The 57671-nt window shown below is 36.6% G+C and carries 54 protein-coding genes, 1 pseudogene and 2 riboswitches (2 of these 57 running past the window's edge); of the genes and pseudogenes, 8 read left to right on the forward strand and 47 right to left on the reverse strand.

Features of this window, described 5'->3' with window-relative positions; translation table 11 throughout:
* The 14 genes and pseudogenes from MWU78_RS06700 to MWU78_RS06760 form a co-directional block, all read right to left on the reverse strand.
* Positions 1-806 carry the 5' portion of a SusF/SusE family outer membrane protein gene (locus MWU78_RS06700; RefSeq protein ID WP_246996232.1) on the reverse strand. It extends 688 nt beyond the left edge of the window, so the window shows 806 of its 1494 coding nt (coding positions 1-806); it begins with the start codon at positions 804-806; its stop codon lies off the left edge, out of view.
* Positions 807-818: 12 nt separating this feature from the next.
* On the reverse strand, positions 819-2297 hold the full coding sequence (locus MWU78_RS06705; protein WP_246996234.1) for a RagB/SusD family nutrient uptake outer membrane protein: 1479 nt from the start codon (positions 2295-2297) through the stop codon (positions 819-821).
* Between the two features lie 10 nt (positions 2298-2307).
* Positions 2308-5352, reverse strand: coding sequence for a TonB-dependent receptor (locus MWU78_RS06710; protein ID WP_246996236.1), 3045 nt, complete (start codon positions 5350-5352; stop codon positions 2308-2310).
* Positions 5353-5609: 257 nt separating this feature from the next.
* Positions 5610-7199: a DUF6377 domain-containing protein gene (locus tag MWU78_RS06715; protein ID WP_246996238.1), complete on the reverse strand. Its 1590-nt coding sequence runs from the start codon at positions 7197-7199 to the stop codon at positions 5610-5612.
* Between the two features lie 1222 nt (positions 7200-8421).
* A complete protein-coding gene (locus tag MWU78_RS06720) occupies positions 8422-9066 on the reverse strand; it encodes an outer membrane beta-barrel protein (protein WP_246996240.1) in 645 nt (214 codons plus the stop codon).
* A 588-nt stretch (positions 9067-9654) separates the two neighbouring features.
* Positions 9655-9792, reverse strand: a complete 138-nt coding sequence (locus MWU78_RS22550) for a DUF4180 domain-containing protein (RefSeq protein WP_348647066.1) — start codon at positions 9790-9792, stop codon at positions 9655-9657.
* A 10-nt stretch (positions 9793-9802) separates the two neighbouring features.
* Entirely contained in the window at positions 9803-10015 is a 213-nt protein-coding gene (locus tag MWU78_RS22555) for a DUF4180 domain-containing protein (RefSeq protein WP_348647067.1), read from the reverse strand.
* A gap of 5 nt (positions 10016-10020) precedes the next feature.
* A complete protein-coding gene (locus MWU78_RS06730; protein WP_246996242.1) occupies positions 10021-10377 on the reverse strand; it encodes a DUF1801 domain-containing protein in 357 nt (118 codons plus the stop codon).
* A gap of 2 nt (positions 10378-10379) precedes the next feature.
* Entirely contained in the window at positions 10380-10757 is a 378-nt protein-coding gene (locus MWU78_RS06735) for a DoxX family protein (protein WP_246996244.1), read from the reverse strand.
* Positions 10758-10763: 6 nt separating this feature from the next.
* Positions 10764-11228 carry an SRPBCC domain-containing protein gene (locus MWU78_RS06740; RefSeq protein ID WP_246996246.1) on the reverse strand — a complete coding sequence of 155 codons (465 nt, stop codon included), beginning with the start codon at positions 11226-11228 and terminating at the stop codon, positions 10764-10766.
* Positions 11229-11231: 3 nt separating this feature from the next.
* Positions 11232-11558, reverse strand: coding sequence for a metalloregulator ArsR/SmtB family transcription factor (locus MWU78_RS06745; RefSeq protein WP_246996248.1), 327 nt, complete (start codon positions 11556-11558; stop codon positions 11232-11234).
* 392 nt (positions 11559-11950) lie between these two features.
* Positions 11951-12646 carry a DJ-1/PfpI family protein gene (locus MWU78_RS06750; RefSeq protein WP_246996250.1) on the reverse strand — a complete coding sequence of 232 codons (696 nt, stop codon included), beginning with the start codon at positions 12644-12646 and terminating at the stop codon, positions 11951-11953.
* A gap of 71 nt (positions 12647-12717) precedes the next feature.
* A pseudogene (locus tag MWU78_RS06755) lies at positions 12718-13980 on the reverse strand (NAD(P)/FAD-dependent oxidoreductase).
* A gap of 58 nt (positions 13981-14038) precedes the next feature.
* A complete protein-coding gene (locus MWU78_RS06760; protein ID WP_246996252.1) occupies positions 14039-14611 on the reverse strand; it encodes a Crp/Fnr family transcriptional regulator in 573 nt (190 codons plus the stop codon).
* Between the two features lie 252 nt (positions 14612-14863).
* Between MWU78_RS06760 and MWU78_RS06765 the strand changes: the two genes are divergently transcribed.
* Entirely contained in the window at positions 14864-15556 is a 693-nt protein-coding gene (locus tag MWU78_RS06765) for a LytTR family DNA-binding domain-containing protein (protein ID WP_246996651.1), read from the forward strand.
* A gap of 133 nt (positions 15557-15689) precedes the next feature.
* On the opposite strand, the gene MWU78_RS06770 is transcribed toward MWU78_RS06765, so the two are convergent.
* The 13 genes from MWU78_RS06770 to MWU78_RS22560 all read right to left on the reverse strand — a co-directional run bounded on the left by MWU78_RS06770 (position 15690) and on the right by MWU78_RS22560 (position 26993).
* Positions 15690-15974, reverse strand: coding sequence for a Trm112 family protein (locus MWU78_RS06770; protein ID WP_246996254.1), 285 nt, complete (start codon positions 15972-15974; stop codon positions 15690-15692).
* A complete protein-coding gene (locus MWU78_RS06775) occupies positions 15971-16618 on the reverse strand; it encodes a thiamine phosphate synthase (protein ID WP_246996256.1) in 648 nt (215 codons plus the stop codon). Before MWU78_RS06775 ends, MWU78_RS06770 begins: the two co-directional genes overlap by 4 nt.
* A complete protein-coding gene (locus MWU78_RS06780; RefSeq protein ID WP_246996258.1) occupies positions 16609-17664 on the reverse strand; it encodes an AIR synthase family protein in 1056 nt (351 codons plus the stop codon). The genes MWU78_RS06775 and MWU78_RS06780 overlap by 10 nt, the downstream gene beginning before the upstream one ends.
* The gene (locus tag MWU78_RS06785; RefSeq protein WP_246996260.1) at positions 17665-18387 is read right to left on the reverse strand and encodes a class I SAM-dependent methyltransferase; all 723 of its coding nucleotides are present in this window, start codon (positions 18385-18387) and stop codon (positions 17665-17667) included.
* Between the two features lie 61 nt (positions 18388-18448).
* Positions 18449-18544, reverse strand: a riboswitch (TPP riboswitch).
* A gap of 465 nt (positions 18545-19009) precedes the next feature.
* Positions 19010-20710, reverse strand: coding sequence for an assimilatory sulfite reductase (NADPH) hemoprotein subunit (cysI, locus tag MWU78_RS06790; protein WP_246996278.1), 1701 nt, complete (start codon positions 20708-20710; stop codon positions 19010-19012).
* A gap of 41 nt (positions 20711-20751) precedes the next feature.
* A complete protein-coding gene (locus MWU78_RS06795) occupies positions 20752-22572 on the reverse strand; it encodes an assimilatory sulfite reductase (NADPH) flavoprotein subunit (protein WP_246996280.1) in 1821 nt (606 codons plus the stop codon).
* A 19-nt stretch (positions 22573-22591) separates the two neighbouring features.
* Positions 22592-23227, reverse strand: coding sequence for a peroxiredoxin (locus MWU78_RS06800; RefSeq protein ID WP_246996282.1), 636 nt, complete (start codon positions 23225-23227; stop codon positions 22592-22594).
* A 227-nt stretch (positions 23228-23454) separates the two neighbouring features.
* Positions 23455-24348 (reverse strand): LysR family transcriptional regulator, encoded by an 894-nt coding sequence (locus MWU78_RS06805; RefSeq protein ID WP_246996284.1) that lies wholly within the window; start codon positions 24346-24348, stop codon positions 23455-23457.
* A 156-nt stretch (positions 24349-24504) separates the two neighbouring features.
* On the reverse strand, positions 24505-24948 hold the full coding sequence (locus MWU78_RS06810; RefSeq protein WP_246996286.1) for a hypothetical protein: 444 nt from the start codon (positions 24946-24948) through the stop codon (positions 24505-24507).
* A gap of 108 nt (positions 24949-25056) precedes the next feature.
* Entirely contained in the window at positions 25057-25485 is a 429-nt protein-coding gene (locus MWU78_RS06815) for an META domain-containing protein (protein WP_246996288.1), read from the reverse strand.
* A gap of 4 nt (positions 25486-25489) precedes the next feature.
* Positions 25490-26113, reverse strand: coding sequence for a Pr6Pr family membrane protein (locus MWU78_RS06820; protein ID WP_246996290.1), 624 nt, complete (start codon positions 26111-26113; stop codon positions 25490-25492).
* A 117-nt stretch (positions 26114-26230) separates the two neighbouring features.
* The gene (locus MWU78_RS06825; protein ID WP_246996292.1) at positions 26231-26596 is read right to left on the reverse strand and encodes a hypothetical protein; all 366 of its coding nucleotides are present in this window, start codon (positions 26594-26596) and stop codon (positions 26231-26233) included.
* Positions 26597-26822: 226 nt separating this feature from the next.
* Entirely contained in the window at positions 26823-26993 is a 171-nt protein-coding gene (locus MWU78_RS22560) for a DUF6747 family protein (protein ID WP_348647068.1), read from the reverse strand.
* Between the two features lie 337 nt (positions 26994-27330).
* Here MWU78_RS22560 and MWU78_RS06830 point away from each other — a divergent pair, with 337 nt between their 5' ends.
* Positions 27331-27639 (forward strand): hypothetical protein, encoded by a 309-nt coding sequence (locus MWU78_RS06830; RefSeq protein WP_246996294.1) that lies wholly within the window; start codon positions 27331-27333, stop codon positions 27637-27639.
* Positions 27640-28133: 494 nt separating this feature from the next.
* Here MWU78_RS06830 and MWU78_RS06840 read toward each other — a convergent pair whose 3' ends face one another.
* The gene (locus tag MWU78_RS06840) at positions 28134-28346 is read right to left on the reverse strand and encodes a hypothetical protein (protein ID WP_246996296.1); all 213 of its coding nucleotides are present in this window, start codon (positions 28344-28346) and stop codon (positions 28134-28136) included.
* A 318-nt stretch (positions 28347-28664) separates the two neighbouring features.
* Here MWU78_RS06840 and MWU78_RS06845 point away from each other — a divergent pair, with 318 nt between their 5' ends.
* From MWU78_RS06845 to MWU78_RS06855, 3 genes are all read left to right on the forward strand, one after another.
* Positions 28665-28976 (forward strand): hypothetical protein, encoded by a 312-nt coding sequence (locus MWU78_RS06845; protein ID WP_246996298.1) that lies wholly within the window; start codon positions 28665-28667, stop codon positions 28974-28976.
* A 270-nt stretch (positions 28977-29246) separates the two neighbouring features.
* Positions 29247-29618, forward strand: a complete 372-nt coding sequence (locus MWU78_RS06850) for a hypothetical protein (protein WP_246996300.1) — start codon at positions 29247-29249, stop codon at positions 29616-29618.
* Positions 29619-29806: 188 nt separating this feature from the next.
* Positions 29807-33994 (forward strand): PAS domain S-box protein, encoded by a 4188-nt coding sequence (locus tag MWU78_RS06855; protein ID WP_246996302.1) that lies wholly within the window; start codon positions 29807-29809, stop codon positions 33992-33994.
* Between the two features lie 246 nt (positions 33995-34240).
* Here the strand turns inward: MWU78_RS06855 and MWU78_RS06860 are convergent, their stop codons facing one another.
* The gene (locus tag MWU78_RS06860; RefSeq protein ID WP_246996304.1) at positions 34241-35107 is read right to left on the reverse strand and encodes a response regulator; all 867 of its coding nucleotides are present in this window, start codon (positions 35105-35107) and stop codon (positions 34241-34243) included.
* Between the two features lie 243 nt (positions 35108-35350).
* Positions 35351-37678 carry a 5-methyltetrahydropteroyltriglutamate--homocysteine S-methyltransferase gene (gene metE / locus MWU78_RS06865; RefSeq protein WP_246996306.1) on the reverse strand — a complete coding sequence of 776 codons (2328 nt, stop codon included), beginning with the start codon at positions 37676-37678 and terminating at the stop codon, positions 35351-35353.
* Positions 37679-37835: 157 nt separating this feature from the next.
* On the opposite strand from metE, the gene MWU78_RS06870 reads away from it, so the two are divergent.
* Positions 37836-38297, forward strand: coding sequence for an Lrp/AsnC family transcriptional regulator (locus tag MWU78_RS06870; RefSeq protein WP_072861073.1), 462 nt, complete (start codon positions 37836-37838; stop codon positions 38295-38297).
* Positions 38298-39018: 721 nt separating this feature from the next.
* On the opposite strand, the gene MWU78_RS06875 is transcribed toward MWU78_RS06870, so the two are convergent.
* From MWU78_RS06875 to MWU78_RS06920, 9 genes are all read right to left on the reverse strand, one after another.
* Entirely contained in the window at positions 39019-39873 is an 855-nt protein-coding gene (locus MWU78_RS06875) for an alpha/beta hydrolase (protein ID WP_246996308.1), read from the reverse strand.
* Positions 39874-39911: 38 nt separating this feature from the next.
* Entirely contained in the window at positions 39912-40685 is a 774-nt protein-coding gene (locus MWU78_RS06880) for an alpha/beta hydrolase (RefSeq protein WP_246996310.1), read from the reverse strand.
* A 107-nt stretch (positions 40686-40792) separates the two neighbouring features.
* Positions 40793-41641 (reverse strand): AraC family transcriptional regulator, encoded by an 849-nt coding sequence (locus MWU78_RS06885; RefSeq protein WP_246996312.1) that lies wholly within the window; start codon positions 41639-41641, stop codon positions 40793-40795.
* Positions 41638-41826, reverse strand: coding sequence for a hypothetical protein (locus MWU78_RS06890; RefSeq protein WP_246996314.1), 189 nt, complete (start codon positions 41824-41826; stop codon positions 41638-41640). The genes MWU78_RS06885 and MWU78_RS06890 overlap by 4 nt, the downstream gene beginning before the upstream one ends.
* Before the next feature lie 187 nt (positions 41827-42013).
* Positions 42014-42985 carry an LLM class oxidoreductase gene (locus tag MWU78_RS06895; RefSeq protein WP_246996315.1) on the reverse strand — a complete coding sequence of 324 codons (972 nt, stop codon included), beginning with the start codon at positions 42983-42985 and terminating at the stop codon, positions 42014-42016.
* Between the two features lie 26 nt (positions 42986-43011).
* Positions 43012-43878 (reverse strand): TIM barrel protein, encoded by an 867-nt coding sequence (locus MWU78_RS06900; protein ID WP_246996318.1) that lies wholly within the window; start codon positions 43876-43878, stop codon positions 43012-43014.
* A gap of 8 nt (positions 43879-43886) precedes the next feature.
* Positions 43887-44831 carry an NAD(P)H-dependent oxidoreductase gene (locus tag MWU78_RS06905; protein WP_246996320.1) on the reverse strand — a complete coding sequence of 315 codons (945 nt, stop codon included), beginning with the start codon at positions 44829-44831 and terminating at the stop codon, positions 43887-43889.
* A 53-nt stretch (positions 44832-44884) separates the two neighbouring features.
* Positions 44885-45307 carry a MarR family transcriptional regulator gene (locus MWU78_RS06910; RefSeq protein ID WP_246996322.1) on the reverse strand — a complete coding sequence of 141 codons (423 nt, stop codon included), beginning with the start codon at positions 45305-45307 and terminating at the stop codon, positions 44885-44887.
* Between the two features lie 693 nt (positions 45308-46000).
* Positions 46001-46594: a YceI family protein gene (locus MWU78_RS06920; RefSeq protein WP_246996324.1), complete on the reverse strand. Its 594-nt coding sequence runs from the start codon at positions 46592-46594 to the stop codon at positions 46001-46003.
* A 403-nt stretch (positions 46595-46997) separates the two neighbouring features.
* Between MWU78_RS06920 and MWU78_RS06925 the strand changes: the two genes are divergently transcribed.
* Positions 46998-47690: a LytTR family DNA-binding domain-containing protein gene (locus tag MWU78_RS06925; protein WP_246996326.1), complete on the forward strand. Its 693-nt coding sequence runs from the start codon at positions 46998-47000 to the stop codon at positions 47688-47690.
* Positions 47691-47823: 133 nt separating this feature from the next.
* Here the strand turns inward: MWU78_RS06925 and MWU78_RS06930 are convergent, their stop codons facing one another.
* Genes MWU78_RS06930 through MWU78_RS06945 form a run of 4 tightly spaced genes read right to left on the reverse strand, consistent with a single transcriptional unit; the run spans position 47824 to position 50521 of the window.
* On the reverse strand, positions 47824-48108 hold the full coding sequence (locus MWU78_RS06930) for a Trm112 family protein (protein ID WP_246996328.1): 285 nt from the start codon (positions 48106-48108) through the stop codon (positions 47824-47826).
* Complete coding sequence (locus MWU78_RS06935; protein ID WP_246996329.1) at positions 48105-48734, reverse strand: thiamine phosphate synthase; 630 nt, start codon at positions 48732-48734, stop codon at positions 48105-48107. Before MWU78_RS06935 ends, MWU78_RS06930 begins: the two co-directional genes overlap by 4 nt.
* Positions 48735-48742: 8 nt before the next feature.
* Positions 48743-49798: an AIR synthase family protein gene (locus MWU78_RS06940; RefSeq protein ID WP_246996331.1), complete on the reverse strand. Its 1056-nt coding sequence runs from the start codon at positions 49796-49798 to the stop codon at positions 48743-48745.
* Complete coding sequence (locus MWU78_RS06945) at positions 49799-50521, reverse strand: class I SAM-dependent methyltransferase (protein ID WP_246996333.1); 723 nt, start codon at positions 50519-50521, stop codon at positions 49799-49801.
* 62 nt (positions 50522-50583) lie between these two features.
* Positions 50584-50679, reverse strand: a riboswitch (TPP riboswitch).
* Between the two features lie 492 nt (positions 50680-51171).
* On the opposite strand from MWU78_RS06945, the gene MWU78_RS06950 reads away from it, so the two are divergent.
* On the forward strand, positions 51172-51579 hold the full coding sequence (locus tag MWU78_RS06950) for a response regulator (protein WP_246996335.1): 408 nt from the start codon (positions 51172-51174) through the stop codon (positions 51577-51579).
* A gap of 418 nt (positions 51580-51997) precedes the next feature.
* Here the strand turns inward: MWU78_RS06950 and MWU78_RS06955 are convergent, their stop codons facing one another.
* From MWU78_RS06955 to MWU78_RS06970, 4 genes are all read right to left on the reverse strand, one after another.
* Positions 51998-53734, reverse strand: a complete 1737-nt coding sequence (locus MWU78_RS06955; protein WP_246996338.1) for an efflux RND transporter periplasmic adaptor subunit — start codon at positions 53732-53734, stop codon at positions 51998-52000.
* A 249-nt stretch (positions 53735-53983) separates the two neighbouring features.
* On the reverse strand, positions 53984-56488 hold the full coding sequence (locus MWU78_RS06960) for a heavy metal translocating P-type ATPase (protein WP_246996339.1): 2505 nt from the start codon (positions 56486-56488) through the stop codon (positions 53984-53986).
* Positions 56489-56558: 70 nt separating this feature from the next.
* The gene (locus tag MWU78_RS06965; RefSeq protein ID WP_246996342.1) at positions 56559-57116 is read right to left on the reverse strand and encodes a helix-turn-helix transcriptional regulator; all 558 of its coding nucleotides are present in this window, start codon (positions 57114-57116) and stop codon (positions 56559-56561) included.
* 29 nt (positions 57117-57145) lie between these two features.
* Positions 57146-57671, reverse strand: the 3' portion of a protein-coding gene (locus MWU78_RS06970; RefSeq protein ID WP_246996343.1) for a DUF3347 domain-containing protein. 53 nt of this gene lie beyond the right edge of the window; 526 of the gene's 579 nt are visible here — the last part of the coding sequence; its start codon lies beyond the right edge, outside the window; the stop codon is at positions 57146-57148.

Below are 57671 nucleotides of genomic sequence, written 5' to 3' on the forward strand. Positions count from 1 at the left end.
ACAGAAGTATAGGTTTCTTCCTTAATGGTTTTATTTAAAAGATCTACTGTTAGCCGATAATTATCCTTTGTTTCAATGTTCCATTGCAAATCGTCGCCACTACCACCTTCATTATATATAATTTTGGTCCCATCGGTCCCATCTTTAGTGTAAAAATCCTGACACCAACATCCATCTTGACTAACTGCAAACTTGTAATCACCGGGATTCAAAGGTCCTTCGTAAACAAATACACCTCTTCGCTCGGTGGAAGCAACCAATTGGGTTGCACTTCCTATATTCCATCCATTTGGGGAGGCGTCCCCTACAATGTACAAATTTGGGGAAACCGGCTTAAAAGTAGTTACTGTCAAATTAGTGGTCGCCACTTGTGTTGTCACCGATTCATGTGTAACATTGGCAACTATTCTTGCAGTTAGGTCATAAGATTCATCTGGAATCATTCCATGGTCCAGAAGCATTTGATTAAGATTGCCATAAGACGTACTGAAAGTATATTTATTTTGAATTTCAGATAAAAATGTAGCAATTGGTTGCGTAAAATCTCCCGAAGCCAAATCCAGCTGCAACGTATATTTTATAGCTGCACCAGTATTTTCATTAGTACCTGTGGACCAGCTTAGATCCACTGTATTATTGAACAACAATTCATCCAGTACTATTTCATTGTTTGAGATAGCCATCTTCAAGGTGTCCCTATAATCGAATGAATTATCCACTAATTCATCATTGCATGAAAATAACATAATCAATATCGCCGAAACAATAGCAACCCGTTGTGCTCTAACTTTTATAAGTGCATTCATAGTTCTAATTTTTTAGTATCCAGGATTTTGACTGAGATTAGGATTTCTATCTATTTCTATTTGAGGTACCGGAAACAGGAGATGTTTTTGAGTAGCATTGTTCTTCCCCATGGAATGAAGGAAATCCAGCCCATACTGTCCATTGTCCACACGAATTAAATCAAACCATCTTTGTCCTTCAAAGGCCAATTCCAATCGCCTTTCCTCCAACACCTTTTTCCTAAATTCACTTTGGCTCAATCCTGTCTGAATGTCATCCAGGCCCGCTCGTCCCCTTACCATATTAAGATATTTTTCAGCTATTTCTAATTGCCCTAGCTCGTTTAACGCCTCGGCCTTCATCAAAAGAACATCGGAATATCTCAAAACCGGAAAATTCATCGGACTGTTGTCATAACTGGAAATAACACTTATCGGGACCAAAAACTTTCGTACATTATAACCTGTATATGAATATGCTGACTTATAATCATGGCCATCAAATTGTGGACAACCTTCATAAAGTACTGTGACCAATTTTCTTTCATCATCTGCTTCATATTGATCTATAAATTCTTGAGTTGGTTGGTTCCATCCATAGCCACCTCCAACAAAATTAGCCCCTCTTGGCCCCATAAACGGACTTGCCCAAGACGACTGATTCTCATTGTCCCAAAAACTGTAACCGCCATCAGATGCATATTGTACTGCAAATATTGTTTCAGGGGAGTTTTCGTTTAAAATATTGAAGTTGTCATAATAATCTGAGTTAAGAACGTAACCCAAGTCTTCCACTTGGGTGGTCAAATTAATGGTCTCTTGGTAGTTGCCCAGTGTAAGGTGCACCTTAGCCAACATACCAAAGGCGGCCCCTTTAGATGCTCTACCCAAATCCTGTTGGCTATAGGAAGCCTTTGCTGGTAACAACTGTGCTGCCTTGGTTAAATCGTCTATTATTAAATTATAGACTTCACCCTTTGGATTTCTTGAAGGAAACAGGTCATCATCAGAACTCAATGGTGTAGTAATAAGGGGAACATCCCCAAAATAGCGTACCAAAATAAAATAGTAATGAGCTCTTAAAAAATACGCCTCCCCCATAGATCGGTTCTTAATTTGGTCATCAATATCTAAGGTAGGAGCCGTTTTTAAAACAATATTTGCCATTAAGATACCTGGCCAAGGACCTCTCCATAGATCCAACACACCGGCATTGTCTGGCTGTACTATAAAGTTCGACATATCCTGGGTTTCTATGCCATCTGTTCCGCCTCCGGCCCCAACGATGCTATTACCGGCCATTATATCTGAAGTCCACATTCGCAAATTGTATAGCTTGGGCCATTGTAAAGGTTGATAGGCACCATTCACAACAGTCACAAGTTCTTCTGCGGTTTTTGGATAGTTTTCTGTATTAATAGTATCCAAGGGCTGTTTATCTAAAAAATCTTCACTGCAACTCATCAAAAAAAGTACAGCAATTACAGCTATATAGTATTTTGGTTTTTTCATAATTCTATTTTTAAAATCCTAGGGTTGCTCCTAAAGTATATGTTGTAGTTACGGGATATATATTGTTGTCGATTCCATTGGATCCCACCTCAGGATCAAATCCTGAATAATCGGTGATAGTGAACAAATTTTGTCCAGACGCGTATAACTTTATAGACTTAAATATTGGTTTTTTGAAATTATTTATTGGAAGGTTATATGACAAATTCACATTTTTCAACCGTAGATAAGACCCGTTCTCAATATATCTAGTAGATTGCCTATTATTATTGTTAGGGTCTCCAAATACCGCTCTCGGTACCGAATTACTCGTTCCTGGCCCCCTCCATCGATCCAATACCGCTGTAGATTGATTGGTTGTTACCGACATGTTTTCGGTATATAATCGATTGGCATTAAATATATCATTCCCATAAATTCCTTGAATGAAAAGGCTCATATCAAAATTACCAAGGGAAAATGTATTGTTAATGGAATAGGTATATTTTGGATTTGGATCACCTAAAAATGTCCTGTCATCGTCATTGATTACTCCATCGCTATTTAAATCCCTGAATCTAATATCACCTGCCGAGGTACTTGTGGTCGGGTCATTGCCGGGTATTTGTACGGCATAATCATTCACTTCAGATTGAGTTTGAAAAATCCCGTCGTGTACAAAACCATAGAACACGTTTATAGGTTGGCCCGGTTGAATCCTTCCCAAGGAATAATTCAATCCAATGCTTCCCGTAGTTAACGGTGTATCACTATTGATATCTATGACCTCATTATTGTTATAAGCAAATACAACATCCGTCGTCCACTTGAAGTAATCATTATTGAAGTTGTTAGTACTTACAACTGCCTCGATACCCTGGTTTCTAATTTTTCCTGCATTAATAAAAGGTACATAGACATCAGAATACCCGGAAGTTACAGGAACTGTCTGGGGGACCAACATATCTTCCGTGTTTTTTACGTAACCATCAACTGTCACATTCAAAAAGTGGTCGAACAAAGTAGCATCAACGCCTATGTTGAATTGTTCCTGGGATTCCCATTTAACATTGGAATTAGGCAAAACAGTTGGTACTGCCGCCGTTACGAAGGCCCCGTTAAAATTATATAGATTGGTATTGTAAGAAGACGCGAAAGAATAATTCCCTATATTTTGGTTTCCGGTTACACCGAAACCTACCCGTAATTTTAAATTGTTGATGGTCTGGGATTCCTTCAAAAATCTTTCCTCCGTTATTCGCCAAGCCGCGGAGGCAGAAGGAAAAGTACCATATTTATTACCTTCACCAAATCGGGAAGAGCCGTCTCTTCTTATGGTTGCCGTTAAGTAATATCTATTCCTGTAATCATATTGCCCCCTCCCAAAATAAGATAGAATGGACCATTCAGATCCACTACCATTTATAGTAGGTTGAAGCAAACCATTATTTAAGGTTTGGGCACTTTCACTTGGAAATCCCTGTACAGACCCACCAATAAATTTAAATTGGTTTTCTTGTGTACTGGCTCCAACTACTGCAGTCACTGAACTTCCATCATCAAAATCTTTATTGTAGGTTAAAGTATTGTCCCATAATAGTGTAAGACTTTTGTTAGACGTTTCCGACAAATATGCATTAGGTGCCATATCGGAATCCCAGCTATAAGAAGGTGACCAGGTTCTTGTGTCCCAAAAGTTGGTTTCAACACCTAATAAGGTCTTAAATTGAAAATGTTTTAAAAATCCTAATTCCCCATAAACATTACCTTGTAGATTATATCCCTTTATGTTGTTCTTGACGATATTGGATTTTCCAATAGGGTTCTCCACATCACCAGCGTATATGGGTTGACCAATAGCTCCCGAGTAATTTCCATTGTCACGGTAGATAGGTTGTGTTGGTAACGACAGAATTGCATTTTGAATGTTATTATCTCCATTTTGCTTTATGTCGTAATTAAGCTTCAAACTGTTCCCGAATTTTACATGTTCATTAATTTTTGTATCGGAATTAAATTGCAAAATATATCGGGTATAACCTGAATTAATGATGATGCCCTCCTGATCAAAGACATTCAAGGAAGTAAATATGTTGGATTTCTCGTTACCTTGGGAATAGGAAAGTGTAACATTACTTTGTTTACCAGTCGTAAAAAAAGCATCAAGCCAATCAGTACCCATTCCTAGGGACGTCGGATTCGTAAAACTGGGATTCGGGGTAAAACCACCATTTATCAACATTTCATTGCTTAATGTCGCGAATTGTGTTGCGTTTAATACTTCTATGACATTTGTCGGATATTGAAGACTGGTAAATGTATCGAACTCAATCTGCCCCTTTCCCTTTGTACCTCTTTTGGTACTAATGATTATAACACCATTTGAACCTCGTGAGCCATATATGGCGGTCGCAGAAGCATCTTTTAATACTTGGAAAGATTCAATATCTTTCATATTTACCTGGTTTAACCCACCATTTAATGGCATTCCATCGACTACTATAAGTGGATCATTATTTCCAATAGTTCCTGTGCCCCGAATGCGGAAGGTTGGGTTGTTCCCAGGTTGTCCAGATGTAATTACGGTAACCCCTGCGGCTCTCCCTTGAACAGCGTCACCAATATTCGTAGATGGCTGCCCAACAATATCACTTATTGGAACCGTTGAAATAGAACCCGTAAGATCACTTTGTTTTGTTTTACCATAACCAATTATTACTACTTCATCCAAATTGGCTATATCCGGTACCATTTGAATGGAAACAAAAGAAGTGGTAGCGTTAATTGTCGTGGATAAATAGCCGAGGTAACTAATAACCAATTTTGAATTTAAACTTGCAACGGATATTTCAAACTCTCCATCGAAATCCGTTGTAATTCCATTCGCTGTCCCCAACTCCAAAACCGTTACACCATATAAAGGCAAGTTGGATTCATCTGCTACTTTTCCCTTAACATTAACAATAGAGCTATAGTCTTGCGAGACCACTATTATTGGAGTTATGAAAGAACAAATAAAAATTAATGCGCAGCAACTGTTTTTAAGCAGATCATTTCTAAAGTATTTATAGCTCATTTTCTGATTTAGTTAAGTTAAATAGGTTTACATATATTACTGGAAGTCATACATATATGCCAAAGGAACAAAAAAATGTATATTAAAAAGGAGCTTTAAATTTTCGTATAGATAAATAGAAGTAAATTTGGAGTCAAATAATACATATTCACCTCATTATAAGTAGTATAAGTTTTTTTGAAGTCTAAATTTTGTATAGAAAATAGGAAGAGATTTAATAATAAAAAGAGCTTTAAAATGATAATATCTAATAAAATTTAGACTTTAATTGTGGTATTGTCAATTAAATTTTGATCGAAGTTCTCGTTTTGAACTATTGACATATTCCTTATTTTGGATTTGAATGCGTAAATCGAATTGACCGAATAGCCCAATATTTGGGCTATTTTATCATTGTGTTTTACTCCTAATCTAATAAGGGCAAATATTCTTAATTCCTTATTGAGGATTTGCCCTTCTTTCAATGCAACTTGGCTCATAGGTTTCATTAGACTATTAAACTCATTGATGAAATCAGGGAACAAACGGATGAAGGCGGTATCAAAATTATGCAATAACTTTTCCTTCTCTTTTTTTAAATCGTAACGAGAAAGGTGATAACGTGCTTTTTTATACTCCTCCATGGAAAGATTTTTTTCTATTTCGGAAGTGAATTCATTGAATTTTTCAAATATATTATCATATTCGGTAAAGAAGAATCCAAGATATTCCTCTTTAATTTTGCTAGCTTCAGAAAGCCTATTGTTTACCTTTTCTATCTCAACGTTACGTGATTTTAACTGTTCATTGACAATAATTAATTGAGAATGGGTTTCTTTTAGTTGCAGATGGGCTTTGGAAATAGCACCTCTTGCCTTTTGAAGGCGTTTAAATTGTCGGAAAATAATTGAAGTAAATAGAATGGTTATTATCAAGAAAATAACAACGCTAACATATTGCCAATAGAGCCGCCTACGTTCCATCTCAATATTTCTAACTATTTCCTCTTCGATTAAAGGCAAAATAGCTCCTACTTGTAGTTTACGTTGCTGCGCACCATAAAATTGTGCATCTGCGTAAGCCTTTTGTATTAGAGTAGATGCAGTTTCCAGTTTATTTTTCTTAAATAACAGTTCGGACAATCTAATAATAGCCAAGGATTCCTTAGTCGAGTTTTTAATATCCGCTATTGCCGCTCTGGTATAGTAATATTCCGCTAGATCATTCTGCTCTTTTTTTTGGAAAATTTCACCTAAAATGAAGTATGTCAATGCCAGCTCTCCCAATTTTAGATTCTGATTTAAGATCAACTTAAAGTCCTCGATAGCAATATTCAAATTACCTGCACTATACTTGTTAAATGCTATCATAAAGGAATTAAAAAAACTCTGTTCTTCCGTATGTTCAAGAGTCTTTCCTCTATAATAACGTGCAAGCTCATTATATTTTTGACTAAAATCTGGGAGCCCGCTATACTCGGCCATATCACTATAACATCGGCCATATAAACCATAGAACATAGGCTTATCAAAGTCACGCACGAAATTTATATTGATTTTTTGAAGGTAGTCCAATGCCTCTTTGTACATCCCAACCGCTATAACTATATCAGCCAAGTTTAATAATGCTTTATTTATTAATGTGGAATCATTTAACTGAACTGCAATTTCTTTCGTTTTTAAGCTGTAGAAATATGCCGAATCACTTTTAAATACTTTGTATTGATCAAACAACTGGTTATATAAATTGAATTTATCTACCAATTTTTCATTATCGAATGCAGTTAGTTTCGATTTGATAATATTTATTGTATTCCGCTTTGTCTGATCATATATCTCCGAGGAATCGAGGGTTTCTTGCAATTCCAATATTAACGTTTTGTCCTGTGCATTAATGTTTATGGTACTGCAAAAATGAAGAGTCAGGATTAGTATAAATGACTTAAATGTTTTAGTAAAAATCCTCAGGAAAAATATTTCTATAATAATGGAACCTATCATATTTTAAACTTCGTTTACATTCAAAATCTTATCTGGTGAGGTAGACTTGCCTTTAACTAGGATATCTCTAAATTCAACATTTTTTTGTTAATGTCGTCAATATATATGAAGAATTCTTATTTGGAACGAGCCTTATATTACACTTGAGATAATTGTACTGCAAATGTCATTCATTTTTGAGTTTTATCTATGCATTATAATACCCTGACTAAATCCTTGACCTACCACCAAAAAGTTGCTATAAGGTCCTTGGCCAATCAAACGGTTATTTTGATTTCTTCTTATTTCACAGGGTTAAATTACAACTTAACTTGTTTTCTTAAATTTTGGAAGTATTATAAAGCTTGTTCTTTTAAAATGCTAAAATTTGTAAAAAATGAAAGAATTATTTCGAATACATTTAACATAATATTTTAAGTTAAGAGATTAAAATTAGAAAACATTTTTTTAAGACAATAATACGATCAACTGTATTTCATAATATTAAAATCTAGGTGCGTAATTCGGTGCGTTAAAAATCATACCAATTATGAGCTCCTATGAATGCTAAAGAAATGAAATTTTGGTTAGGCCCTCTTTGTCACTATATTTCATATATAGGTCTGTTTTAATAAAATTTTTTGTTGGCCTGTTTATTAATTAAAAGCTCATTGCCCTTACTTCCACTACCCTATTCTTGTTGGGCGTGGCTTTCCTTCGCCAACCTAGATTTATTTCTGTAAAGAAAAACATTTACTTGAAAAATAAGCTGCGGGAAACTATAATGCAATTGTAATTTTTGCCTCTGATTTTTTAAAGCGGCACTAATGGGCCGCATACCTGATACTTTAACCAAGGTATCGGAGAATTTGGCAACCCTTATAACATGTGAAAACTAGGCCAAAATTAGACCATCAAGTGTTCAAATTAGGCTCCTGCAGCTTTTAAGCGACAGTTGATAAAGTTAACACGTAAGTTTAGTGTTAGCGACCTATAAATTCACCACTAGTTACAGAAAGATTCATTGTGATTGTTAGCCTTTGTTTCTACCAAACTATTAGGTTCTTGTCTTTGCTTTTAAAATAAAGGCTTATACCATTGTGCCCACGTTTTATATTTTTTTCAATATTGTCAATCCGAAGCCTACCGACCTTAGCCCATAACCGGACCCTGCGAAATAGGAATCTTCAAAGATTTTTGAAATACTATTATAGTAGTCTACAGTTAATTGTAAAGCTATTTTATTACTTACATTGTATTCCATACCACTTCCAAGTTTATATCCAATAACATATGAATTCGTCGTAGCCTCGTATTGAAGATTATTTAGAGGAAACATGTTGCTAACTCCTACTTCACCGAATAAACGGACCTTCCCGGGTAATAAATAGTACTTTAAAGCAATAGGAACTTCAATTAAGCGCAATTCTACGTTTTCTGGATTTGAAGGGAATATAAAATCGCATACGTCGCAGAAATATGTTCCTGTAAAGTCCTTGTTAGAATAATTTAGTGAACCATTAATAGTTAAATTTCCTTTTAATAAATACTCTAAATTTAGTCCAAACCTGTAATTGGACTTGTTATAATCTGCAAAAAAACCTGTGTACTCGCAAAAAGCCACTCTTTTCGAGCTTACATTTTTTTCTAGACTAGCAGACACTCCAAGCTTAATTTTTTTTGAAACGTCCTGAGCTGTAATTACAGGAGTAGAAAATAAAAATATAGAAATCAATATTAAAATTCTAGTTGCCATTATGTTCTACTAATTGTTTCTATATTGACACCAAACTTGATACTTTGTAGATGTTTTATTGTCAAAAGGGTTGCTTATGGTAATGGATGCATTCATAAATTATATGTACGATAAAAGTCTATTAGACAATTTTTTCCAATGGTATTACTCAGTTTGTAGGCTTCCCCAAACCCTTTCATTCGAAACAGGAAAAGTTTTCCTAATTCCAAATTGAAACCCTAGATTTTTTTTTCCTATTTGTCTCTCGGTATTCTTATTTTTCATGTTTAAAAACTATTGAATCACATTCTAAGTACTATGCATAAAATTCTGTTTTACGCTTGATAGAGTTGCTTGGTTTCATTGGAAGGGAAAATTCCTTGATTTGAATAGCATCCATATTTTAAACTTTATTACCATTGTGTAACTTTTATATTTCTCGATCCATAAGTTCCAAAGCAATTCTTAAGGCTTCGATTCTATTGCTTAGCAAGGTATGTTGTGAACTTTTGTCCGTTAGTTTTGCGAAAACTTTTCACATTAATTCATTACCGCTTCAATTAATGGTTGAAGCTTGAATTAATTCGTCTTTAGAATAGTTTTTCATATTTATTTTAATAAAAATTTTATAGCTTCTGAAAAATTAGATGCGAAATTAACATGCGTTACCTTGTTACTTTCGTAAATAAAGTCCTTTAAACTTTTGCTTTCATACGTTGAGAAGTCCCCAATAATAAATAACGGCATTCTATATTGACTAAATTTTTGAAGTATATCTCCTGCTATTTTTTGTTTTTAAATCAAAGAAGGCAGGAGTTATGTTATTCTCGTGAATTATGATTTTATCAAAACCTTGATAATATAAATTTCCAAGTATATCCAAAGCGGTTTCGGTATTCACAATAATTATCTCGTTAGAAATAACCTCTGCGATTTTAATATCACTTACCAAATGTTCTTTAATCTCCATTTGATTTATAATTCATTTATTTTAGCCTGATCTTTAATCAACTGTTTTAATTCAGCTACAGGAACCTTTTGGTCGAATTTTATTTGAATGGTTTTCTTCCCTGTTTTATAGCCTTTATTTTCGAGTACTTTTCTCACGTCTTCTGTTAATGCGTCTATGCCAAAACTTACGTGCTTTTTAGCCAAGGAAAAACCTGCAAGAATGCCGTTATACTTATAAATAGGCACATTCCAACTTATACCGCCTTCAGCGGTGGGCTCTGTAGTTTCGATTAGGTTTTTAAGCTGTATCATTACCTCTTGCGCTTCTGCCGGTGAAATGTCGATATACTCATCCACTGTCTTTGGTTTTGAATCTTCCATTTTTAATATTTTCGTGTTTTACGATCTGCAGGTCTGAAATACCAGGAGGTAATTGTTAGTGCCAAGAGTAATGCGGGCCCAAAAAGCGTTATCATTTCATCGCCAACTATTATATGTGAAGCCATTGCACCAGTCATAGTGAAGAAAAAGCCAGCATAGGCCCATTCTTTCACTAAAGGGAAGTTGGGAATTAAGATGGCTATAACACCTAGGATTTTCCATACACCAAGTATTGGTAACAAAAAGGTTGGGTAGCCCAAAGCATTTATGCTTTGTACTTCTTCCTCCATTTTTATCAATTGTACAATCCCTGTGGAAAGCATTCCTAATGACAACCAGACTGTGGCTATCCAATAGATTATTTTTTCTCTTTTTTTCATATTGACTTATTGTTGATTTACAAGTATTTCCTCAAGTTTGTTGTGAGCCATATTTAAGCCATATGCAAATGGTAGTTTTAATTGTTCTGCTCTGTGTTTTTCTGATTTATAAATAATATGAATAGTTAACTTACTTTTATCTTCTGTAACTTTTTCAAAATTCAAGAACTCCAATTGTACTCCTATGGGCATATTTTCTATTTCAAAAGTTCTTACTATTTCTTGGTTGGGAATAAGCTTATGTATGGTTCCATTAGCCTTAAACATAATATTCCCATCGTGTGAGGTTTCAAACTCATAACTTCCGTGGTTTCTGTTTTCTAACTTTAGTACGTTAGTACCCATCCATTGTGCTATAAATTCAGCTTCGGTATATGCTTTGTAAACAAGTTCTACTGGAAGGTCAAATTCTCTCGTAATGGTTAGATCTTGCTTGCCTTCTAGGGCATTGATGTTGGTTTTTTGCTCCATAATCTATTTCAATTTTGATTGATGTTTCTTCATTATAGTTTCCAGGTTGTTAAAGCGCTCATCCCACATTTTCCTAAAAGGTTCAATGAAATCTGCTATTTGTTTCATCCCCTTAGGGTTTAGTTGATAATAGATTTCCCTTCCTTTTTGTTCTTGTTCCAATAATTCACATTCAGTCAGAATTTGAATGTGTTTAGAAATGGTTTGTCTAGAATAGTCGAAATTCTCTGCAATAGCACTTGGTGTCATTGCACTTACTGCGACCATTGAGATAATGGTTCTTCTTGTAGGGTCAGCTATGGCTTGAAAAACGTCTCTTCTTAATTTCATAACGCAGTTATTTGACTGCAAATATAAGTGCAGTTATTTGATTGCACAAGTATTAATTAAATATAGTTATTGGAATTGTTATCTTGAATACTTCCGTTGTATCAAACCTGTTTCAAATATTTTGGCACTTACAAATTCCAATAATTGCTCTGGTCTACCTTCCTTACGCAATCTTGTACCATTTCCAACAAGAATAGGCATAACGGTAATAGTAAGTTCATCTATGGGGTCTTTTCCAATTCAATGGACCGTAAGCGCGCTAAAGATCATTCTTTGGTCAAGGGCTATTTTGAAAAACCGTTGGATAACTTTGCCGTAGACCAAATATTTATGTCGCGATAGCATGATCATTGCTTAGGTTATTCATTTGTCAATTGAGACAAAAGTGATACCTAATCTTTCCAATTTTGAAGTCGATCAAGATATAGATAACCTTCAACAAACTTTCTATGCTCTGGACCGGACATTTTCTCCAATAGATTTAGGGCCGAAATGTAGCTTGCCAAATTACCGTTCGAGGAACTGAATTTTCCGTCTTCTACAAAGGTCACCAAACTGTCGTTCTGTACCTTTAGATTTGGGTAATCCTTCTGCAATTGTGTGCCCCCTCCAATCCAAGTAACAATTTTATGTCCATCTGCAATACCCGATTTTCCGATCAATTGTGCTCCAGCACAATTGCTTACGGTATACAGCGTTTCTCTATTCTTTTCCTTTATAAAACTTACAATTTTCTCATTATGAACTTGTGCGTACATGTCATAGGCACTTGGAACAAACAAGGCCGTAAGTTGTGGGCAGTTTTCAAAGGTATAATCAGGTAAGAACCGTATACCTTCCTCTGATGTAATCGGGTCCGCATTTTCAGCAATGGTTATTACATTGAAAAGTTGCTTTCCGTCTAAACTCGGTTTGGCAAAAACATCGGAGGTGGCAATGACTTCACTCTGCAGGACGCCATTGAACATCAGAAGTCCTATCGTTGGCAATTCCTTTTTGAAAGGCTTTAAGTGTTTCGTCAAAGTGTCCGTGGCAATGCTTAGGTCTGGTAAATGTCCGGTATTATCACCATTTTTTGATTGGTCCATTTTGCAGCTTCCGAAAAAAACCAACAATGCAACTAATATTAGATTATACTTTTCCATAAGTCCTTAACGTATTATTTTTTATCATTTGGTTTTATGATCATTCTAAAATATTGATCCTTATACAGGTAGTACCCGATTCAGTTGATCAATGTGCGAAACCTATTTTTAAAATTAACCAACCCTATAATATGCACGAAAATCCAAATTAACTAGGCTATAAATCCTTTTATAAAAAACTTTTCCTTTGGCAAATCAAAAACTGCCTTATTTCTTCCAATAATTGCCAATGACCCTTTGTCCTTGTAATTGAAAGGAGTCCATGGGCTTTTGTCCCTCTCTAAATTAAAGGCCAAATTCTTGGCCTGTTGAATTGCGGGTTGGGCCAATTGGGGATGGCCTTCAGGATAGGCAATATCTCCTTGGACCAACGCACAATCGCCCAATGCATAAATATTATCGTACCCGTTTACCAAATTAAAAGAGTTGGTTTTTAACCTTTTTCCTGTTCCAAAAATGTCCATGGAAAAACCATTGAAAGCCTTGGCAGTTACCCCGGCCGCCCAGATTAAATTTTTGGATTCTATTTTAGTTCCATCGGACAGTAAAACAATGTCTTCCTTAAAGTCTTTTACCAAACAGTTCAACTTTATTTCTACACCCAATTCATTTAGCTTGGAGTAGGTATAGCTTTGGGAGTTTTTTGACATGGTATTCAAAACTGCACTTTGACCATCTATTAAATATATTTTTCCTAAATCACTTTCACTCAATTCAGGATAATCTTTCTTCAAAATGGAATTTTTCATTTCCGAAAGAATACCTGAAAGTTCTACTCCTGTTGGTCCTGCGCCAGCGATTACAAAGGTCAGTAACCGTTTTCGCTGTTCTTGGTCATGGTACCTCGTAGCTCTGTCCAGCCGTGTAAGAATTGTGTTTCGCGGGGTTAGGGCATCACTAATGGTTTTCATTGGTAAACTATTCTTTTCAATATTTTCGTTGCCGAATAAACTGCTTTCAGTACCTGTGGCCATCACCAATATATCGTAGGACAATTCACCATTGCTCAGTATAATTTTGTTTTCACAGGGAACAACTTTGATTAAACTTCCTAGCCGAAACCGCGTGTTTTTTAAGTTTCTCAGTATTTTTCTAAATGGGTAACTAATGGCAGAAGGTTCCATAAACCCCGTTGAGACCTGATATATTAAAGGAGGAAAGAAATTATAATTGTTTGCATCCACTAGTATGACATCGTACTTTGAGGAATTACCAATTCTTTTAATCAACTCTAGACCTGCAAAGCCTCCACCCACAATTACAACTGTCTTTCTCATTGTTCTCAATTAATAAGGCAAAGATCCCGCTTTTCCCTTAGATTAATCTTGAACTGGTTCAAGAATTATTTTTTCTTTTCAATTTACTTATATATTCTGCCGAAAGCCCCAAAAAGCTGGCCACCAAATATTGGGGAACACTATTGACAAAACCGGGAAAGGCTTCTTTAAATCTAAAATACATTTCCTCTTTTGAATAGCTAAACATGTAATTTATGCGGTTCAAGGAGGCACCGTAAGCTGTTTGATAAATATTTCTGAAATAAGTTTCCATTTTAGGGAATCGCTGCAATAGTTCTTCTTCCCTTGTATGACTTATGTGAAGTAAGGTTGAGGCCCTAACTGCTTGAATATAACACTCAGAGGTACCGTTGTTGTGATATGCCAAATAATCGGTAATCCACCAATTTTCTATAGCAAATTGTAAAGTTTGTTCCGTACCATCTTCATATATAACGTACAATTGAACACAACCATTTAAAACAAAATAGTGATCAAGTTGGTTGTTTCCCGCTTTGTAAAGATGTTCTTTTTTTTTGACTGTTTTCGTTTCAAAATACTTGGCAATTTCTTGAAACTCATTTTTGTCAATTGCAGTGTATTTGTTTATGTGCTCGAAAAGTTTTTGCATTTTATTTGGCACAGCTATTGTCAAAGTTAGCATAATTAAAACTCTAAGTAGGACCACTTCAATTTTTAGGTTTTCATTTTTCATGGATTGAATTACCTTAAAGAATAAATGAACATATACTACTTCACCAAATTCTTAAACCACGAATATTTTATTTTACACAACATTTAATGCACCGTTTACATCATTTATTGTGGCTGGGAATGCCCATTAATTACCTTGAACCTTAATTAAATCAATGTATCCCCCATGATGAAATTGAGATGTATAATAGTGGACGATTCGTTCTTGCAGCGAACTGCCGTATCCCGATTAGTGAACAATCATCCGAACTTGGCAATGGTAGCCGAATACGGTAATGCCATTGAAGCAAAAAATGGTCTAAAAAATAATGAGATCGACCTTATTTTCCTCGATGTGGAAATGCCCATCATCAGTGGTTTTGATCTTTTGGAATCTTTGGACAACCCACCACAGGTAATTTTGATTACCGGTAATCCGGATTATGCACTCAAGGCTTTCGATTACAACGTAACCGATTATCTTTATAAGCCCATTTCCCTAGCTCGATTTAATGCCTCCGTAAAAAGGGCCGTGGCCGAATATGAGCAGATTAATAAATTGGATGAAGATGAGGAGTATATCTTCGTTAAAAGTAACCTTAGACAGCGAAAAGTTGTTCTGAACGACATTAACTGGGTCGAAGCTCTCGGCGATTACATTAAATTGGTAACGACTGAAGGCAATGTCGTTATCCTTTCCACCATGAAATCTTTTGAACAAAAGTTACCGAAGGAGAAATTTCTAAGGATTCATAAATCCTATATAGTTAATTTGGAAAAAGTTGAAAAGTTCAACAGTAAAAAAGTTGAAGTAGCTGGCACAATGGTGCCACTGAGCAGACACAAAAAAACGGAATTGGCCGAGGCGCTTTATAACGTTTAAATTGTAGGGCCTAATGTGTAGTATAAAATATCGGGGGGCATACCCCCGATATTTTTTTATGTCATTTTAATTATTTGTTCATTTTGTAGAAGGAAAACCTTTACATCATTGTTTGATCAGGGATAATTCTAATCTAGTTTTCTATTGGTAGAGGCTCGGTAAGGCGAAAATTTTCAAATGTCTTACCTTTCAAATGTTTTTGCCATTTTTCGACCAATGGTCGTTCTAGTTTAAACTCACGAAATTCGTCCGGGCTCATAATCGGTATTCCTTTTACTATTGGGTATAATCGATTGCAGGATGAGCAGACAAAAAAGCCTTCCAATATATTATCATTTACATCTTTTGTGATTTCTGTTAGACTAAGGTCCGCTTTGTCAAATGGACAGCAAAGTTTATGGATAGTTTCTATTTTCATTTTTTATTTAATTTTTCTAAATATTTTCTAATGGATTCATTGGGTTTGTTTGTGCTCATAATACCTGATACCACGGCAATTCCTGTATATTTAAGTTCATCTAGTTGATGTACGTTTTCCGGTTTTATTCCACCAGCTAAATAGATGGGCAATCCATAGTTTCTTGCGGTATCATGGATGGTACTAAAATTTACAATTTCACAACTGTTGGCCGTTTGTGAAGGAAATATGGAACAGAATGAGATATAGTCGAGCTTGTTCCTACTTGCCCATTCCACGTGGGTTAGATCATTGTTGCACGTAAGTCCGCTTATAAAAGGTTGGATAACGCTTCCTTTTATTTGTGTATAATTCTCTGGGATTACGTCAAAATGGACTCCATCCAATAAGGAACTATTGAGCAGTTCCCATCTATTGTTTACCAATACTGGAACATTTTTAGCATGGCATTGTTCGCAAATCTTATTGATCAGTTCAATTATGTTTTGGTTATCTTTAAAATTATCCCAAATCTGAACAGCAGCTAGTTTTTCTCTTAGACATAAGTTTAATTTATTCAATAGAATTGATTTGTCCATCGAAGGGTCGATAATCAAATAGATTCCGGAACCCATGGTTCTTTTTTCACTCCCAATTATTTCCATCCCGAATTGAATGCTTTAAAAAATGCCGCCCAGTATGGGTCGTTCTCATTGTACAATAAGTCATTTGCTATATCATTTGTAATGAGTTTTACACCTTCGTGCTTATGGACTATTTCACCCACTTTTGAGCAGAAGATATTTTCCTTGGCCAGGCGATTGATAACTTTTTTTGGACTTCCTTTTTTACAGGTAATGATCATGGAACCAGCACCAATACAGTAACGGGGATCTAACGAAAACAAGTTACAAACTTCATTTTGTAGATTGCCAATGGGTAGTTTGTCATTATATATAAAAGCTCCGTTGTCGGAGGCAATTGCCAATTCATATATTGCCCCCAAAACTCCTCCCTCCGTAACATCGTGCATGGCGGTTACATCGTTATGTTCGCGGTTTTGTCCTACTGCGGCCAGAGCGTCTTCAAGGGAAGATGTTTGATAAAAAGTGGCGCATGCCTGTTGTTGCATTTCAGAACCCAGTTTGTTCTTGACCGTTTCAGGAAAGCACATGGCAAGTATTGCCGTCGAAGAAATAGCACATGGTTTGGTCACAAGGACCACATCGCCCGGCTTAGCATATTTAGAAACCAACATGTTATTTTTAGGAGCAATACTAATAAATGTACCACCGCCTGCTATGGTCGAATTTTGTCCTTCGATAAAACCAGTATGCCCACCCGTAATGGCAATTCCGATTTTGGAACAAAAGCGGTGGATGTAGTCCCAATAGGTCTGAAAATCCGATTTTGAAAAATTACTTGGTAGATTTAGAACAAACTGCCCATACATGGGGGCATATCCCGTTGTTGCCATGTCATTTGCCATCAATTGAACAGATAGCCAAGCGGATTCTTCCAAACCCAGGCTTGGAAGTAAGGTCAGCGGGTCACTGGTCATGGCCATGGCCATTGTTCCGGGCAAATCTACAATGGAAACATCAACACCAAATTCAGGACCAATGCTTACTTCCTCCCTATTAAGACCACATTTATTACTGATAAACTGCTCAAATACATGTGGGTCTATTTTCCCAAGTTTGTCGCTCATTTATTTTACGTCGTTTAGTTTGATGTACAATCCGAAAAAATCCCCGAAAGGGAGACTCCATTGTTGAAACGGAAACCATTTAGGTAGGCCCGTACATGTCCATTCAATGGAGTAATCGCGTCCTTGAAGAGCCTCTTCTATAATTTTGGCAAGTTTTTCCGGCGTATAGAAGGTAGCGGTCAAATAGAAAGGATTCATGCCAAATACTTCTTGTATCCTTCTTCTCACCACCTTGGTCGAATTTCTGTTCATCATTCCCATTGCAATTCCATATTTCCCAACACGTGCAGCCTCACGAATTACTTGCACAGGGTCCTTGTAATATTCAAATGTGGTAATAAATGCAAGGGAATCAAAGGTGTGGTCTTTAAAAGGCATATGATGAGAGTCGGCCATAACAAGGTCGCCGTCAAATAAGTGTACCGCCTGGGAAAGCATAAGTGGTGATATATCACCACCAGTTGCCTCTATGCCTATCTCTTTCCACCAGCGGGTAAAACGCGTTGTGCCACAGCCAAACTCCAATAATGTTTTAACACGTTTGTCTTTTGACACTAATTGTTCCATCACTTTTTTCTGCCATATTTCGGCTCGCTTGTATCTGCCTTCATACCATTGTTCGTAGGTATCGGTATGTTCTCTGTTAAAAAACCATTCTGGTCTGTTTTGCCAATTTTGGTCTTCCTGAGGAATAAGTTCTGCAGTTGTTTTTTGTATTTCCATTTTATATGTTTTAAAACAAAAACTCCATTCTCTGGAGTACCAAGGAATGGAGCCTAAAATGGAATATTTTAGTTTGCATCCCTACGTTGGCATTATCCAAATCAGGTTTCGGGTGTTATCTCAGCTTGGCTTTAACCAGGCACCCCGTGCTTTTGTGTTGATAAATGTACGATAAAAATTTAAAATTCTTAGCTATACTAAATGTTTCAAGAAGGTAAGTTTAGGTACTTAAGTTTCTATTGAGAGTACCTATAATAATTGTACTTGGAAGGCGCAGCCTTTAGGAAACGGCACTGAACATGATTCCTGGATGCAAGGGAAAAGGGTTTAGTACAAGTTGTGCTGGCTGGAAGACTCGAGTGTCAGATGTTTCAAATGTATCGGGATTTATTTCCGTTACATTGCCATTTAGTATAAAAAGGGTCATTGCAGATGCAATAACCCTTTTTATACTAATATGTTAACGGCTAGAATTAGAGCCGCAATAAGAACTCAATACTGGCCAGTTGTCCGAATAATGTATGGTCCATCGACAATAAAGAAATTATTATGGCAGAAGATAATAGGAACTATGAAATTCACCCCTGGTGCTTTTTGAGTTGGTTTCATACAAACAATGCTCTTAGTTCATAACCCGTATTGGCCGATCTGTTTGTTCAACAATTTTCTTTCTGATTACGAAATCTCCAAAATGTTCCTCCTCTAATCTATCCTGGGCATAGGCTTCTATAATCGGCTCTAATTCCTCTAGAATATTTTCCTCGGATAACATTTCCTTGTATAGGGTATTTAATCGGTCACCGTTGTGGCTTGCACCCAAGTACATGTTATATCTACCAATGGCCCTACCCACAAAACCTATTTCCCCTAGTGATGATCGCGCACAGTTATTTGGACAACCGGTCATCCGAATATTAATTTCAGCGTTCTCCAGGCCATTATTTCTCATAATTACCTCCAGTTTACTTATTAAAGAAGGAAGGTAACGCTCAGCTTCGGCAAAAGCCAATCCGCATGTGTTCAATGCTACACAGGCCATGGAACTCTTGCGAAGACCCGTTAGTTTAGGATGGTTACCAACGCCATACAATTCCAAAATGGCTTCAACGCCCTGCTTTTTACCTTCCTCTATATTTCCAATAATGAGATTTTGGTTTCCAGTTAAACGAAAATCTCCTGTGTGAATTTTGGCAATTTCCCTTAAGGCATTTTTCAGTTGATAATCATTTTCATCCCTTACTCTGCCATGTTCCACAAACAAGGTATAAAACCATTTATTGTTGATGCCTTTTAGCCATCCGTATTCATCTCCGTTTGATTTGAATTGATAATTTTTTGGCTTTGTAAGGTTCCAACCCAGGCGGTTTTGAAGTTCCGCTACAAACCATTCCAGTCCCCTATCGTCTATGGTATGTTTTAATCTCGATAATTTACGGTCAGATCGGTTACCGTAATCCCTTTGGATGGCTATAACGGTTTCAGCTACTTCAAACACTTTTTCTTTTGGAGAGAAACCAATAACATCGGCCAGGCGAGGATAAGTTTCCTGAACTCCGAACGTACTGCCTAATCCACCTCCTACACAAATATTAAATCCCAATACTTTGTTGTTTTGCTCAATGGCAATAAGTCCGAGGTCATTCGCAAAAACATCAATATCATTATTGGGTGGAACGGCTATGGCTATTTTGAACTTTCTTGGAAGGTAGTTGTGCTGGTACAAAGGTTCAAAATCTGGAGTTCCCGCCACTTTTTCCTTGTCCAACCATATTTCATGATAAGCCGTAGTCTTTGGGAGAAAATAATCGCTTATTTCTCCTGCAAGTCCGTACACTTCTTCATGAATATGGGACTGGTAAGGGTTAGGATTGCACATAACGTTCCTATTAACATCGCCACAGGTAGCTAGGGTACTCAACAACGTTTCATTGATTGCTTGAATAGTGGGTTTCAAATTACGTTTTAATATCCCATGAAATTGAAATGATTGCCGGGTAGTTAATTTAATGGTGCCATTTCCGTGTAAGTCCGACAGTTCATCGAGGGACAACCATTGTTGAGGGGTAGTTACCCCTCCAGCAGCTCTTACCCGAACCATAAACTGGTATAAAGGTTCCAATTTCTTCTGCTTTCGTTCGCTCTCCAGATCTCTGTTGTATTGCTGATATGAACCGTGGTATTTTATAAGTTTGACATCGTCTGGAAATAAAGCTCCTGTCAAAGGATCTTTTAGACTGTCCTCTATGCTTCCCCTTAGAAAATCACTCTTGTCCTTGATATGTTCATCTTCTGATAATTCCTTGTAATTCGATTGTTTTTCCATAAATACATTTTCCTTCGCATTATAGCTCACTTGAAGCTATCTTAATAGATATCTGCTTGATAACGATTGGCAATTTGAAGATTTTTAACATACTCCTCTGCCTTTTCAATAGTTATTCCTCCCTGTTGGTGTATAATTTGTTTTAAGGCAATATCCACGTCCTTGGCCATTTTTTGTGCGTCACCGCAAACGTAAAAATGCGCTCCTTTTTCCAACCACTCAAAAAGCTCCTTGCCGTTCTCCAACATTCTGTGCTGTACATAGTGTTTTTCTTCCTGGTCCCTCGAAAAGGCAACATCTGCCTTGGTCAATACTCCCTCCTTCATATATTGTTGCCATTCTGTTTGATATAGGAAATCTGTCGTGAAATTCCGGTCACCAAAGAAAAGCCAGGAAGGTCCCTTTCTTTCCAATACTTCCCGCTGTTGCATAAACGCTCTGAATGGTGCTACTCCAGTTCCCGGACCAACCATTATAATTGGTGCCTCCGGATTTTTTGGAAGTTTGAAACGTGTATTTTTATCCACAAAGATCTTTACCTTATCTCCAATCTCAAGCCTATCTGCCAAGGTGGACGAACAATGGCCATCTTTATTTCTGCCAAATGCGTTATAACGGACAACGGATACCAATAGATGCACCTCATCCTCCACCACTTCTTGTGCCGAAGCAATGGAATACATTCGCGCGGTATTTTTTCGCAAAACAGAAATCAGTTCTTTAGAAGATAATTCATAAGGTACCTCGTTTATTAAATCCAAGAAGTCACGTCCAGAAAGGTATTCTTGAAGTGCTATTTTGTCCCCAAGGATTTTCTTTAGCCCGTCATGGCCAGTTAATTCTGCATATCCGGATAGCGTGGCTTTTGATAGTGGGGTAAGTTCATAGTTATACGTTAGTGCATCATATAGAGTTTTGTTACCTTCATGGGTTTCCACTTCCTCCTTACCCGATAAATTTGTGGATTCCAAAACCGACTGAACTAGTTTAGGGGAATTGGCACCATAAACCCCCAATGCATCGCCTGGTTCATATTTTATTCCAGACCCTTCCAGATCTAATTCCAAGTGAATGGTTTCCTTTGAAGAACCTTTTCCATTTAGGTTGATTTTTTCAAGAATGGTGGCTTCAAAAAGATTTTTTCTGGAATATTGGGATCCATTGACCTGGTTATTGGGAAGATCCTGCACTTGGACCGCGGTATTTTGGCCATTGGTCTGAATTATAGCAGTTAGAAACTGCTTTTGCCAGGTCTCCGCTTCATCTGCATAATCTACATCGCAATCTTGGCGAGGAACAATTTTCTGAGCGCCCAATTTCTCGAGTACGGCCTCAAAATCCTTACCTGTCCGGCAAAAGTCTAGATAACTACTGTCGCCTAAGGCCAAAACCGAAAATTGTAAATGGGCCAGGTTTGGTGCCTTTTTGCTGTGAAGGTAATTGTAGAAGTCCTCCGCCTGTACCGGGGGTTCGCCCAAACCATGGGTGCTCACGATTACTGCCAATTTTTTGATGCCCTTAAGTTCCCTTGTTTTGAAGGAAGCCATATCGGAAATCACTGCATCAATTCCCATATCCTTTGCACGTGTATGGAGATCCTTGGCCAAACCTTCACTGTTGCCGGTATGGCTCCCGAAAAGGATATGTACTTTTTCGGTTTTAGGCTCGACATCAACATTTGAATCCGAACCTAATGGTAGACTTCCCACATCGGTTTTATCCAAAGATGTTTGGATAAGTCCTTCAAAATACCCGCTGAGCCATTGAAGCTGTCCAGAATCAAGTCCGGACAAAGCTATCTTTAATTTGTCTGCTTGCCCATCGTTAAACGGTCCCCTGTCCAATCCCTTTTTTAGTTCCATGCTATTCGATAATTTATAATTATTTGTTGGGCTGGGGAGTATATCGCAAATAAGGTTTAACAACGCGATGACCTTTAGGATATTTGGTTTCGACATCCTCTTGCTTCACTCCTGGTGGAATAATTACATCCTGTCCAACTTCCCAATCCACCGGGGTTGCGACATTGTGTTCTGCTGTAAGTTTTAGAGAGTCTACTACTCGAAGAATTTCGGTAAAGTTTCTCCCCGTCGAGGCTGGATAGGTTATTATTGCCTGTACCTTCTTGTCTGGACTAATAAAATAAACAGATCTTACCGTGGCAGAGGTAGATGCATTTGGGTGGATCATATTATATAGGGTAGCTACATTTTTGTCGGTATCTGCTATAATAGGGAAATCAACGTTGCAGTGTTGGGTTTCGTTGATGTCCTTTACCCACCCATAATGCGAGTCCAGGTCATCAACACTCACTGCCAGCACCTTGGTTTTTCTTTTTGCAAAATCTTCTTTCAGCTGTGCGGTCCTACCAAGTTCTGTGGTGCAAACAGGCGTGTAGTCTGCCGGGTGTGAATATAGTATCCCCCAACTGTTGCCGAGCCATTGGTGAAAATCTATATCACCCTCTGTGGTCTGCGCCTTAAAATTCGGTGCATCGTCGCCAATTCTCAAACTCATATTATATATTTTTAAATTATACATCAAAACAGCTTGCCAAAATTATTGCTGCCTTTCTGATACAAATCTACAAGGGTTTATGTTGAATCACCAATTGCAAATATTAATTTACGATAACCTAAGGTTATGAAGATTGTGGAGGATAAATCGAGAAGTTAGTGTAAATAAAGAATACTGTGTTGGAAAATAGTGGGGTTTATTAATAGCCAATTCAATAAAACAAATAATTAAAAATTATGGTTGCGAATTAAAAATTGCATCAACAATGAGGATAATCCTCCTTCGGGACCTTGCGGAGTTATAAAGTAGAATTGCCTATGGATAGGTAGCTTTTTAATCTCTATGATCTTTAGAACTCCACTTTTAAGCTCTTTAAGGATGGCGTGTAATGAAACGAATGCCATGCAATCCGAGTGTTGTAGGTAGGATTTAATTGCTTCAGTACTGCCCAATTGCATTTCCACTTTAAGGTCGGCAAGTCGGATTCCTTTTTGCTTTAGGGCATCTGTAATGACTTCCAAGGTCCCTGATCCCGGTTCTCTTAAAAGTAGAGGGATGTTTTTCAGGTTTTCCGGTCTTATTTCATCTTTCGTAGACAATGGATTTTTACTGCCGCATACCAGGACGATCTCATCCTTTAAAAATGGGGTATAGTGGATTTCACGTCTTTTGGATTTGCCCTCAACAACGCCAAGTTCTATGCTCTTGTTGAGAAGTGCTTGCTCTATCTGTTCCGAATTACCACTGAGCAGCTCTACTTTCACATCTTGATGAATACTGTGGAACCGTGCCAGTAGTGGCGGTAATATGTACTGCGTAATCGAAGTGCTGGAACCCACATGTAAAACACCTTTAAATGCCTCATTGAACTGGTTTAGGTCAAATTCTATTTGCCGGTATATCTCTTGAATGTTTTCGGTATGTTTTAGAAGCACTTCTCCAGCAGGAGAAAGAGCAACCTTGTTACCCCTTCGATCGAAAAGTGCAAGGTTAAATTGGCTTTCCAGCTCCTTTATATGCTTTGTGACTGCAGGCTGGGATATCAATAATTCTTCTGCGGCCTTAGTGAAATTAAGCCTTCTAGCAACCGTATAAAATACTTTTAGACGAAAATCGAACATATACAATATTACTCATATTTTTAGTACGGAAAACTGATGCATTAAAAAATTGGATAGAACCATTAAAATATTGACAGGAAGATGTGATTGGCTGGGCTTAAAAAAATCATTGTAAAGCTCGAAAGATTAGGGAAGTTCTGTTCCTGTTCAATCTCTTTAATTTTTGCAATCCATTTTCAATAAAGGCATTTTGGAGGTGTATTGGATATTATCGATATTTTTATAATCAGTGCCTGTTTCGTTAAGTTCTCCAAACCCCTCTATCAGCTGCCCATCCTTAAGTAGGAATGCCATTTTTCTCTTGCTTACCATCCCTTCGGAACTAAAGGTGTGGGTCCCTATGAGTTTATTACCTTTTAATTTACCTGAAAATGTGCCATGATTGGCATCTTTTTCATTGTAGGAAATATCCAGACTCGCCTTTATACTATCTTTAATTTCTGTAATATCCATTACTATTAGATTACCATTGTCGTTATACCCATAGCATCCAACACTTAATTCTGTCGAAGGGGCCTTCTCCAATATAGTAGAATTTACATCTTCCCTAGATCGATTGATCTCTGATTTGGATTCCATCTTATATGAAACTGTGATCATAAATATTAAATATATAAAAGCTGTCTTTATCATATTCGAATTGGTACACATTTCAGAAAATATTTTTAGCTCTCAAATGCTGGAATATATAATATCATAATTAATGGTCTATTGTGTTATTTTTCTATATCTCATCATTGGTATTTCCCCAATCATTAAATTAAGCTTGCCCTCCTTATCTATACCAATGGTATTTATCTTTTTCATCATTATCAAAAATTGTTGCTCACCATCACCACAGAACATCATGGTGGTAGGCCCTGGTTCACCTATGTCAATGCTATCTCCTTTTATTGTAAAATCAGCAGTATAACCGTTACAGCTGTTATTGCCAGTAATTTTTCCTGTGGTCTTGTTAAATGAGATTACTGGTTTCCTGTTAGGATACAGACCATTAAAGGCAATCCGTGTTCCGGAAATATACTCCAATTCCCATAATGAATTGTAAAAGTCATTCTTACTGGCGTTTTTGGTACTCGTACATGAACCAATAACCATAACTAAAATGGTTGAAATTAAAATGTAATTCTTTTTCATCTATTTATTTTTTGATCAAATTTTTTCGAAAATTACCGGTGACAATGAGTAATATCATTATCAATATGGATACTCCCAAAATTATGCCAATATTAAATAAAGCACTTTGAATACCTATTTCAGGGATATTAAGAAAAGGATAAGGATAATATCCAGAAATATATCCCCTTGAAAAAATAAACGTAACATAAATCATTGGATAGAGTAACCAGTACAGGACTGATTTTGTTTCTAGGTCATCTTTATTGGAATAACGGAACCAATAGATTAAAAGATATATTGGGATAACCGTATGCAGTAATTCATCGACCACAAATTGTAAGCCGGTAGGATTCCATATATGTCTCAAACTAACCTGATAAACCAAACCCACAATTAATATAAACGTGGTTAAAGCCGTTAAGGCTCCATTGGATATGAAAAGGTGAAAGGGATTTTTTTTGGAATTGCGATAGGACATTGTAAAATATAGTGCTGCCAGTATATTGGTCAAAATAGTAAAAAAACTAAAAAAACGGATAATTGTTTCTGAAATCCCCGCTTGTCTATTTATTATCAATAAAACAAATTGACCAATGATTGCGAACCAACCTAAAATTAGTCCTATAGCTTCAAATTTTCTTTTCATATATCTTGAGTTACTGAAAACCAGAAATGATAAAATGTTGGTTATAAACCAACATTTTATCATATAAACATATAAAATCTGGAAATTTAGACATTATGGAAAATGAAGTAATGATATTTATAGCAATTGGATTTGTAACCTTAGTAATTCCTTCCAACCCATGATTGCGGAATAACCCTGTAAATGGGCATCGTAGGAATGATAATATATTTCTCTATTTAAATCAAGGATTACGGGCCATTGGATATCATCAACACCTTGACCCAATACGTTTACAATGGCTGTTTCTACAAACTCTCTACAAATGGCTCCAATAATCCTTATCTCCTCATTATTACCTGACCCAGCTAGGCCAATATAAAAATCCGCTGGTTTTCCGCTAAAGGAACATGGTGGGATCTCTTCTGCAACAAGTAAGGAATTTTCCACTGGCCCATCAAAGGATTCGCAAATGGCATTAAATGAATTTCTGACACCTTTCATAAGTCCAAAGTTACTTTTTTTATTGCCGAATGGTTAAACTGACCTAATACTTATCACCTGAATTATTAACGATTGAATCATCTTAAATTCAGAATCTTATAGAAATAATCAACAAAAGTTGCATTTAATGAAATTTGGAGCAATAGGTTGAACGGATGATAATATTTTCAAACCTGAGTATTTTAATATACGTATAGGGAATTACACAAGTAATAATAGGAATGGATTAATCCCATATGAATCCATTCATCAATCTATCTGTAAATGCATAAAGTACCATTACGAACAATAGTGTGCACACCCAAAAATATATCTTAAATCCATTCTTTATAATATGGTTCCCCAGGTTCTTAAAGGCTTCTGAATAGACCCTTTTAATAAGTAGTGTTTTAGCCATTTTTCTGTCTTGATTAAATCTTGGCCAAAAATAGACCTCAGTAAACAGCCCGCCCGATGTAATGGATAAAATGACAATAATATGGTTTAGTTGTCAACGAAATTCAATAAGCCCAATATTTAAGGCCGTTTGTCGATATTGTTGATAATTCGCCACTATTTTAAGTATGGATACAAAGTTGTTATTTGGATGTTTATCCAACTCTAACAAAAGATTACCTCTGTATTGCAATTGGTCTTTTTAAAATGAAACATATCGAAAAAGTATTGATATCTACGGAATTAAGGCATTATTTGGATGGTGGTTATTCAATGCATCAATTGTAAATCTATTAATTGTGGAAAAAGAGAATTCTAAATTTTGTGAATATACCAAACACTACAAGGCAATATCATTTAATGTAAGGTATTCCTATGCGACCAATGACCTTCGGGAATTGTTTTTTGCCGCCCAACCTTTGGAAACTTTGAACAACAAGGAATCAACCGGAGATTTCATGTATGGGAAGATCGATAGGGATTTTAAGTTAAAGATAGGTATAAAGGAATTTCAAATAATAATGTCCCAGGAATTGCATGAAAGGATGGGTGTGCTATACGACGAAATTAGAAATGAATATGTCCAGTTCATCAATACAAACCTATAAGTTGGAGGATGTAAATATAGAAGATGTATAACTAGTGGTATAAAATTTTTCATACATAAGATAACTGTCGTAACTACGAAATATATACCGTTTCCCCTTAAACTTTTGATCTATACGTATCAGTAAGGGTAATAACCTTAATTTTGATACACGGATTACCACAGGGGAAAAAGAGGTGTCCAAACGTAGGGCCGATGTTTTTTTTCGTTTACAACAAGGAGAATTTATTGCTTTTGTAGATGGAAAGGTCAAAAAGGTGAAATTCAATTTACAATCTATTATAAAGGAATTGCCACCCAGAAGGAATTATTATTCCCAAGAAGATTTGAGAATGAATTTTGAAAGGATCTACCGGGAGATTCGGTCGATTACAAAGGTAGATACTTAACTCCCCATAATTTTCAACAATAAAGTAGTGCTAATTCAAATGCTAATTTTAACGAAACGGAGCCTTATTACAATGAGGTTTTTTTATAACTAAATGATTATGTTATTTAATTATCTTCGGAAATGTTATAAAAGTCTTCTTTGACTTTTTTTGATAACCCCTGGGTTTTGCCCGTTAAATTGTGGTCAGCAATGTCGTTGAATTCGACAATGGTGTCCATTTTAAAAACCTGTTTGTCAAAAGGAGGTACATCCCGATCGATTACATACCCAGATAAAGCCAATAAGTAAGTACCAAATAATAGAATAGACCTTTTCATCACATATTATTTTTGTTCGTGCGATTTAATATTGATGAATTAAAGTTAGCATAGGTATAATTTTCTCATTAGCTCAAATGCAAAATTTTTTATCCTCTTCAACATTTTCATTTTACTACCTTTCCAATTATTATCGTTGCTATTCGTAATATTTTCCTTTTGAAAAGGAACGCTTCGAGGAAAAATTGAGGTGAAATCTTGAATGCCTTCGTTGTCCTTCATTATCATATAATCGTTTCAACTAATGGTTGATTCATTTGAATTAATATTTAGGAAACCGCATTATTATTTTCACCTAGTGAACTTTACTTTTTAGCTATGATTTTTTCACTCGAAATTATTATTCCGTTCTTTTGTGGTTTCGCCACGGCATTTGCACTATTCTACATATTCGGATTAGTTAACGAACCAAAAAATCAATTATCCAAGGACATTCAAGAATTTCAATTTAACCGAAATATAGACCGGGCTGCAAGTCTGAACAAAGGAGGTATTGACCAAAATTTTGTTATAAGTTTAAAAGACGACCAAACTTCCAAAACCAAGAGAAGGTTTAACAAGAGCCTAAAAATGCTCAAGATCAAAATTGAAGAGTTTAAAGCTCGAAACAATGTTTCTCAATTGCAGTAAGATATTTTAGGATTAGTGAATAAGGTTATAATATTGAGCGTGTCTTTTCCCAAATAATTGGATGAAAGCTAAAGTCTTGATACATAAACTGGAGTTCAGGGTAAGCTGTAGTTGGAAAGTCCACCATTTCAACGAAAAAACACGGATTTATAGTCGATTAAACAGAATAAATAACAATATTTGGAGTTAAAGTATCATACCTAAATCTAGTGATAATTTAACTATTTCCCCGAAATGTATCCAAAGAATGTATTATTAATCGAAAACAGTATGCTAGATGCCATACTGATCAAGGATTGCCTCCAGCAAAATGGGAGTCATTGCAATATAAATTTGTTCGAAGATGGATTTGAAGCCATCGTGCATATTGAAAGCATGCTTCAGAATAAAAAAAATGGAATTCCGGATTTAATTATTGCAAATGAGGATTTGATAATAGTTAACGGAGTTAACCTCTTATCCAAAATTAGCGATTTAACTAATTTTTATATCCCCGTGATAATATTAACTTCTTCGGGGCCCGAAGTACAACCGCAATTTAATAGACATAGCTGTTGCTATATTTCCAAACCCCTTGAGATCAAAAAGTTTTTAAGGGTAATTCGGGAAATCAATTATTATTGGTTAAGTCTGGTAAATTAATCGTAGTTCTTAAATTCCGATTTACAATTATTTAAAGTTGGTTATATAGTTCAACTTATCGATCGGATCGGCGAAATAAGTAAAGGTATATTCCAGTATTATAATGTAATGGTCTTTACGAAATTATTATACACGCTTGTCAATGACATGTATCAAAATGGTTTCTTTAAATTAAACAACAGTTTATAGTGTTTAGAAAAAGAATTGAATTGTTCCCCACGTTTCCAAAAATGGAGGTTCCACTATGGAACTATAATGATATATGTCAATTGGCCTCTTTTGTCATCGATTCCCCTTCGATCAAGATTGAAATTTTAAAGTTGCCTATCGGATTGGAAAATGAATTTAATGGTGAACATTTCCTATCCCAAATAGAAAAACAAGTTTTGGACCATCTGGACATGTCACCTAACGAATTACTTAACTTAAAGGGAATCGAATTTGATGAATTAATTGATAGCTCCGCAAACCTGGACAAAGCTCCTCCCCTGAATTTGATCATAGCCCCTTTAGTTGATTCTGATAAAACTACCTTGGGCATTGTTTGTTTCCATACTCAGGAAACCTTAACCCTCAGCAAACAACAAACAGAACTGATCAAGGCATTGGCCAATCAAGCGGTTCCCTTTATTCCACTTCAGAAGGAAAAGATAAAAACCCTTTCTCCCAATGCTTTCTTTGACAACATTAACATTAACCTAAGTAATTACTCCGAAGTTAATGGGACGGCTAGTTGGGAGTTCGATATTGCAACCAATAACCTGTGGTTAAGTCCCTTGTTCTTTGATATGCTTGGCTATAAACCTGATGAGCTCAAGCTGGAGTCGATTGCTAATTGGGTCGATCTGGTCTTCTTTTTAGATCAAGATAAATTGAGAAATATTTGGCAAAAGTGGAGTAATAATGATTTTACACAAAATGAATTTGAATGCCGGGTCGTTCACGAATCCGGTGACCTTGTTTTTATTAATATTGAGGTCAATAATTCTAAGATCAATGATGATAACGAACTTATTTTCTTTGAAGGTGACATACAAGATATAACTACCCAAAAGAAGGTTTGGCAACAAATTGAACTTATAAATCCAAAGTTTACCTCCGTAATCCAGGCCGGATATAATTGGATGGCAGTAGTTGACTTAAATGGAAATTATTCATACGCCAATTCAACCTTAAAATCGGCCGTGGGCTATACGACCGAGGAATTAATGGACAAAAACTTTTTTAGTTTTGTCCATGATGGGGAAAGGGATAAAGTAGCCAATTATTTTTCAAAATTTTTGATAAATGAACCTTTTGTTTCCAAACCTTTTAGATATCGACACAAAAGTGGTACGTGGAAATGGATAGAAATTTTACTTATCAATTTAAAGGATGACCCCATGATTCAGGGTGTGGTAGTCAATGCCAGGGACATTACCGAAAGGGTACTGACAAATAAGAAAATAAAAGCTTCCGAGGAAAAGCACCGTTTGCTTTTTAATTCCAGTCCATACCCTAAATATATTTTGGAGACAGAGAGTTTACGAATCTTGGATGTGAATGAGGCCATGTTGAAATTTTATGGTTACTCTCGGGAGGAGTATACTACTATGACCGCCCTGGACCTAAGGCCACAGGAGGAAGTGAATAAATTATTGGAAGGTATAAGGGAGTTCCAATTGCAGGATAAAACCCTTAACTCTGGAATATATGTACACAAAAAGAAGAATGGTGAATTGGTGAAAATGGAGATTGTTGGGCAACATGTAACCATTAACGGAGTAAAATGCATCCTGGTCAATTGCACCGATGTAACCGATAAGGAACAATATTTAGAAGAACTAAAACAATCGGAACAAAAATTAAAAAGGGCCTCGGTTATTGCCAAACTTGGCTATTGGAATTTTGATGACTTAACTTTATCGTTCTCCGAGGAAGTATATAAAATTTGGGAAAGGAAGCAGGATTCCAATGAATTTAATTATGATTCCTTTTTGGACACCATTCATCCTGATGACCGTGAAGCTTTCATTGATCAAAACAAAAGATCAATTGCACAGAATGAAAACTATGACTTCGTATACAGAATTGTATTGCCCAATAATTCTGTAAAATGGATACATCAGTTGGGACAGCCTGTTCAAGGTACCGACCTTGGTACTAAGAAGTTTGAGGGTACTTTACAAGATATTACCCAACGAAAAAAGGAAGAACAACATTTGAGATTGTTGGAATCTGTGGTAACAAACACCAAGGATGCGGTATTGATTACTGAAGCAGAACCTTTTGATCGGCCAGGACCTGGAATTTTGTACGTTAATGATGCCTTTACTGAAATGACAGGATATACTCCTGAAGATGTAATCGGCAAAACACCTAGAATTTTACAGGGACCGAGATCGGATAAGGCGGAATTAAAACGATTGAGCAGGGCAATGCGAAGATGGGAACCATGTGAAATTACTGTAGTAAATTACAAAAAGAATGGTGAGGAATTTTGGGTAAACATGTCCTTAACTCCTGTTGCAGATGAAAAAGGATGGTTCACACACTGGATATCCATTGAGCGGGACGTAAGTGAACAAAAAAATCAGGAGCTTTTAAAAAATTTAATTATTGACATAAGTGTATTGTTCAGTTACGAAAAGGACCTGAAATCATGTTTATTAAGCGTTTTGAGTTATTTAGCTGACTTTGGTGACTATGCACTTGGTGAAATATGGCTGCCTAATTCGGAAAACACCCAATTAAAACTCTTTGTCAATGATCTAAATAGGAATACTGAAAACTGGTCATCCAAGGGCGAGCAAAGTGATACCATTTTTGAATACACAGAAGGCTTGGCCTACTCCGTATGGAAAATGGAGGTAATGGAAATATGGGATACCGAGGAATTAAAGGGGATAGAAATAAGCGGAATTCTCAAGGATTCGGGAGTTTCAAGCCTTGTTGGTATACCACTCGTTCATAATGAAAATTTTTTTGGTGTACTTAATTTGGGATTAGACGCTAAATCTAAGCACCAAATTTTACAAGGTGAACGCTATCAGGAAATCTCAAACCATTTGGCTGCTGAAATAAAAAGAAAATTGCTTGAAAATGAACTTGATCATATATTTAGTTTTGCTCCTGATATTTTGTGCAAGGCTGGATATGACGGGTATTTTAAAAAAATAAATCCGGCTACTTCAAAGCTTTTGGGATATTCCGAGGAGGAATTACTTTCAAAACAAATTATTGAGTTCGTTCATCCAGAGGATCGGGAAAAAACTAGAAACCAACAAATGTTCTTATATGAGGGGAATTCCTATAAATACTTTGAGAACCGTTATATCACTAAAAAGGGAGATATAATTTGGCTTAGTTGGACGGCTAGGCCGATTCCAGAGGAAGATGCCATTTACGCGGTGGCCAAGGATATTACTGAAAACAGGGAGCTTAAAAATATTCTTAATGAAGTAACGGACTTAGCCCTTATAGGGGCATGGGAACTGAATTTAAAGAGAGGCCATATCTATTGGTCCGAAATGACAAAAAAAATCCATGAAGTGGACGTAAGTTTTTCTCCGACCATTGAAAGTGTTCTGGGGTACTGCCAAAGTCCTGAAACTCGGGAAATAGTTCTATTTAATATAGAAAATGCCTTAAAAAGAGGAAAATCTTGGGATATGGAACTTGAAATAATTACGGCAAAGGGGAACCAACGCTGGGTTAGAATGATTGGAAAACCAGATTTTATCAATGACGAGTGTGTAAGAATTTTTGGAAGTTTTCAAGATATCAATGATCTAAAAACTTCTCAAATAGAAGTGGAATCGGCCAACAATGAGAAGAACAGTATTCTGGAGAGTATTGGGGATGCCTTTATTTCAGTTGACGATGGTTGGGTGGTAACCTATTGGAATAAAATGGCGGAGGAACTATTTGGTGTTCAAAAAGCAAACATAATCGGAAATAATATTTGGAAGGTCTTTGAGAATATTGTGGACCCCAAAGTCTTCGTAAAACATTACAAGGACCTAAAAAAAGAAGAAGCGGCCAACTTTCAAGAATATTTTTCAGAATGGAATAAATGGCTGGAAATTAGTGTATATCATTCGGAAAACGCTTACTCACTATATGTAAGGGATATTACAGAAAAGCTTCAAAGCCAAATTGCCGTTGAACAGCAAAATGAAAAATTAAGGGAAATCGCATGGACACAATCCCATGTGGTACGGGCCCCATTGGCCCGATTAATGGGAATCATAGATTTGCTCAATGAAAATACTGTAGATGAGAATGAAAAGAATCTATTACTTGACCATGTATACTCCTCTGCCGTAGAATTGGATACCATAATCCAGGAAATTGTCCATAAATCACAGGCTGTAATTGCAAATCAAAAACCTTAAAAGTAAAAATTTTAAGGGTAATTGGTCATTGCCTGGTATAGTGGCGGACCTATTTATTGTAAATTTCTCAATGTGTTTAAGGGGTTACAAGAATTGATGCTACCTCGAATTGGAAGTCTGTACTTTGCTCCTAATGTATTTCACTTCTAAAGATTTTACAGCAATGATTTCCAATATATTTTTAGTTTGAATACTTCCTTAATTTAAAAATAATAATGAGATAATTACCAGGCGGAATATCAATGATTATTTATCCAAAACTTCCTCTATTCTATTGAGCAGGTTTTCCGGATCAAAAGGTTTAAAAATAAAGCCGTTCATGCCGCTTTGTAATATTTTGTTTTTCACTTCAAGGAATACCGAGGCAGATAAGGCCAAGATAGGCAAGGTGGTATTGAATTTTCTAATTTCCCTGGAAGCGGTATAACCGTCCATAACAGGCATCTGAATATCCATTAGTACAGTATCGAAGTTATTTTCTTGAACCATATTTACTGCATTTTGACCGTTATAGGCCACATCTACAACTAAATTAGCCTTTTCCAGTATCTGCTTGGCGACCATAACGTTAATGAGATTGTCCTCAACCAACAATATCTTTTTGCCCTTTAAATCGTGTACTTTCTTATAGGTAATTTGATCAAACTCTCCGCTCGAGGCCAATTTTAATTCCAAATCGAAATAAAAGCGACTTCCTGTTCCAGGTTCACTTTCAACCTTAACCTTGGAACCCATGGCCTCAACTAAACTCTTAACAATTGGTAGTCCGAGCCCGGTACCACCATATAAACGATTTGTACTAATGCTGGCCTGGGTAAATGCCTGCCATATTTTTTCCTGTTGCTCTTTATGGATACCAATTCCAGTATCCAATATTTCAGTACGCATAAGCACGGTACCATCGGATTCTTCTTGCTTGACAATTTTTAAGGTTACACTCCCTTTGTCGGTAAATTTAATGGCGTTGGAAATAAGATTATTGATTACCTGATTAAAGCGGACAATATCCAGCCAAACATTGGGAAGTTCTTCATCAATTTCCAATTCCATGGTAATTCCTTTACGCAGACAACTGGGCTCGTGAATTTTTTTTATCTGCCTAACTGCGGCCATAATATTGGAGAGAAGATACTTATGTTCTTAAGGGGGTGATATATATCTTATTGCATTATTGGATTACAATGTTCCTTGCCAAAGTCAACTGCCGTGAACCCAGAGAATATTTTCTAATTGGTTATTGGATTTACTATAGGAATTCTTTGAAAATTCAGGTTCGTATAAGCTATAAAGGTAAATTCCCCTAAAATAAATTTAGGGGAATTACCAGCTCGATTAGCGCTAAATATCTTTTGGATGCTATTCTACGAAAGGAGCAGCTATTGATTTGGCCCGCATTTTTTTTGCAACTTTTACTAAATTGATCAAGGCGGATTCAGTTTCAGGCCATTCCCGAGTCTTTAAACCGCAATCCGGATTAACCCATAGATTTTCAATTGGCAAAAGTTTCGTTGCTTTTTGCAATAAAAATTCCATTTCCTCCTCGTTGGGAACCCTTGAAGAGTGGATATCGTAAACACCTGGCCCTATTTCATTAGGATATTTGAACTGGACAAATGCATCCAATAGTTCCATTTCCGATCTTGAGGTTTCTATGGTTATTACATCGGCATCCATATCCGAAATGTTTTGTATGATATCATTGAATTCTGAATAACACATATGGGTGTGTATCTGTGTCCTATCCTCTACTCCACATGACGCCAGTCTGAAGCAGTCAACGGCCCAAACCAAATAGAAGCTCCATTGCTCGCGCCTTAGGGGCAACCCTTCCCTTATGGCTGGTTCGTCAATTTGAATGATCTTTATTCCAGCTTTCTCCAAGTCCGCAACTTCGTCCCTTATGGCCAAAGCTATTTGTTTACAGGTCGTGGACCGAGGTTGGTCATCCCTTACAAAAGACCACTGTAAGATGGTGACAGGACCTGTAAGCATACCTTTTACGGGCTTTTTGGTCAATGATTGTGCAAATGTTGTCCATTTAACCGTCATGGGCTTATCCCTATGGATGTCTCCATATATTATCGGAGGTTTTACACATCGGCTGCCGTAACTTTGTACCCAACCATTACTTGAGAATACAAAACCCTTTAACTTTTCCCCGAAATACTCCACCATGTCATTTCTTTCAAATTCGCCATGAACTAGGACGTCCAATCCAATATTTTCTTGAAATCGGATGGTGTTTTCAGTTTCTTTTCGAATGAATTCATCATATTCCTCTTGGGTGATAGCATTTCTTTTCAATTTTCCCCGCCAAGCTCTTACCGCTTTAGTTTGGGGAAACGATCCAATGGTGGTCGTGGGAAATAAAGGAAGATTCAATTCCTGTTTCTGTTTCTCTTGACGAATACCAAAGCTGTTTTTTCGCTTCTTATCTATCTCTGTCAATGATTGCACCCTTTGTTTGGTCCGCGGATGATGAATTAGTGACGAGTTTTGTTTTTCTATAAACTGCCGCCTATTATTTATCAATGCTACAGCTGCTTTTTCTGAGGGAAGATCAGAAGCCAATTGGCTTAAGCTTGCCAACTCCCTAAGTTTCTGTTTGGAGAATGCCATCCACTGTTTAATTTTTGTCGGTAGATTTTCCTCATCCTCCTCTAGGTCCAAATCGTACGGGGTATGTAAAAAGGAACAGGAACCAGCTATCCAAATCTTATCATGGGCAACATGTTTTTTGGCTTTGTCAATTAATGTCAAAGCTTTATCAAAATTGTTTTTCCAAATGTTTCTGCCGTCGACAACCCCTAAGGAAAGTATCTGTTGTCCTGTGTACAGTTCCGACTCCAAGATATCATTCAATTGTATTGGACATCTTACTAGATCCAAGTGCAGTGCATATACCGGAAGTTGCAGAACTGTTTCTAAATTGTCGCCATAACAATCAAAATAATTGGTTAATATGATATTAAGTTGGGGGAACTTCTGGGCAATATTTAAGTATAATTTTTTTATTGCAATCCTTTCTCTGTCATCAAGATCAAGTGCTAAACAGGGTTCGTCCAATTGAATGTATTTTGCACCGGCAGAGATCAATTGTTCCAATAATTCAAAAAAGATAGGTGTCAAAGAATCCAAAAGGTCCATTCGGTGGAACCCGTCCTCCTTTTCCTTGCCAAGATAAAGATATGTGACAGGGGAAATCAAGACTGGCTTGGTCAATACTCCCAGGGATAGGGCTTCCTTGAATTCATCAACAGCTTTTGTGGAGTACAGTTCAAAGGATTGGTCCTTTGAAAACTCAGGGACCAGATAATGATAATTGGTATCAAACCATTTGGTCATTTCTAATGCGGTTACATCGTAATTATCTTTTTGTAGCCCCCTTGCCATGGCAAAATAAAGGTCCAAATCCGATTTACTTCTTTTAATTTCTGAGTATCTAGTGGGAATATTACCGTAGGCCATGGTTGCATCCAATACCTGGTCGTATAAAGAAAAATCATTGGATGGAATCAAATCTATTCCCGCTTCTTTGTGCATTAACCAGTTTTCCTTACGAATTGCTTGACCCACTTGATGTAATTCTGTTGCAGTGATTTCCCCTTTCCAATATTTTTCCAAGGCTTTTTTTAACTCTCTTTTAGCGCCAATTCTAGGGTAACCTAATAGGTTTGTTTTCATATATAATGATTTTTTATAATTCCATACAAAGCTTATACTTTGGATTATAAATTCTAAATTTGATTCAAAATTTAGATGAAATCACTATTTTATATTAATGTTTTAGTGTTTTTATCTTTTGAAATTGATTATTAATCAATTAACAGAAAAATATTCTATGAACGATTTGGATAAGATTGATTATCAGATATTGAAATTATTACAGACCAATTCCAATTTAACGACCAAAGAATTGTCGAATAAGGTAAATTTATCCACCACTCCCGTATTTGAGAGGGTAAAGCGCTTGGAGAAAAATGGCTATATAAAAAAATTTGTCGCTGTCCTTGATGCGGAAAAACTGGATAAGGGCCTAATTGTGTTTTGTAATATTACCCTAAAACAGCACACCCGTGAAATTGGTCATAAGTTCGTAAAGGATATCTTAGCAATTAATGAAGTTACAGAATGTTACAATGTATCCGGAGATTATGATTTTTTATTAAAAGTAATGGTAAAGGATATGAAGCATTATCAAGACTTTGTTCTAAATCACCTTGGTGAAATAGAAAATATAGGAAGTGCCCACAGTACTTTTGTTATGGGCGAAATAAAAAATACTTATTCTGTTCCTATATAAGAAACTACATGAATACCCCTTATTAGTTGAATTGTAATAGTGGACTTAACAAATTACCTTTTGTCTAACTTACTATTTTTTATGTTGTAAGAGAATGAACAAGAGTAAATATGCGATTTTTTAACCTTTATTTGAGTATAGAGGGCAAGTTTAGGTTACATGCTGAAAATAGCCAACTAAAACATTTAAATTGGGGTGAGTAATTCGGTGTGTAATTTGTAAGACTATATTGTAACTATTTGCAAATCAATCATATACAATCCATCAGATAGTCCCTCTTTCTCCGCAAAAGGAAACCCACAACGAAAGTTGTGGGTTTTTTGTTTTTTGTAGCCTCCGAAGTTTACTTCGAAGAGGCGAAAGAAAACAAAAAACAACCAGCGCCAGCTTGTTATGGTTTCCATGCTTGCCCGGGATTGCCTTTTGGGATGCACTCAGTGAATCACTTTTAAGGGAGGAAAACAAAAAACAACAAGTATGGTTTTCATCACATATTATATGGGTCAAGAAGGATCATGACCAATTGTTGTGTTTATGCAAATATTGTAGTTAATCTATAAAGGAAGAATTCTACGTTTTTGAGAAGACCTAAAAAAAGGCATCATTTCTAATAAAAAGAGCAACTCCCTATAATAGGAAGTTGCTTTTTAAAGATTCTCTGTTTTTAAATTTTGGAAGATTTAAAATAGATGCATCTTCTTGTAAATTATTATAGGCTAGTTTAATCTTCGGAAATTGAGATTAAGTTGTTTGTAAATTCAGTTGACCGTGAAATAAATGGGCTATGACCAGTATTCATACTATAAGTATTGGTAATCCCGGAAGTGGCGACCATTTCTTGTTGAAAAGGGTAGCTTATTGCATGGTCTTCTGTAGTAAATATATAGTATTTTTTACCCGCTTTATTGTAGTCAGCTGACTGATAATCCAATGGATATAAAAAAGCAGCAAAGGGCTCAGCCCTATAATTGTCTAGTAGTAATTGCTTTTGTGCTCCAGTTCCATCTTGACAAAAGATATTTGTTAGGTCAGCTTCTGGATTTGACAGACCTAATGTACCATCCGCTGCTGGCTCATCTTGCAACGCAGGTCCTAGAAGAGAACCAGCATCCAACATAGCGTAATCCAACACACTTTTTCCACTTACGGGAATATATCCTGCAACATAAACCAATTTACTGATTTTATTAGGAATTTCAGAGGCAAGTTGGGTTATGACGGCACCTCCCAAACTATGACCTACTAAAATAACAGGTTGGTTGTATGAATTAACTGCTTCCTTCACTGTGTTGACATAATCAATAAATTCAATCTGTGAGGCAGGAGTAGTATCTTCACCATGACCAGGCAAATTAACCACACTTACTTGATAACCTTCAGCGGTCAAGTTTTTTTTGGTTTGTTCCCATACAAAGTCAGCTTGCCATGACCCGTGAACTAATACTACTGGTGATTTTGAAATGGGGTTATTGTCGTCATCAGAGCATGATGTGAAGATGATTCCGACGAATAGCATCACTATAAATTTAAACATAATTTTACTGTGTATTTGTAATACGATTTTTGAATTTATCATTGCTAAAATTTTTGATATTTTATTAATTCCCTATTTTTTTATTTTGAAGCGTTCTTAGCCGCTTTTATTATAACTGCTGCAACTTTTGCAGGTTGTGATATAAACACAACATGACTACCTCCTTTTATTTCGGTAATCTCCGTGTTAGATTTTTTGTAAGAGGTTCTCAAGCTGTCTGGATCGATACTTTTAACTTCTGTTCCGATAACACCATATGTTGGTTTATTTTTCCACGCTACAGTAGTAACCGGTGTACCGAATGCCTTGGCATGGAAAGCTCCTTGAGCGGCATACATAAATTCGGCTTCTTCTTTGCTCAAGTCTGCACAGAATCCTGCGTGAAATTTCGTTTTATCATAATATACAATACCATTTTCATCTGGATATAATACCCCATTTTCAGGTGAAGGCGCTGCCATCATTGCCATATCCAATGCTGATTGCCCTTTATCAGGCTGATACGCATCAATATATACTAAGCCGGCTACTTTTGAGTGGTTCCCAGATTCGGTAATCACAACTCCAGCCCACGAGTGTCCAACTAGAATAGTGGGTCCATCTTGTTTGTCCAATGCAAGGTTTGTAGCAGCTACATCATCTTCAAGTGAAGTAAGTGGATTTTGAACAATGGTTATGTTATAACCTTTATTTGCAAGCTCTTTGTAAAGATTTTGATAGCTTGAACCATCGGTAAATGCGCCGTGTACCAATACTACATTTTTAACTGTTTGTACTTGTGCGTCAACTGCACCAGTTACTGTTACAGCTATTAAAGCTGCCATTACACGATTCTTAATAGATTTTAATTTCATCTTGTTTGTGTCGAAGGGTTTGTTTGATTTCAACACTGCAAAGATATTATGGGTCCTAACGGAAGGTCTTAGATAGAATTCCCGATTATTTGTACATACTTCCCGAATTACAATATAACCAAGTTATTTCGAAAATCTAAAGGTGATATTTGAGTACTTTTCTTAAAAAAACCGGAAAAATGGGAAACATCGTTAAACCCTAACTCATCAGAAATTTGGGACACAGATTTTTCTGTAAAAGAAAGAAGGCGTTTGGCTTCAAATACAATTCTTTCCTGAATAACTTTTGAGGGCGTTTTGTGATTATAGATTGCAAATAGATTGGAAAGTGTTTTTGGTGATTTGCAGAGTTCACCGGCATAAAATTTTACCGAATGTTCTGAACGAAAATTCAATTCCACCAGAAAAATAAAATTTCGGATAATATGAAACTTTTCATCAGGCAATTTTTTTGAAGGCACATAATCTATTTTTGCAAGGGTTGTGGTAAAAATTATCAGCCTTTTCAACAAGACTACCAACATTTCATTTTGGATATGATCGGAGGTTTGGAGTTCTTCTATGAAAATTTGAAGTAGTAAATTTAATTTTTCTTGTGCGTCCTTTTTCAATTTTATGAATAGATTATTATTTGTCCCAAACAAAAAGCCAGTGCAGCTTACTTCTTTGTCATTATCCACAATACAATAAAATTCTCGATTAAACTGCCATGCTACAACATCAGTCGGTCTTTCGAAACTGAACGTTTGATTGAATAATAAAGGTAATATACATCCCGTTTCGAATTCATAAGTTACATTATCAATCGTAACTAATTGCATTGGACCGGGATTCCAAACAATCGTAAAAAATTTGTTAGAATGGTCATGACCAAAAGAAAACTGATCCAATTGATTCTCACCTTTAAAAAGCAATAATTTCCCTTGAGTCTTTTTGTCTGTAAAGGTCAGTTTCATTTGTGGTAATTATTTGGTTCGAGCACATCTATTTTACCTAGCTCGTTAACCACCTCATTATAGATGTTACCGATACTGTCTAAATTGGTAACATCGCTAACAAGCGCCAACGTTTGATCGCCAATTGCCTTTACAGCTTCGTTTAATGTCGTAGTGTTATGACAAGTAATTGCAACTTGCACCATGCTCTGCAAATAGAATGGCAGTGGATAATCCCATACCGCTGTTTCCTCAGGTAATTGCAGCTACTTTGTTTTCTAACTTTTTCATATATTTAATTTTATTGATATAATTGATTTTGGATTGTTTTCATCTCTTGTTAACAGGTATGGTTGCTTCCGTTGAAGCAGATATGATAATAGTTTTGGGCTATTATTTAATAATGCTAGGGAATCTTGGCACAATATATTCCCTTAATTCTTCAATAACTTCACTTGCTTGTCGATGACTGTATTTTAAACTGAGAATTACGTGGTTAACTCCAATACTTTCAAATAATTCTAGCAATTTCAAAAGCTCATTTCTTCCCATCTTATAACCAAGATGAATAGGTTGTAGCGGAGCATCAGGTTGGATTGATAAGTCAATATATAATGATTGGGAAAATGGTTTGAACAGTGTTCCGCAATTTCTTTGAACAGCAGCTCGATATTCTTGTATTATATTTTTCTGTTGTTCTGGTGATCTTGGATAGCTGACCCAACCATGTCCGTTTTTTGCAATCCAATCTAAGGATTGCTGACTATGTCCGGTAATAAGCAGAGGTACTTCTTGGGTTACTGGTTTTGGAACCATATCTGCCCTAGAAAGCAATCCCGTACTCCACTGAATAGTTTCAAAACTGGTTTTTTGAAATTTCCGAAGAACTTCAAAATACTCACGGAAAATTTCACCCCTATCATTCATATCGACTCCAAATGCAGGAAACTCGACTGGTCTGTCTCCTGACGCCAATCCTAGCAATAGCCTTCCTCCGCTTAATTGGTCAATGCTGGTAGCAGCTTTTACAAGGTGTAATGGATTTCGAATAGGTAAAACGATCGCTCCAGTTGCGAGTGCAATGTTTTTTGTATTGGCAGCGAGAAAACCCAAATAAACAAACGGATCAAAAATTTGTCCCAAATCACCAAAATTGGGATCCCTAAGCGGCACATCCCTTATCCATAATGCTGCAAAACCAGCTTCTTCAGCTTGCTTTGCTATTTCAATGTGGTTTTCCATTGTTGGGGCTTCTCCATGATAAGCCTCAATAGGATAAAATAATCCCAGAGTTAATTTATTCGGTTGATAGGCCCTTTTAAATCCAGGTTGATCAATAGAAGGCAGCTTTGATAGTGTCAACATATATAAATTGGTTTATTAAGCGTTAATTAAAAATTGAGGTAACTGCCCCAATGTGGATGTGCATTTATACGACGGTCAATATCTTTTAACATTTTAAGCGAACGTTCCAATTTATTGTAAACATCACCACCTTCATCCCAACCAGTATAGCCTATATATCCAGTATATCCCATCCGCTTCAATAGCGCGACTACGGCAAAATTATCTAACTCTCCCATGTCCAAAGGTTCAATTGTAGCTACTTTAAAAAAACCAAGAGGACTACGTCTTGCTCCTGCTAGGTTAACTTGTTTGATATAAGGCATCCCTTTTTTTAGTAATTGTGATAAGTTATTTCCTTCTCCCATATACCAATTACCACTACTAAAAATCATTCCTAAATTCGGATGATTCATTTTCTCGCAAACACGAAGTGCATCACTATGTTTATCAATCCAGTGTTGAATATGGGTGTACAACAAAATTCTAATTCCACGGCGTTCTGCAATCAGAAGTGCCTTTTTTAGCCAAGCCATTACAGGAACATCTCCAGTTTCCTCAGAAGGTCTAATTCCATGACCCGCTGACTTTATTGCCAACTCAACAGTAGAACCTTCTGGCATAATTTCTAACATCTTCACAATACCGCTATTTCGAATGTCATGTTCTCCGAGGGACAAGTCTAAAACAATATAAACCCCTGCCACTTCAAGGTCGAATTTTTCTTTTACAGTTACTAAACGCCAAGCTTCCTCCCAATTTCTACCGTCCCAAGCTACCCAATGCATAGCATCATAGCCAACTTCTTTAATAATTTCACAACGGTCTTCAAAGCTATACAGGCCCATACTATTGTAAAAAGCAAAATCCATTGCATAAAATTTTTGGGGAATGATTTTCATTTTTGTTTCCATATTTTTAATTATTTTATTTTGGTTACTAAATATTCTGTAATTAATGGTCGGTCGCTAGTGGTATTCCAGACCAATTGCCAATTTTCTTTCAAGAAAATATCGATACTATTGTCTTTAGTTTGAGTAACATATCTTACGTTGAAAGTGATTTCAAAATAGTTATTTGAAGTTTCTGTAATATCAATATTAGAAAGATGGTGAGCTGTCAATCCGATAAAATTGTTTTTAGCTTCAGTATACCATTTATTAAATCCATCGTGTCCAATAAATTCATTATGGTCAGGAATTTGCATTTTCACATCACTCGATAAGTATTGTAAGAAAAAACCATTTTCATCTAATTGATCAAAATGCTCAAACCATTTTTTTATAAATGGTTTAATTTTGTGAGTATTCCCTTTTCGTAATGTCTCAATAAAATAAGATATTTGATTTGCATGATTTTTTGCATTTACTTTAATCTCACTTTTAGAATTGAGCATCCCTTCTACATATGCATTTCGGTTGGAATGAATAAATCCATGATAAATCATTTCCGTCATATAAACTGTTTGTTGAATCGGCTTTATAAATTCATCAAGAGTAAATCTATTATATCCTAAAGGGGTATAAGATTTTGTTGGACCACCTAAAGTAACTGACAGAAGGAAGTGTTTTCCTTTGAGTTTGTCGCCTCCAACTCCAAAAGCAAAACCAAAGGTCAATACCTTGTCAAGCCATTGTTTTAGGGTGGCTGGGGAACTATACCAATAAAATGGATATTGAAAAATAACAATATCCGCAGACAACAATGCATTTTGCTCTGCTATGACATTAACATTAAAGTCTGGATACAATTTGTCTAAATGCCTTATTTCAATATTTTTAACATCTTCTTGAAGATGTTTTAGAATATTTTTATTAGCGATGGATTGCTCTAAATCAGGGTGTGCCAATATAATAAGTGTTTTCATTTTTTAATTTTAATTAATTGTTTGTACATACAAGTAATATGGTTTAAAAAAAACTAAAATTTTTTATTAGCTAAATTTATTTTTAATTTAAGTTCATTTACAGAAGTTTCGCCTAAAACATTAGTGTAATCAACACCGAGTTGTTCCCAGCAGGCATATACTTTTGGAATAAAATCCGTTAATTCATCTGTAGTGGTCAAATATATGTTTCTACCTTCTTGCCTTCTACTAATGAGTTTTCTGCTAATTAATTTATCTGCTAAACGTGTTATTGTTGAGGCATTAAGACCAATTATTTTAGCGGCATCTCCTGTTGCAACTTCCTTTTTATCGTGGATAATCATCAACAAAAATGCATAAGATGGTGTCAGACCTAAAGGCGCAAAATTGATTTCTGCAAGCGTACTGATTTCCCTAAACAACTGCCCTGAGGAGAAATATAAGCAGTTTTCTAAAAGTTCCTTAATATCTTTCATGATGCGAAGATAATAAAAATGCGTGTACATGCAAGTTATTTTGTTTTTTTATTCCTTTTTATACGGAATTATTTACATGGAAAGAAATGGTGATATAAAGAAAAGGCGCTAATACCGATTAAAGATTAAGATTTCTGCCGTAAAATTAGCAAATAGTATATATGAAAATAGACTCTGCTTAGACTAAATTTAATTGTCAAATATCTACCTAGCCTCCCTATAAATCCTCTCAAAGTTCTCCTCTAAATCAACTTCAGAAAACTGCTTCGACCCTTCTAGAAGCCCACAATGGATGTTTTGCCGTTTAAACTGTAAGATCTATCCGCATAAGTAATAAATTCCACTTGTTTCAGCCGAAATAAAACATAGGGAGCTATTTAAAAAAGACCGCTACCTGACATGAACAAAAAATAGACAGTATCAGGCGAAGAGCTGTGTAGGTTGCCTACTTAGGAGCTGTAACAAGACAAAATTAAGAACATATATAACCATTCAGTGTCCTAAACTGGTTTAATGGTGTTTTATATCTCCTTAGAAACTATACTTTTGCCCATAGATACATTGGTCTAAGGCCATAATACAAATAAGCACCCTACAGTTATTAATCCCATAATTGATAAGTCCCTATAATCAAGCATATAAAAATTATCCCTGTATTGATAGTCAATAGTTTGGGTTATGTATTTATGAATTTCACTTTTCCTTTAGCAGTGCATCCACACTTAAGTCATGTTCGTCATTAACTTGTATAAATGCTATACTTGGACGCTCTAAACCATAGTCGGTTATTAAGAGCGACCAGGAGGCTTTTAATTGAATTGTGCCTTCAGAAACCAGCTCCAAATCTAAGGGAATGGTTATTTGCCTAGTAGTTCCCGCTAGGGTAAAACCGCCCTTTACCGGGACTGACTGATTACCCTTTTTATCAAAGTCAAAATCATCGATAAGTTTCCCAGTAAAAACAACATCGGGATTTTTCTTAGCTTCAAGCAGCTCGTACATGTGTTCATCACGTTTATCTTTATCTGTCTTAATGGATGTTACAGGAACTTTAAAAGCTACTTTTCCAGTTTCAAAATTAATAGTCCCTTGTAAGCGGTCCGTCTTACCCATATAGGAATTAAATGGCATTTTGGCCTTGAAATTGGCATTGCCCTCCGTAGTGCTATATATCTGTGCAAAGGAGGTAATGCTACTCAGGAATAGGAACAAAATTAATAAGTAAAAAATAGAGGTTTTGGATAGCCTCATAATCCTTTTATTTTCAATTGTCATAAATTTATTCATAAGATTAATTTTTTGTTTCACCTTTTTTTGATGCTTATCTAAGCCAAAAAGATGGCCGAGACTTATTAATTAGCCTTGTTGTACGCCTTCGTTCACATAAGTAATACCGCCCTGGCCCCTTCTACCCTTCTACCCTTCTGCGACTGTTTAAGAGGTGACAATAATCTGCGTGCCAGAATACATAGATTATTAATAAACAAATATTGTAATTAAACTTAAATATTTATTCGCCAATAATCCCCGAAATCTGATCTGGCCGCTTATTTGAAGAATCTTAAACCAAATGCCTTGACCACAAATATCATCATTTACACAACATTTAATACGGGGTTCACATCATTTTTAATGGCTAGGGATGCCAATTAAGTACCTTCAACTTGATTTAAACGAGGAATCAACTATTATGAAATTAAGAAGTATAATCGTAGACGATTCGTCTATGCAGCGGATTGCCGTAGCCAAATTAGTGAACAAGCATCCTAACCTTATAATGGTAGCCGAATACAGCAATGCCATTGAAGCAAAAAACGGTATTAAAAATAACGAGATCGATCTAATTTTCCTCGATGTGGAGATGCCGATCATCAATGGATTTGACCTTTTAGAATCCTTGGAAAACCCACCACAGGTAATTTTGATCACCGGTAATCCAGAATATGCCCTTAAGGCTTTTGATTACGATGTTACGGACTACCTTCACAAACCCATTACTCTAACACGTTTTGAGGCCTCCATAAAAAGAGCCATTACCAAATATGAGCGGATGCAAAATGTGACGGAGGAAGAGGAATATATCTTTGTAAAAAGCAACCTAAAGAAGCGTAAAGTTGTTTTAAACGATATAAAATGGATAGAAGCTCTTGGCGATTATATTAAATTGGTAACGAATGAAGGCAATGTCGTTATTCTTTCTACTATGAAATCTTTTGAACAAAAGTTACCTAAGGATAAATTTTTAAGGATACATAAATCCTATATCGTGAATTTGGAAAAAGTGGTAAAGTTCAATAGTAAAAATGTTGAACTCGAAGGTAGACAGGTACCTTTGAGCAGAAATAAAAAAGACGAATTGGCGGAAGCGCTTTATAACGTATAAATTTAGTGGCCTAAAGTATAGATTAAAACATCGGGGGGCATACCCCCGATGTTTTTTTATGCAATTTTAAATATTCGCCCATTTTGTATGAGGTTGAGTTATACAAGATTGTATGACCAGAAATAATTCCAATCTAATGCTCGTTTAGTTTAGGCTCCGTTAAACGGAAATTTTCAAACGTCTGACCTTTTAAATGTTTTTGCCATCTTTCCACTAATGGTTGTTCTAATTTATACTCACGGTATTCGTCCGGACTCATAATTGGTATTCCTTTTACTATTGGGTATAATCGGTTACAGGATGAGCAAACAAAAAAGCCTTCCAATATATTATCATTTACATCTTTTGTGATTTCTGTTAAACTAAGGTCCCCTTTGTCAAATGGACAGCAAAGTTTATTGATCGTTTCTAGTTTCATTTTTTATTTATTTTTTCTAAATATTTTTTAATGGATTCATTGGGGTTGTCTTTGCTCATAATTCCTGATACTACAGCAATTCCGGTATATTTAAGCTCATCTAGTCGATGCATGTTTTCAGGTTTGATTCCACCTGCCAAATAAATAGGTAAACCATAATTTCTTGACGCATCATGAATGGTATTAAAATTTACAATTTCACAACTGTTGGCTGTTTGCGAAGGGAAAATGGAACAGAATGAGATATAATCTAGCTTGTTCTTACTTGCCCATTCTACATGGGTTAAATCATTATTGCACGTAAGTCCGCTAATAAAAGGATGGATAACGCTTCCTTTTAATTGTGTGTAATTCTCTGGAATTACGTCAAAATGTACACCATCCAGCAAGGAATTATTAAGCAGTTTCCATCTATTGTTTATCAATACTGGAACATTTTTGGCATGGCATTGTCCGCAAATCTTATTGATCAGTTCAATTATGTTTTGGTTGTCATTAAAATTGTCCCAAATTTGAACAGCGGCTAGCTTTTCCCTTAAGCACATGTTTAATTTGTTCATTAATATCAATTCGTCCATTGATGGGTCGACAATTAAATAGATTCCAGAACCCATGTTTCTTTTCACCCTACTACTTATTTCCATCCCGAACTAAATGCTTTAAAAAAGGCCGCCCAGTAAGGGTCGTTCTCATTGTACAATAGATCATTTGCTATATCATTTGTTACGAGTTTGATACCTTGGTGCTTATGGGTTATTTCCCCCGCTTCTGAGCAGAAGATATTTTCCTTGGCCAAACGATTGATAACTTTTTTTGCACTTCCCTCCTTACAGGTAATAATCATTGAACCTGCACCGATGCAGTAACGTGGATCCAAGGAAAACAATCTACATACTTCATTTTGTAGAATGCCTACAGGTAGTTTGTCATTAAATATAAATGCACCATTGTTGGAGGCAGTTGCCAATTCAAATATCGCTCCCAAAACACCGCCTTCCGTAACATCGTGCATAGCGGTTACATCGGTATGTTCGCGATTATGTCCTACCGCGGCCAGAGCGTCCTTTAGGGAAGAAGTTTGATAAAAAGTGGCGCATGCTTGTTGTTGCATTTCAGGACCCAGTTTGTTCTTAACCGTTTCAGGGAAACACATAGCAAGTATGGCAGTCGAAGAAATGGCGCATGATTTGGTAACTAATATCACATCCCCAGGTTTCGCATATTTTGAAACCAGAATGTTATTTTTAGGTGCAATGCTGATAAATGTCCCACCGCCTGCTATGGTCGAATTTTGTCCTTCTATAAAACCTGTATGCCCACCCGTTATGGCAATTCCGATTTTTGAACAAAAGCGGTGGATGTAATCCCAATAAATCTGAAAATCCGATTTAGAAAAATTGCTTGGAAGATTTAGAACAAACTGCCCATACATAGGGGCATATCCCGTGGTAGCCATATCATTTGCCATCAATTGCACAGATAGCCAAGCGGACTCCTCCAAACCCAGACTTGGAAGTAGGGTCAGCGGGTCACTGGTCATGGCCATGGCCATAGTTCCGGGCAAATCCACAACGGAGACATCAACACCAAAATCAGGACCAATACTTACTTCCTCTCTATTAGAACCACATTTATTACGGATAAACTGCTCAAACACATGTGGATCTATTTTGCCTAGTTTATAGCTCATTTATTCTACGTCATTTAGTTTAATGTACAATCCAAAAAAATCTCCAAAAGGCAAACTCCATTGTTGAAACGGAAACCATTTAGGTAGGCCTGTACAGGTCCATTCAATAGAGTAATCGCGTCCTTGAAGCGCCTCTTCTATAATTTTGGAAAGTTTGTCCGGTGTATAGAAGGTTGCTGTTAAATAGAAAGGATTCATGCCAAATACTTCTTGTATTCTTCTTCTTACTACCTTGGTCGAATTTCTGTTCATCATTCCCATTGCAATTCCATATTTTCCAACACGCGCAGCCTCACGAATTACTCGTACGGGGTCGTTGTAATATTCAAATGTGGTAATGAATGCAAGCGAATCAAAGGTATGGTCTTTAAAAGGCATATGGTGAGAGTCGGCCATAACAAGGTCGCCATCAAATAAATGTACTGCTTGGGAAAGCATTAATGGGGATATATCACCACCAGTAGCCTCTATACCAATCTCTTTCCACCATCGTGTAAAACGGGTTGTACCACAGCCAAACTCCAATAGTGTTTTAACACGTTTGTCCTTTGAGATCAATTGTTCCATTACTTTTTTTTGCCATATTTCGGCACGCTTGTATCTCCCTTCATACCATTGTTCGTAGGTGTCGGTATGTTGTCTGTTAAAAAACCATTCTGGTCTGTTTTGCCAATTTTGGTCTTCCTGAGGAATCAGTTCTGAAGTTGTTTTTTCTATTTCCATTTTATATTATTTAAAACAAAAACTCCATTCTTTGGGGTAACCAATGAATGGAGCCTAAAATGAAATATCTTAGCTTGCATCCCTACGTTGGCATTATCCAAATCAGGTTTCGGGTATTATCTCAGCTTGGTTTTAACCAGGCACCCCGTGCTTTTGTGTTGATAAATGTACGATTAAAATTTAAAATTCTATACTGTCCTTAATATTTCACATAGGTATATTCCAGAACTTGAATGTCTATTGAAGGTCCTTATAAAAATTGTACTTGTTAGGTGCTGCTGCTGTGAAAGGTAGCCGCAATTAATCTTTGGGGAAGCTTACAAAACCAAAAGAAGTTTGAACAAGAGCTTAAAAATGCTCCAAATAATATTTAAGAGTTTAAAGCGCGAAACAATGTTTCATAATTGCGATAATTTTTTTTAGGATATTAAGGAATAATCAAGATTGAATTATCAAGGGTATCATCTTCTAAGAAATTGGTTATTGCTAATGGCTTGTTAAACCAATATAGTTTAGAATAGGCCTCGTTTGCAATTCTGCCATTTCAACGAAAAAATGCCGATTTACTGTTAATTAAACAGAATAAATAAGAATATTTGGAGTTAAAGTATCATACCTAAATCTAATGACAATTTAACCTTTCCCCCGAAATGAACCCAAAGAATGTATTATTAATCGAAAACAGTCTTCTTGATGCTATATTAATTAAGGAGTCCCTTCAACAAAATGAAAATTTTTGCCATGTTAATTTATTCGAAGATGGATTTGAAGCCATCGTGCATATTGAAAGTTTACTAAAGAATAAAAAAAATGAAATTCCAGATTTAATTATTGCCAATGAGGATTTGATTTTGATCAACGGAGTCAATATTTTATCTAAAATAAGTAAACTTAATAATTTTTATATCCCAGTAATAATAATGACTTCGTCAGGATCCGAAATACAACCTCATTTTAACAGGCATACTTGTTGCTATATTTCCAAACCCCTTGAGATCAAGGAGTTTTTGAAAGTATTTCGGGAAATCAAGTATTATTGGTTGAGCCTCGTCAATTAGACTGCAGTTCGACAATCTCATCTAAAAGGCCCTGTAGACCAAGGTTTACGGGGCTTTTTGTTGTGGGATACAGTAAGTTGCAAGGACTAGGCCTTCCCTTATGTAGTCTCCTCCAGGCTTACAAATCCTTTTTGCTCACCTGGTATAGCCTTATACGCAAGTACATTTTTCTCCAAAGTGCTCGGAAATTTTAAACGCAAAAATCCCCTTATTGTATTATTTACTCTCTAAGTGAGATTTGAATGCTCCAACGCTTGCTGGCCCGTCCGTTCCTTCAGGTGGGCCTGCCCGTTCCGTTGCGTCAAGGCGGGCCTGCCCGTTCTGTTCCTTCAGGCGGGACTGCCCGTCCGTTCAGGCGGGCGGTGAAATGTTAACAGTATTTTCCTACCAATGCCTCATGGAATTGCCCTGGGGTCATTTACTGAATTGAGTCTATTATACTTCCACAGGTCATCATTTGCTCACCATAGTACGGGTTGCGAATTTCTTTTTGGTTGCTCAGCCAAAATGCTCCCTTATTGTTATTGGCCATTGGACATTTTTTTATGTATAATCTTTCGTTTAATCCATCAATATTCTTTGCCAAGGGGACGAAATTTTCATTTAGCATAACGAAGTAGGCACGCTGGTTTTCTAAGTTTGGGTTATCCCCAATGGCATTCAGCATTTCAATGCACTTGGTTAGGTGAGCTTTTTCAATTTTGCCCAATCCATCCAAGTTTATTGTTTTTAGCTTTTGGGAAGTAGATTTAGCATATGCGGAAACTTGTTTTGAATTACTTTCTACAAAGGCATCCTTCATATCAATATAATGATCAATGGCAGCTCTAAAACTTACTTGAAATGCTTGGGGCAATACTATTATCATCATAGGCGCTTCTGCCACCGTGTTCATTCTGTCCTTATTCATCATGGATTTTTTACCTTGTAATTGTGCAGCTGCATCAACGGTAAATGTTCCATTGCTTACAATTTCATCGCCAATCTCCAAACCGGAAACAACGGTAAAATCATCTCCGTTTCTATTGCCAAGGGTAATTTCCCTCATTTCAAATACAGGTTCGTTGGGATTGGTCTTAATGTAAACCAATGAACGTTCCCCTGTCCACATAACGGCAGTAGCTGGAATGCTTAATTGCCCAGACGGACTGGTTGCTGGACTTTTAATTTTCCCGGATACAAACATTCCGGGTTTGAACAATCGTTCATTATTCTGCAATACGGCGCGAATGGCTACCGTTCTGGTTCTTGTATTTAGAACGGGGTCTATAAACGAAACACTTGCATCAAACACTTTGTTGGGATAAGCATTGGAAATTATTTTTATACTTTGGCCTATCTTGAATTGTGATATTTGATTCTCGTAAACGTCGAATTCAGCCCAAACAGAATTCAAGTTACTTACCTTTAAAATAGGCTGCCCTTGTTTAACATAGTCCCCTTCCGAAGCCAGTTTCTCAGCAACAGTACCCGAAACGGTTGCATAAATTGGGAAGTTTTCAAGTACTTTTCCTGTGTCCTCAATGCTATTGATTTGTCTTTCAGTAAGCTTCCAAAGTTGCAACTTATTGCGCACCGCTTTATATAATTCCGGTTGTGTTTCCTTTAAGGATGCCGCAGTAATCAATTCTTGCTGTGCTGCCACAAGATTGGGGGCATAAATGGTAGCCAACAGCTGCCCTTTTTTCACCTCTTGTCCAACATAGTCTATATTGAGACGTTCTATCCTACCATCAAAATAACTGGCCTGAATTGCATTGGCTTCCTCGTTCATTTTTATTTTTCCTGATAAGGAAACATCATTTTCCCTATCGGAAGAAGTATAACCGACTTTTACCGTTTGAACGTTGGCCAAGGCCATAGCATTCTTGGTCATTTTTATTTCGTTCATGGCAAGTCCGTCCGCACTTGTTTCCGCAGGGACCAGTTCCATACCACAAATAGGACATTCCCCAGGTTCCGGTTGCATAATCTGTGGGTGCATGGAACAGGTCCACATTTGGGACATGGATTCTCCTTCATGCTCGTGTTCATTAGAAATATTGGAAATATCTGTACTTGTTTTGGATGGTTCTGTTGCTCCTCCAAAAATTAGGTAACCGGCAAGTAAACCTGCAATCACGGCTATTCCAATGTATAAAACGTTTTTATTCATGATGTTTATTTCAGGTATTATTTTTTCTTTCCAATCTATTTATCATAGCTTTCATTTCCTCAATCTCTTTTTTTTTTGGGCTTTAATGATATCTTCTGCTAATTTTTTGACCTACAGATCTTTAATATTTGCAAATTCACTGGTCAAAATGGCTATTGAATGATGCAGCCAACATTAAAGCAAATTTTGTCTAATGATTCTTTTTTTTCTTGTCTTTCTTTTCCATTTTTTTCTAATAATTAATATTATCTATGAAATAGATTTAGTCCTTAACCGCAGTGCATTCGCGATTACGGAAACTGAGCTAAAGCTCATGGCCAATGCCGCTATCATGGGGGAAAGCAGAATTCCAAAGAATGGAAATAGAACCCCTGCCGCAATAGGGATTCCCAAAGTGTTATATATAAGAGCAAAGAATAAGTTTTGTTTAATGTTCTTCATTACGGCATCACTTAGGTTACGGGCCTTTACAATTCCGTGTAGATCCCCTTGTACCAAGGTTATGGCTGCACTTTCAATGGCCACGTCCGTGCCTGTTCCCATAGCAATACCCACATCACTTTTAGCCAGTGCAGGTGCATCGTTGATACCATCGCCCGCCATGGCAACTACCTTGCCCTGTTTTTGTAATTTCTCTACTTCATGTAATTTATTTTCAGGAAGCATCCCAGCCTTAAAATCGGCCAAATTAAGTTCACCAGCTACCGCTTGTGCTGTATCGTAGTTATCCCCTGTTAGCATTATAACCGCAATGCCCCTATTCTGTAAATCCTTTATGGCTTTGGCACTTGTTGCTTTAATTTTATCGCTTATTACTACAAAACCTACAGTTTCGCCTTTTATGGATAGATAAGACACTGTTTTGCCATGCTTTTGATAGGTCTGCACTTTATTCACCATTTCTGGCGACAGTTTGGCATTGGCTTTTTCCATCATTTTGGCATTGCCCAGAGCTGTATATTTGCCGTTTACATTTCCTTCCACACCCATACCGGTTATGGCATTGAAACTATCTGCTTTTAAAAATTCAGTTTTCTGCTCCTTACCGTATTTTACTGTGGCTTCGGCCAGGGGGTGTTCGCTTAGACTATTGAGAGAAACGATGTATTGAAGCACTTCCTTCTCGGAATGCGAATCTCCAAAGGCACCCACTTTTTCAACGGTAGGCTTTCCTTCTGTGATAGTTCCTGTTTTGTCTACAATAAGGACATCTACCTTATCCATCTTTTCTAGGGCCTCGGCATTCTTTATGAGCACTCCGTTCTGGGCACCTTTACCAACACCTACCATAACGGACATTGGCGTGGCCAAGCCCAAGGCACAGGGACATGCTATGATCAATACGGCTATTGCATTTACTAAAGCATAAACATAGGCGGGTTCAGGACCCCATAATGCCCAAACTCCAAAAGTGATAACGGCTATAATTACCACAATAGGCACAAAATACCCAGAAACGGTATCGGCCAATTTTTGTATAGGTGCACGACTTCGACTGGCATTGTTCACCATTTGTATTATTTGGGCCAATAAAGTGTCCGAACCCACTTTTTCAGCTTTCATTAAAAAGGATTGATTACCGTTAATGGTTCCACTACTAACTTTATCACCTACTTCTTTATTGACAGGAATTGGCTCTCCTGTAATCATAGATTCATCAATGGAGGTGTGTCCCTCTGCAATTACTCCGTCTACAGGAATTTTATCCCCTGGTTTTACTCTGAGGATGTCACCTATTTGGATTTTATCTATGGATACTTCCTGTTCTTCCCCATCAACTACTTTAATGGCCTTGTTCGGCGCAAGTTTTAGGAGCTCCTTTACAGCCGAATTGGTCTTACTATGGGCACGTGCTTCCAACATTTGTCCCATTAACACTAGGGTAAGGATAACTGTAGCAGCTTCAAAATAAACATGCACCGTACCCGCCCCTGTCTTAAATTGTTCAGGAAAAAAATCGGGAACCAGCATTCCGAATACACTGAACAACCACGCTACTCCGGCACCTATGCCAATAAGGGTAAACATATTTAGATTCCAAGTCTTGATACTTCTATATGCCCTTTTAAAGAACATCCAGGTGGCATAAAAAACAACGGGTATGGATAGTGCGAACTGTACCCAGTTCCAATATTTCAATTCCAGAACATCGTATAATGGATTATTGTGCCACATCTCCCCCATGGCAATTATGAAAATGGGGAGCGTAAATGCAGTTGCGATCCAGAATTTCTTAAGTAATTTTTTATAGGACTTTTCCTCTGCGGAAAGATCAGCTTCCATAGGTACCAAATCCATTCCACAAATAGGGCAACTTCCAGGTTCGTCACTAATAATTTCAGGATGCATTGGACAAGTAAATTGAGTTGAAGAACTTGTTGTTAGTTTCCGCTCCTCTACTAGGTCCATGCCACAAACTGGGCAGTCGCCTGGTTGGTCATAGGTCTTATCACCCTCGCAGTGCATTGGACAGTAAAAAGTCCCGGTTCCTTCGCCCTTGGCTTTTGGCTTCTCATCAGCCATATCTTTGGCATGATGGTCTCCAGGCATGTGAAGGGAATAAGTACCGCCATCCTTTTTTAAAGCTTCTTGAAACTTCTTGATAGGAATGTGATTTTCCATTTCAATGGTAGCTTCCGCTTTTTCTAAATTGACCGATACTTGTGAAACCCCTTCAATTTTAGAAAGCGTTTCTTCTACGTGACTTCTACATCCGTTACAGGTCATTCCATGTATGTGATAGGTGTGTTCCATAATTATTTAATTTTATAGATCAAAATTAAACATCTGTCGTATGTTTCTTTTTCATAATTCTGATTCTTATTTATACAATTTGGTCCAACGATTTTCTATCCCAATCTTGTAAGCTTTTATATTCAGACATAGACATGCCGGTACTACTTTTAAATTGTTTGGCTAAATGACTGCTGTTTTTATAATTGAGAGAATACGCTATTTCAGAAAAATTTAATTGTCCTAGTTGAATAAGCTCCTTCACTTTTTCCAATTTTAGATTGATGGTGTATTTTTCCAATGTTATTCCTTCATGTCTACTGAACAGTTTACTTAATGCCGTTTCTGTTTTACCAAATTCTTCTGCTAAAGTTTTAAACAAATCCTCTGTTTCTCCCAATTCAATTTTATTAATAAGCTTAACTTTTATTAGTTCTACCAAAGTTTCCGCTTCATTTTTAATAATTTCAAAACCTACCTCTGCAAGTGCACTGTTTAGACTTTCAAACTTACTTTTTTGTCCTTTGGTTGCAACTACCTTTCCTAATTCCACGGACTCCACGATGTAATTTTCGGCATTAAAAATGGTTAAAACCGAAGCAATACAACGGTTACAAACCATATTTTTTATATGTATAGCTTCCTTCATATTAAAGTCTGTTCATTTATTGTCTTAACTTAATTTAGCTCTTTCTGTACTTTTCCACAAGCCAACATTTTACTGCCATAATACGGATTCTTGATTTCCTTACTGGCACTTAGCCAAGCTGTACCTTTATCGTACATTGGACAGAACTGCTCGTACAATTTTGTGTGGGCTCCAGTGATGGCAATCATATCCGTAACGTCCTTGCTCAAAACTTTGAAATGCTCGCGTTGTAGTTCTATAGGGCTTTCTGCAATTTGTTCTGCATGATCCATGGCCTCTTCTATGATGTCTTGTAATTTTGCTTGCTCCGTATCGGAATAGGTAGAGGTATCAAAATTGTCCAATGTGGCAACCAACTTTTTGCTTGTCTTGACTGCTGCGTCCGAATCATCTGCTACTAGTGCCTCTTTAAGGGATAAATATCCATTTATTACAGCAATTGCTTTTTCATCCTGATCTTTTGTAAAACTGTTGGTGTTGACAGCCTCTTGCTTTATTTCGTTGCTCATGGGTTCGGCCGATCCTTTTTTGTTTTCATCCTTGCAGGAAGAAAGT

Origin of the sequence: Arenibacter sp. F26102 (assembly GCF_023015865.1) — a bacterium.
In the GTDB taxonomy this organism is placed as follows: Bacteria; Bacteroidota; Bacteroidia; order Flavobacteriales; family Flavobacteriaceae; genus Arenibacter.

Bases quoted from the DNA above. Each gene is read 5' to 3' on its own strand.
- MWU78_RS06965 (WP_246996342.1), bottom strand. From the start codon at position 57,116: ATGAAGGAAGCTATACATATAAAAAATATGGTTTGTAACCGTTGTATT.
- MWU78_RS06765 (WP_246996651.1), top strand. From the start codon at position 14,864: ATGAAATTGAGATGTATAATAGTGGACGATTCGTTCTTGCAGCGAACT.
- MWU78_RS06740 (WP_246996246.1), bottom strand. From the start codon at position 11,228: ATGGAGCAAAAAACCAACATCAATGCCCTAGAAGGCAAGCAAGATCTA.
- MWU78_RS06870 (WP_072861073.1), top strand. From the start codon at position 37,836: ATGAACGATTTGGATAAGATTGATTATCAGATATTGAAATTATTACAG.
- MWU78_RS06775 (WP_246996256.1), bottom strand. From the start codon at position 16,618: ATGGAAATAATTGGGAGTGAAAAAAGAACCATGGGTTCCGGAATCTAT.
- metE (WP_246996306.1), bottom strand. From the start codon at position 37,678: ATGAAAACAAACCTATTAGGTTACCCTAGAATTGGCGCTAAAAGAGAG.
- MWU78_RS06875 (WP_246996308.1), bottom strand. From the start codon at position 39,873: ATGATAAATTCAAAAATCGTATTACAAATACACAGTAAAATTATGTTT.
- MWU78_RS06940 (WP_246996331.1), bottom strand. From the start codon at position 49,798: ATGAGCTATAAACTAGGCAAAATAGATCCACATGTGTTTGAGCAGTTT.
- MWU78_RS06745 (WP_246996248.1), bottom strand. From the start codon at position 11,558: ATGAAATTAAGAAGAGACGTTTTTCAAGCCATAGCTGACCCTACAAGA.
- MWU78_RS22560 (WP_348647068.1), bottom strand. From the start codon at position 26,993: ATGGCTAAAACACTACTTATTAAAAGGGTCTATTCAGAAGCCTTTAAG.
- MWU78_RS06805 (WP_246996284.1), bottom strand. From the start codon at position 24,348: ATGTTCGATTTTCGTCTAAAAGTATTTTATACGGTTGCTAGAAGGCTT.
- MWU78_RS06760 (WP_246996252.1), bottom strand. From the start codon at position 14,611: ATGCAAAAACTTTTCGAGCACATAAACAAATACACTGCAATTGACAAA.
- MWU78_RS06920 (WP_246996324.1), bottom strand. From the start codon at position 46,594: ATGAATAAATTTATGACAATTGAAAATAAAAGGATTATGAGGCTATCC.
- MWU78_RS06960 (WP_246996339.1), bottom strand. From the start codon at position 56,488: ATGGAACACACCTATCACATACATGGAATGACCTGTAACGGATGTAGA.
- MWU78_RS22550 (WP_348647066.1), bottom strand. From the start codon at position 9,792: ATGCCGTTATTTATTATTGGGGACTTCTCAACGTATGAAAGCAAAAGT.
- MWU78_RS06735 (WP_246996244.1), bottom strand. From the start codon at position 10,757: ATGAAAAAAAGAGAAAAAATAATCTATTGGATAGCCACAGTCTGGTTG.
- MWU78_RS06730 (WP_246996242.1), bottom strand. From the start codon at position 10,377: ATGGAAGATTCAAAACCAAAGACAGTGGATGAGTATATCGACATTTCA.
- MWU78_RS06820 (WP_246996290.1), bottom strand. From the start codon at position 26,113: ATGAAAAGAAAATTTGAAGCTATAGGACTAATTTTAGGTTGGTTCGCA.
- MWU78_RS06930 (WP_246996328.1), bottom strand. From the start codon at position 48,108: ATGAAACTAGAAACGATCAATAAACTTTGCTGTCCATTTGACAAAGGG.
- MWU78_RS22555 (WP_348647067.1), bottom strand. From the start codon at position 10,015: ATGGAGATTAAAGAACATTTGGTAAGTGATATTAAAATCGCAGAGGTT.
- cysI (WP_246996278.1), bottom strand. From the start codon at position 20,710: ATGGAAAAACAATCGAATTACAAGGAATTATCAGAAGATGAACATATC.
- MWU78_RS06880 (WP_246996310.1), bottom strand. From the start codon at position 40,685: ATGAAATTAAAATCTATTAAGAATCGTGTAATGGCAGCTTTAATAGCT.
- MWU78_RS06780 (WP_246996258.1), bottom strand. From the start codon at position 17,664: ATGAGCGACAAACTTGGGAAAATAGACCCACATGTATTTGAGCAGTTT.
- MWU78_RS06795 (WP_246996280.1), bottom strand. From the start codon at position 22,572: ATGGAACTAAAAAAGGGATTGGACAGGGGACCGTTTAACGATGGGCAA.
- MWU78_RS06810 (WP_246996286.1), bottom strand. From the start codon at position 24,948: ATGATCACAGTTTCATATAAGATGGAATCCAAATCAGAGATCAATCGA.
- MWU78_RS06945 (WP_246996333.1), bottom strand. From the start codon at position 50,521: ATGGAAATAGAAAAAACAACTTCAGAACTGATTCCTCAGGAAGACCAA.
- MWU78_RS06860 (WP_246996304.1), bottom strand. From the start codon at position 35,107: ATGGCCGCAGTTAGGCAGATAAAAAAAATTCACGAGCCCAGTTGTCTG.
- MWU78_RS06720 (WP_246996240.1), bottom strand. From the start codon at position 9,066: ATGGCAACTAGAATTTTAATATTGATTTCTATATTTTTATTTTCTACT.
- MWU78_RS06785 (WP_246996260.1), bottom strand. From the start codon at position 18,387: ATGGAAATACAAAAAACAACTGCAGAACTTATTCCTCAGGAAGACCAA.
- MWU78_RS06950 (WP_246996335.1), top strand. From the start codon at position 51,172: ATGAACCCAAAGAATGTATTATTAATCGAAAACAGTCTTCTTGATGCT.
- MWU78_RS06800 (WP_246996282.1), bottom strand. From the start codon at position 23,227: ATGAGTTTGAGAATTGGCGACGATGCACCGAATTTTAAGGCGCAGACC.
- MWU78_RS06750 (WP_246996250.1), bottom strand. From the start codon at position 12,646: ATGGACCAATCAAAAAATGGTGATAATACCGGACATTTACCAGACCTA.
- MWU78_RS06770 (WP_246996254.1), bottom strand. From the start codon at position 15,974: ATGAAAATAGAAACTATCCATAAACTTTGCTGTCCATTTGACAAAGCG.
- MWU78_RS06885 (WP_246996312.1), bottom strand. From the start codon at position 41,641: ATGAAACTGACCTTTACAGACAAAAAGACTCAAGGGAAATTATTGCTT.
- MWU78_RS06905 (WP_246996320.1), bottom strand. From the start codon at position 44,831: ATGAAAACACTTATTATATTGGCACACCCTGATTTAGAGCAATCCATC.
- MWU78_RS06955 (WP_246996338.1), bottom strand. From the start codon at position 53,734: ATGAATAAAAACGTTTTATACATTGGAATAGCCGTGATTGCAGGTTTA.
- MWU78_RS06845 (WP_246996298.1), top strand. From the start codon at position 28,665: ATGATTTTTTCACTCGAAATTATTATTCCGTTCTTTTGTGGTTTCGCC.
- MWU78_RS06890 (WP_246996314.1), bottom strand. From the start codon at position 41,826: ATGGTGCAAGTTGCAATTACTTGTCATAACACTACGACATTAAACGAA.
- MWU78_RS06850 (WP_246996300.1), top strand. From the start codon at position 29,247: ATGCTAGATGCCATACTGATCAAGGATTGCCTCCAGCAAAATGGGAGT.
- MWU78_RS06900 (WP_246996318.1), bottom strand. From the start codon at position 43,878: ATGGAAACAAAAATGAAAATCATTCCCCAAAAATTTTATGCAATGGAT.
- MWU78_RS06910 (WP_246996322.1), bottom strand. From the start codon at position 45,307: ATGAAAGATATTAAGGAACTTTTAGAAAACTGCTTATATTTCTCCTCA.
- MWU78_RS06840 (WP_246996296.1), bottom strand. From the start codon at position 28,346: ATGAAAAGGTCTATTCTATTATTTGGTACTTACTTATTGGCTTTATCT.
- MWU78_RS06705 (WP_246996234.1), bottom strand. From the start codon at position 2,297: ATGAAAAAACCAAAATACTATATAGCTGTAATTGCTGTACTTTTTTTG.
- MWU78_RS06815 (WP_246996288.1), bottom strand. From the start codon at position 25,485: ATGAAAAAGAATTACATTTTAATTTCAACCATTTTAGTTATGGTTATT.
- MWU78_RS06825 (WP_246996292.1), bottom strand. From the start codon at position 26,596: ATGAAAGGTGTCAGAAATTCATTTAATGCCATTTGCGAATCCTTTGAT.
- MWU78_RS06895 (WP_246996315.1), bottom strand. From the start codon at position 42,985: ATGTTGACACTATCAAAGCTGCCTTCTATTGATCAACCTGGATTTAAA.
- MWU78_RS06925 (WP_246996326.1), top strand. From the start codon at position 46,998: ATGAAATTAAGAAGTATAATCGTAGACGATTCGTCTATGCAGCGGATT.
- MWU78_RS06710 (WP_246996236.1), bottom strand. From the start codon at position 5,352: ATGAGCTATAAATACTTTAGAAATGATCTGCTTAAAAACAGTTGCTGC.